The sequence below is a fragment of the Amycolatopsis keratiniphila subsp. keratiniphila genome (genome assembly GCF_001620365.2).
Taxonomy (GTDB): Bacteria; Actinomycetota; Actinomycetes; order Mycobacteriales; family Pseudonocardiaceae; genus Amycolatopsis; species Amycolatopsis keratiniphila.
Genome location: NZ_LQMT02000007.1, coordinates 150,379 through 207,437, shown reverse-complemented (window position 1 = coordinate 207,437; position 57,059 = coordinate 150,379). Strand labels below are relative to the sequence as shown.

Sequence of the window (57,059 nt, the reverse complement as noted above, 5' to 3'; positions counted from 1 at the left end):
GCGCGCGCCACGGGATACCTCTCTATCTGCACGAGGCGGACCGGCCACTCCTCGGCCAGGACGCCGGTCAACGGAAGGACGGGATCGTGCCACTCGTCGATGGCCCGCTGAGGCTGGCCGGGCTGGAGATCACGGTGTCCGGCACACCGGGTCACACCGCCGGTTCGGTGGTCTTCGGGCTGACCTCCGCCGAGGGCGGCAGGATCGTGCTCACCGGGGACAGCCTGTTCGCCGGTTCGATCGGCCGGTCCTCCGGTGACGGCGGTGAGCTCGTGCGTTCCCTCGGCACCAAGGTGATGACGCTGTCCGACGACACCGTCGTCCTCCCTGGCCACGGTCCGGCCACCACGATCGGTCGAGAGCGGGCGGCGAACCCGTTCCTGGCCGGGACGGGCGCGTGATGACCGAGCCCACCGGGACCCCGGAGACCCCAGAACGACTCCCGCTGTTCCACGACGACCCCAAACTCCGTCGCAAGCGCGGCTGTTCCAGCGTCGCGGGCGTCGTGATCTTCGCGGCCGCGTTCGGCGGGATCGCCGGGCTGATCGGCGGTGAGATCGCCGGGCTCGTGGTCGCCGGCGTGATCGCGCTGCCGCTGCTGTACGTCATGTTCTACAACCTGCGCCGCCGGGTGTGGCTCGAAGGCGACACACTCATCGTGCGGACCTGGGGCGTGCGGCGGATCGAGCTGACCGCGGCCGAACGCATCGATCTGGTGATCAGCGATGTGCGCGGGACCCGGACGGTCAGCCTGCTGGTCAACGCGGGCAAGCGCCGCAAGGTCGCGAAGGTCGACCTGGCCGTGTACTCGGGCGCGGGCGGCCGGGAGCTGGGCATCCTGCAGCTGCGCAAGCTCGCGAACGCACTGCTGAACAACACCGACGCGAACGGTCTGGTGTTCTCGGAACTGCTGGTGGCGCAGCTGAAATCGGAAGCGCGCGGCGACGCGGCGGCGGAGCGTCCGCTCTACCGGCTGGCCTCGGCGGCTCCCGCCGGGAAGTACATCCAGCGGTTCACGATGGAGGCGGTCAGCCGCTTCGTGGCGACCCTGGACTGAGCCGGGCGAGACAGCGCCGAGTGTCATGAAAGGGTCGNNCGACCCTTTCATGACACTCGATCCGGCCGGGTGCCCGAGGTCTCCAGCTTCTCCAGCCGGGTCTTGATCTCCTCCAGCTGGTAGACGATCTCCGGCAGCTCGCCCGCGGCGAAGGTCGCCAGCCGCTCCGAGTGCTTGAGCGTCGCCCGGACGTCGTCGAGCGCGGCGGCGATCTTGGGGACCGCCTCGACGGCTTCGAGCGTCGAGACGAGCACGCGCCGCGCGACCGCGGTCAGTTGTCTCGGGACGGCGAACACGGCGAACATGGCCCCTCCGAACCTCGGGTGCGGCCTCTTCGTACCCGACTCCGGCCCGTGATCGCGGGGTGGGCTCGTGCTTTGGGGCGCTTGTGGCTACAGGGACTCTTGGGGCTCCCGCGAGGCGATCAGCGCGGCCAGCACGGTGGTGACCGGGACCGCCGCGACGATGCCGACGCTTCCGGCGAGCGTCCGCACGATCTCCTGGGCGATGTTCTCCGCGCCCAGGATCGAGCCGAGTCCGACGCCCGAGAGCGACGTGTACAGCAGCACCGGCAGCGCCGCCCCCGCGTACGCCATCACGAGCGTGTTGACCGCCGAGCCGACGTGATCGCGCCCGATCCGCAGGCCGGCGCCGTACAGCTCACGCCACCCGAGCGCCGGGTTCGCCCGCCGGAGCTCCCACACCGCGCTCGTCTGCGTCACGGTGACGTCGTCGAGCACACCGAGCGCACCGATCACGACACCCGCCAGCAGCAGTCCCCGCGCGTCGATCCCGTGCCCGAGCGAGCCGATCAGCTGAGAGGTGCTGTCGTCGAGCCCGGTCAGCGACGCGGCTGCCGAGAAGATCGCCGACAGGACGCCGATCAGGACCAGGCTCACCAGGGTGCCCAGCACCGCCACCGAGGTTCTCGCGGACAGCCCGTGCGTCAGGTACAGCGCGACGAACATGATCGCGCCCGCGCCCGCGATCGCCACCAGCAAAGGACTTTCGCCGGCGAGGATCGAAGGAAGCACGAAGAGTGCCAGCACCAGGAAGCTCAGTCCGAGCGCGATCAGCGCGGCGACCCCCTGCCACCGGCCGAGGACGATCACCGCGAGCGCGAACAACCCTGCGAGCAGCAGCAGCGGCGTACCACGCTGGAAGTCGACGATCTGGAACGACGCCGGGTTCGCGACGTCGCCGCCGTTGTAGGACAGCACCACCTTGTCGCCCGCGGCGAACCGTGGCGTGCTCGGCTCGATGGGCAGCGTGAGCTTCAGCGGCTTCCCGGACGCGGGACCGTCGGTCATCGTGAGCTCGCTGGTGAGACACGGCTTCGCGTCCGGTGGCGGCTCGCCGACCTGCACCTGTCCTTCGGCGAGGCACGGTCCGGTGATCGTCCCGGTGACCGTCGCGTTCACCGGTGTCCCCTGTGGGAAGACGCTTTTCGCCGGATCCTTGCCCCACGGATAGAGGAAGACCATCCCGGCGACGGTCGCGACGGCGAGCGGGATCAGCAGCCACATCAGCAGCAGCCGGACCCGGCGCGACGCGGGTGCCGCCGGGCCGTGGCCGTGCGAGTGCCCGTGGCCGACCGGCTCGGGTTCGGGCTTCGGTTCGGCTGCGCGACGTCTGCCCGGTTCCGCCGGCCGCGGCCGCTGGGCCGGTGGGCGGGGACGTCGCGTGCCCTCGGGTGGCGGCGTCCGGCGCGGCGAACGGGACGTTCCGGGCGAACGATCGGACGGGGTGTCCGTTACCCGGCGAATCGGGCCGGTGTCGTCGTCGGAGATGTCGCGGCGGTTCACCCGCACATCCTCCACAGTCGGCGGCGCGTCCCGCACACGGCCTATCCGAATGCCTGCCGAAGGTGGACACGGCGATAGGCCGAGGGCGGGGTGTCGAAGTGGTCGAGGAAGGCTTGGCGAAGGGTCTCGGTTGAGCCGAAACCACATCGCCGCGCGATCGAGGACAGCGGAAGTTCGGTGCCGCACAGCAGTTTCGCCGCGTTCTCGGTCCTCGCGGCCCGCACGTACCTGCTGGGCGTGGTGCTCAGGTGCGCGTCGAACAACCTGGTCAGCTGCCGGGTGCTGATGCCGGCCCGCTCGGCGAGGACGGCGGTGCCGAGATCACCGGCGAGGTGTTCGGCGACGTACGCGGTGATGTCGCGGACCAGCCGGTTCTCCGGCGGCGGGCCGGACAGGAACATGCTCACCTGCGCCTGGTTGCCCGGCCGCTGCAGGTAGGTCACGAGCATGCGGGCGACCTCCCTGGCGACGCTCGGTCCGTGGTCCTCCTCGACGAACGCGAGGGTGAGGTCGATCCCGCTGGTGACGCCCGCCGCCGTGTAGACGTTGCCGTCGCGCACGTACAGCGGCACCGGGTCGACGTTCACCTGCGGGTAGTTCGTCGCGAGCCGGTTCGCGAACCGCCAGTGGGTGGTGGCGCGGCGGCCGTTGAGCAGCCCGCACGCGGCGAGCACGGTGGCGCCGGTGCACACCGAGGCGACCCGGCGGCTCTGCTGCGCCAGCCTGCGGACATGGGTGACGAACCTGGCGTCCGCGGCGGCGGCCTCGTGTCCCGTGCCGCCCGCGACGATCAGCGTGTCCAGTTCGCCGGTGATCTGGTCGAGCCGGTGCTGTGCCTGCAGGGTCAGCCCGGACTCGCAGCGGATGCCGCGGCCGTCGACGCTGGCGAGCATGATCTCGTACCCCGGCTTGCCGCCGAGTTTGGTCGCGGCGTCCAGGACGTCCGACGGGCCGGCGATGTCGAGCAACTCGGCGTTGCTGTAGCCGACGATCAACACTCGTCTGGGTGAACCCGGCATGATCGAACGCTACCAGTAGTGCCCGGCCGTCGGACGTTGTTCGCAGGAATCCGGACATCCGGGCCACCGAGGGCCCGTCTCTCGGACACCGTTGTCGCCATGACAGACGACAAGAAGACGATCGCGTTCGTGGTGTACCCGGGGATGACCCCGCTCGACATGGTCGGGCCGCTGACCGTGCTGGACGGGATGGCGACCACGACGCAGGAATACCGCACCGTCGTGGTCGGTGAGACGAAGGATCCGGTCACCACCGACAACCCCTTGAAACTCGTGGCGACCCACACCTACGACGAGGTCCCGTCGCCGTACGCGTTGCTCGTGCCCGGCGGCGCCACGCCGACGCTGAAGGCGCTCGCCGACGAGAAACTGGTCGGGTACCTGCGCGGCGCCGCGGCGAACGCGGAACTCGTGACCTCGGTGTGCACGGGATCGCTGTTGCTGGGGCAGGCCGGGCTGTTGAAGGGCCGCAAGGCCGCGACGCACTGGATGTTCCGCGAACTGCTGGGCGCGTTCGGCGCGGAACCGGTCGCCGAGCGCTGGGTCGAGGACGGGAACGTGATCACCGCCGCCGGGGTGTCGGCCGGGATCGACCTCGCGCTGCATCTGGTCGAGCGGCTCGTCGGCGCCGAGATCGCCCGGACGATCCAGTTCGTGATCGAGTACGACCCGGAGCCGCCGCAGGGGCCGCTGGACTGGTCGAAGCGTCCGTACGGGGATCTCAAGCCCTTGCTGGAGCACACGCTGAACGAGGCACTCGCGGACGAACCCGCGTTGCGGGACCGGCTCCTCGCGCACACCGGGAAATAAGGGGGACGGCCATCCGGGTGAGAATTCGCCGACTCGGGGACAGCACCGGGTTACATTCGGGTCATCCGTCCAGGTGATAGGTGGTTCGTGGAGTTCAAGGTGCTCGGCCCGCTCGCGGCCTCGGTCCCGCTGCCGTCGGCGGCTCAGCCCCGTCGGGTGCTCGCGGTGCTCCTGACCCGGCCGAACGAGTTCGTCCACCGGGACACCCTCGTGGACGAACTCTGGCCCCAGGGACCGCCGTCGAGTGCCGCGGCCGTCGTGCAGATGGCGGTTTCCAAGCTGCGCAAGGCGTTGTCGCCCGGTGTGCCGGTGGACGACGAACGGCAGCGGCTGCGGTCCGGCCGGAGCGGCTACCGGCTGGTGGTCTCGGACGGCGAGCTGGACGTCACCGGTTTCTCGGAGCTGACGGCCGCGGCCGCGCGGGCGACCGGTGACGAACGCAAGGAGCTGCTCGAACGGGCGCTGGGGTTGTGGCGCGGCCGGGCCTTCGCCGACGTGCCGGTCGGCCCGCTGGTGGAGGCGCACCGGCTGTGGCTGGAGGATCGGCGTTGCTCGGTGCTGGGCAAGCTCGTGGAGCTGGACCTGGCCGCCGGTGACCACAAGGCGGTCGCGGACCGGCTGGGACCGGAGCTGGCCGCCCGGCCGGGCGACGAACGGCTCGCCGGGTGGCTGGCCGAGGCGTTGCACGGTCTCGGCAGGCGGGACGCGGCGCTGGCCGTCCTCGACCGTTGCCGCCAGGCGCTGTGGGAACACGCCGGCGTCTCACCGGGGGACGACCTGCTCGCGGTCCGCCGCCGGATCTCCGGCACCGGCTGGTCGGCGGGCGGCGCGCCGTGCCGTCTGCCCGCCGCGACGCCGGATTTCACCGGCAGGGCGCCAGAGCTGGCGGAACTGGGTCGCGCGGTGCGGTCTCCCGCGCCGATCGTGCTGCACGGGGCGGCGGGAGCGGGGAAGAGCGCGCTGGCCGTCCAGGCCGCGTGGCGCGTGCGCAAGCGGTTCCCGGACGGCCAGCTCGTCGCCGACCTGCGTGAACCCGGTGACGTCCTCGCCGGGTTCCTTCGCGCGCTCGGGCTTGCGGAAGCGGAACTCCCCGCGGACCGGGCGGGACTGCTCTCGTTGTGGCAGAGCCATTCCGCGGACCGGCGGCTGTTGGTGATCCTCGAGAACGGCCGGTCCGAAGCCGAGGTGCGGCCATTGCTGCCGAGTGGTCCCGGCTGCGCGACGATCGTGACGACACGACGGCGGCTGGCCGGTCTCGGCGGCGCCAGGCCGGTCGAGGTCGGGGCGTTGCCCTACGAGGACGCGCGGCTGCTGCTCGGCGAGATCGTCGGGGAAGCCCGGTTGTCCGCCGAACCCGACGCCGTCCGCCGGGTGCTGGCCTGCTGCGACGGTCTTCCGCTGGCGGTGCGGGCGGCGGGAACGAAGCTGCTGCAGCGGCCCCGGCTGAGCGTCGCAGAGTTCGCGACCCGCTTGGAGAACGAGCGGCTGCGCCTCGACGAGCTCGCCGCCGGCGACCTGGCCGTCCGTCCGGTGCTCGCCGAGTCCCTCGCGGAGTTGTCGGCACGGCAACGGAACTCCCTGCGGCTGCTCGGTTTCCCCGGCGCGACCGAGATCGCCGACTGGTTCGCGACGGCCATGCTGGACTGTTCGCCGCGCGAGGCGACGGAACTGCTCGACGAACTCGTGGACGACCACGTGCTTCGTGCCGAACCGGACCAGGCCGGGTTCCTCCGGTACCGGCTGCCGGGGCTGATCCGGCTCGCGCTCCGGGAACCGCCGGATCCCGGGGCCCTCAGGCGCGCGCTGACGGTGATGGCGGCGTTGGCCGAACACGCTTCCGCCGCGCTCGGCGCCGGATACCCGCCGTCCCGGCGCGCGGACGTCCCGGCGGCCGTTTCGGACCGCGTCGCGGCCGACCCGGCCGGCTGGCGGCTCGCGGAAACCACGAACCTCGCGCTCGCCGTCCGCACCGCGAAGAACCACGGCTGGACCGGCCTGGCCATGCGGCTCGCCGACGCCTACAGCGATCTCGTCGGCCCGCGGAAAGGCGGTTCCCCCGCCTGGCTCGGGTTCGGCATCGTGCGTGATCGCCTCGATGTCCCCGCGGAGGCGGAGAAGCTGCTGAAGCTCGGACACGCCCACGCCGACGCGGGGGATCTGGCGCGGGCGAGGACGTGTTTCTCGTTGGCGGAGAACAGGTTCCGCACCGTGGGTGATCAGCCGGGCACCGGGGCCGCACTCGTCGCGCTCGCCGACGTCGACGCGGACTCCGGCCGGACCGGTGCGGCGGTCCACGCGTTGCGGGAGGCCTTGGACCTGTTGCGGGACTGCGGCGACCTCGCCGGGCAGGCGATGGCGTCGGCCCAGTTCGGCTCGCTGTGGGACGACCTCGGCGACTTCCGCCGGGCGAAGGAGTGCTTCGACGCGAGTCTGCTGCTTTCGCTCCACTGCGAAGACGGGCACCAGCATGACAGGTCGGCGAAGCGGTACGCCGACGTCCTGCGACGGAACGGCCGTGTGGACGAGGCCGGCGCCCTGCTGACGAGCGCCCTGATCGGCACGCGCAGTTCGCGCGAACGTCATTGGGAGGCGCACGTCCTCCGGAGCCTCGGTGACCTTCACGCGAAAACCGGCGACGCGGGGGAGAGCGAACGATGCCTTTCACGGTCGCTTGAACTGTTCGAGGACGTCGGACATCGGCATGCCGCCGCCTACACGCACCGAAGCTTCGGCGAGTCCTTGCGCCTGGCGGGTGAACACGGCCGCGCCGCCGAACACCTGAGCCTGGCGATGAGTACCTTCCGTGAGCTCGGAGACCGCCGAGGCGGCGGATACGCCTTGCTCAGCTTCGGACGCCTACGGGCCGACGAAGGCGTCGCGACCGAAGCCGCCGAAGGGCTCCGGACCGCGGCGGGACTGTTCCGGGAACTGGGATTCCCGGTGTGGGAACTGCGTGCGCTCCAGGGCCTTTCCGCCGTCGACGGGAGCGGACGCCAGCGGGACCGGGCTCGTGAAGCCTTGACGAAGATCCGCTTCGGGGCGACTCCGGCATAGCCCGGCGGAGGACCGGCGGCCGCCGCGTTTGGCGAAGTTATGGCGACGGTGTGTTGACTGCTGCTCATGTGAGCGGACTTCGCGCCGCCCCGAATTCGCGGAACTGGGGGTGGCGGCGCGTGCTCGTGGCCGGGTGACGCCTTCAGAGGGCGGGAGGCGTCACCCGGTTCGTAGAGCTACCCGCGGACGTGCAGGATCGCGTCCGCGTCGGTCAGCATCCCTTGGTCGAGCGGGAAGTAGCCCTGCCGCGGGGTGGGATCGGTGCGGACGGTCGCGGGCGGGACGTCGGAGGCGGGGAGCAGGCCCCAAGCCGTGGTGACGTGTTTCTGCAGGAACCCTTCGTAGGTGTCGGGCTCCGGCTCGGCCAGCGCTATGTCCTCGCTTCCGCCGAGGCTGGTCGCGACGAAGGTGTAGCGATCGCCGAGCAGCGGCGCCACCAGCGCGCCGGCGGGGAACCAGGTGGTCTCGGTATCGGCGACCCGCATGGTGCTCGCCTGGCGCCGCAGATGGAGGTTGTGGGCGAAGACCAGCGTCCGGCCGCGCCCGGCTTCGGCGGCGCGGATGTCGAGCAGGTTCCGCGCCATGAAGGCGTCCCTGGCCGCGACGAGGGGCATGTAGCGCTCGTGCGGCTCGAGAGGCTCGGCGCATTGCCGGTGGTAACGCAGCAGGTCGATCCCCGCCATGAGGTGGATCTCCGCCCGCGACCACGCCTCCGTGCCGGGCTCCCGGGAGCGAAGCGCGGTGAGCAGGTCGGCCGCGATCGCGCGCAGGCGGTAGGCATCGGCCGTGGCGCCGGGCGAGGAAGCCGCGTCCATGACGGCTTCCGTGCGGCTCCAGCGCTCGTCGTCGCCCGCCGGCCCGGCGATGTCCACGTCGAGCCCCAGGAAGTCGCGCGCGTACTCGAGGTAGCGCCGTGGGCTGGGCGCGGACGTGTTCTCGGTCTGGGTGTCGAAACCGTGGAACGTGAGGCGGTCCTCGGGAGGCCGGTTTTCGTTGTACTCGCGCATCCACGCGATCAGTCGCCTGTTCGCCTCGACGCCGCCGAAGGTGTGTGAGAAGCCTTCGCTCATCGCGAGGTCGAGGGTTCCGGTGCCGTCTCGGACGTAGTCGTTCGCGACGAGCGCGGCCACGCGATCCGTTTCCAGGGCGATCGAACGGAAGCCGCGCTCGACGAGTTGGGCGAACAGCTCGTTGCGGATCTCCGCGAAAACGGGGGTCGCGTGGGTCGGCTCGCCCAATGCCAGCAGGTCGCAAGAGGGGGTTACGAAGTCTCGGATGTCTTGACTCATGAGGTTCAAGCATATCGTTGATGTTCCGGTTGAAACTTTAGCTTGTATGGCCTGCTGAGCTGGTGCGAAAGCCTCAAAGTGTGCGTCAGGTGGGAGCGTGTGCGGTTGCCTGCACTTGGGGCGGCGCGCGGGTCTTTCCGAAATACGTGAAGGCCACCTTCACTACCTTCAGGGTAGGCAAGGAGGCCTTCACGGACCGGCCCCGAGACTGCGGCACCGCAAGAAATCCACTTCCGAATAACTGGATCGCATTTCCTTCTTCCGCTATAAAGCTTAAAGAACCCTTCGCGCGCGAAGGTGCTTCGCCTGCGAAGCAGCGTTTAAGATACGTGCGGGAGTGCAAGTGATCAGCAATTGAGGTGAATTGCCGCGTGGCAATCGCCGCGCGGCCGGAGTTCGGCCCTACTTTGTCCCGCATGGTTGAGAAGGATTCGACGGCGCGGACCCGGGAACTGGGCCACCGCATGAAGGCGTTCCGGCAGCGCAGGCACTTCAGCGGAGCCGACGTCAGCCGCCGTAACGGCTGGTTGCAGAGCAAGGTCACGAGGTGGGAACAAGGGCTGCGCGAGCTGTCCGTGGTGGACGCGGCGCTGTATCTCGCGACCTGCGGCGAGGCCGAGCCCGAACGCGATCTGCTGCTGGAGCTGACGCAGCCCGGCGGCGACCTGTACTGGGTCCGGCCGTACTTCGACGAACTCGTCGACCCGATGAAATCCCTGGAGATACAGGAAAACCTCGCCCACACACTGGTGCGTTACGAGTCGTTGACGCTCCCCGGGCTGCTGCAGACCGAACCGTACGCCCGCACCGCCTTCGAACTGATCGGCAACCGCGATCCGGCCCAGCTGGACCAGGTCGTGAACGCCCGGATGGAACGGCAGCGGTTGCTGCGGCGGGATCGTCCGCCGCGCTGCAAGTTCTTCGTGCACGAGCGCGCGTTGCGGTCGGTCGTCGGCGGTCCCCGGATCATGCACGAGCAACTGCTCCACCTCGTCCTGTCGGCGAACCTGCCCTATTGCTCGATTCGCATCGTCCCCGAAAGCGTCGAAGTGGGCAGGGTGCTCGAGAATTCCTTCACCATCATGGAATTCGCGGAACATCCGGCGGTGGTGTACACGGATTCCTACGCGGCCGGGGTGTTCATCGACGACCGGGTCGCGGTCGAGGCCTATTATTCGCTCGTCGCGAGGTTGGAAAGCGATACGCTGACCGAGGAGAGATCACGGCAAATGCTGGCCGAATGGGCGGACCGGTACGACCGGATGGAGGAATGATCCGGCCGGGGTTTCCCGGCACCTCCGCACGGGGTAATCATTCCGGGTAGCCGAGGAGAAGGAGTTCGTGGTGACGAAGACGCAGGGTGGTGCCCCGGTCGCCGAGGCCGAGATCGAGCGGAAGTACGACCTGGCGGCCGACCGGCCCATCCCGCCGCTGGTCCCGGCCGGTCCGGTGACGAACCAGGCCGATCCGAGGGTCGACGTCCTCGACGCCACGTACTTCGACACCGCCGACTTCCGGCTCGCGCAGGCGGGTATCACGCTGCGGCGGAGGCTCGGCGGAAGCGACGAGGGCTGGCACCTCAAACTCCCGGTCGGCGAGGACAGGCGAGAGGAACTCCGCCTCCCGCTGGCGGGGAAGCCGGACAAGGTGCCCGGCGCGCTGGCGAAACTGGTCCGGGCGCACACCCTCGGCGCGAAACTCGTCCAAGCCGCACATCTACGCACCGAGCGCACTTCGTACGCCTTGCTCGACGCCGAGGGGCGAGAGCTCGCGACGCTGACCGACGACGTCGTCACCGGCGAGGCCGGCGGGGACACGGCGCATCTCGACCGGTGGCGGGAGATCGAGATCGAACTCGCGCCCGGCGCCGATCCCGCGGTGCTCCAAAGTCTGGAGCGGGCGGTCGTGGAAGGTGGGGCCGAGCGGTCGAGGTGGCCGTCGAAGCTCCGGCGGCTGACCGACGAGCTCGTGCCTTCGGCAGGCGGGGCTTCGGGTTCGGTACTGGCGGACTACCTCGCCGCGCAGCTGGACGCGTTGCGGCGCAACGACATCGGGGTTCGCCGGGACGTCGAGGACTCGGTACATCAGATGCGCGTCGCGTGCAGGCGGCTGCGGAGCGGCTTGAAAACCTTCCGCCGCTCGCTGGACGCGGACGTCGCCGAGGAGCTCGCCGAGGAACTCCGCTGGCTCGGCGGCGAGCTCGGGCCGGCGAGGGACGGCGAGGTCATGGCCGCGCGCCTCGGCGACGAGGTCAAGGCGCTCCCGGTCGAGCTGGTGCTGGGGAACGTCGAGCAGCTGATGACCCGGCACTTCGCTCGCGAGGCCGAAGAGGCGAAGGCGCGCGCCATCCGGGCGCTCGACAGCAAGCGGTACACGAAACTGTTGCGAGCGCTGGAAAACCTCGTCGGCGAACCACGGAAGATCAAGGAAGGCAAGAAGGAACTGCGCAAGGCCGTCGCACGGTCGGACCGGAAGTTGCGCAAGGCCGTCGCCGCGGCGAGTGAGCTCGAGCCCGGCGCGGAGCAGGACGCCGCCCTGCACGAGGCACGCAAGAAGGCCAAGCGAGCCCGCTACGCGGCGGACGCGGTCCGGCCGGTGACCGGCAAGAAGCTTCGAAAATGGCGAAAGAACGTCAAGGCGGTGCAGAGCACGCTCGGCGAGCACCACGACATCGTGGTCAGCCGGGAGGTCCTGCGACTCCTCGGCCTCCGCGCCTACGCCGAGAACGAAAACGCTTTCACATATGGGCTTCTGCACGGTCGTTCGATCGCCGGAGCCGAGGCCGCGCACCGGCGCTTCGCCGGGGAATGGCAAAAGGTGGGTAAAGGTTCTCGTCCGAAATGGCTCAAATGAGGTAGCCCGGGTTGACCTGCCGCCGTCGCCGAGTAACGTCGAGGGAACTTGGTGGTCTGGAGAGAGGCGCCCCCAATGTTGCCTGGCCAGCGCGTTCCCGGCGAACGGCCGGGCCTGGCCGTGACCACCTGCCGCCGCAAGGACGGCGTCCTCATCCTCACCGCGGTGGGGGAGATCGACGCGGCGACCGTCGGGCGCTTCCGCACCGAGCTCAGTGGCGCGTGCGTCAAAGGAAGGCATGTGATCCTCGACCTCTCCGGCGTCGGTTTCCTCAGCTGTGCGGGGTTGCAGGCACTCGAGGAGGCCAACGCGGCGTCCCCCCGGTTCTCGGTGATCGTAAAGACCGCTTTGGTGTCACGGATTCTCGACGTCAGCGGGGTCGGAGCCGACCTCGACGTCCGGTGGGACGTCGAGGACGTGCTGATCTAGTCGAGTTCGACCTCGTCGGCGGCGACGTCCGGCAGCAGACCACGCCACCGCGGATTGCGCAGGCAGCCCGCGTCGGTCCAGCCGCCGAAGACGACCTCTCCGACGATGGTCGGCCGCGACCAGCGCGCGTCCCGGGCCTGTTTGTCCGGAACGGAGTGGAACGGGGATGTCTTGCGCTCCAAGCGGAACAGCTGCTTGGAGAGATCCTCCAGTTCGTCACTCGCGAAACCGACACCGCAGTTTCCGATGTACCGCAAGCCGTCTTCGTGCGGGACGCCGAGCAACAGCGAACCGAAAGTACCCGCCCGGCTGCCGCCACCCGGCCGCCAGCCGCCCAGCACCACTTGCTGTACCAGGGGTCCGGTGATGGAAAGCCATTCCCCGGTACGCTTTCCCGGGTGGTACGCGGAGTCGGCCCGTTTGGCGACGACACCGGCCAGCCCGTGCTCGCGGGCCGCCCTGGCGACCGCGCCGCCGTCCCCGAGGTAGTACCGGGGGACCTGCCAATGCGGTCCGGCGATCCCGAGTTCGTCGAGGAGTTCGCGCCGTTCGACGTACGGCGTCCCGACACAGGCGCGGCCGTCCAGGTGCAGGAGATCGTTCACCAGGTAGAACGCCGGATAGCGAGAGGTGAGCCGTTTCGCGGAGTTCTTCGTCGCCCGCGCGCGGTGCCCGAGCCCTTCCGCGCTCGGCTTCCCGCCGTCGAAGACGACGATTTCCCCGTCGAGAAAGACCTCCGTGGCACCGAGTTGTTCGCCGAGGCCGCGTAATTCGGGATACAGCCCGGTGACGTCGTCGCCTGAATCGTCGTAGGCGGTGATCCGGCCCCCGGACACCCGGATCAGGGTGCGGCGTCCGGACCAGTCGAATTCGTAAGCCCATTCCGGGTCTTCGCCGGTCGACGGGAGACGTCCCGGTTTGGTCAGCATCGGGGCGAGGAAGGAGGGGAGTTCCTTGCGGCCGGGGTCGGCGGGGTCGAGCCGTTTGAGCAGCCAGCCGTTGTCGCGCCCGTCCTTCTTCACGTTGAGGAACAGGTATTTCCCGCGTGCCCGCGTCCCGTGGAAGACGACTTCGACCTTGTGGTCGTTGAAGTGCAGCGTTTCGTACCGGCCGGTGTCCCAGATGGTCATGGTGCCGCCGCCGTATTCGCCCGCGGGGATCTCGCCTTCGAAGGTGAGGTACTCCATCGGGTGGTCTTCGGTGTGCACGGCCAGCCGTTCCTGGTCCGGTGACATCGGCAGGCCCTTCGGCACCGCCCACGAGACCAGGACGCCGTCCCGTTCGAGGCGGATGTCCCAGTGCAGGCTGCTCGCGTGATGTTCCTGGATGACGAAGAGGTCGTCGGCCCCGGTCTTCCCGTCGCGATCCGGCAGGGGTTCGGGAGTCCGCCCAGGTCTGCGCTTACGGCGATATTCGCCGAGTTTCTCCGCCATGGTCGGCCGGCGCACCCCTTTCCGGATCGGGTCACGCAAGCCTAGCGCCGTTCACGGTCCTTCCGTGCGCCGAAGGCCCCTTTTCCCACGGTAAAAGAAGGAAAAGGGGCCTTCGGCGCCGATGAGGTTCAGTCGGTCTCGGCCAGTGCCTCCGCGAACTGGGCGGCGTAGAGCCGGGAGTACGCACCACCGGTGAGCAGCAGCGTTTCGTGGTCGCCCTGTTCGACGATCGAGCCGTTCTCCATCACCAGGATGACGTCCGCGTCGCGGATGGTGGAGAGCCGGTGCGCGATGACGAAACTCGTCCTTCCCTCGCGCAGCGAGTTCATCGCACGCTGGATCAGGACCTCGGTCCGCGTGTCGACCGAACTGGTGGCCTCGTCGAGGATGAGGATCGCGGGCTTCGCGAGGAATGCCCGCGCGACGGTGATCAGCTGTTTCTCGCCGGCGCTGACCGTGCCGCCCTCGTCGTCGATCACCGTGTCGTAGCCGTCCGGAAGAGTGCGGACGAAGCGGTCGACGTGGGTCGCCTTGGCCGCCGCCACGATCTCGTCGTGTGTGGCGCCCGCGGAACCGTAGGCGATGTTCTCCGCGATCGTGCCGCCGAACAACCACGCGTCCTGCAGCACCATGCCGGTCTTGGCACGCAGGTCTTCGCGGTCCATCCCGGCGATGTCGACGCCGTCGAGGGTGATCCTGCCGCCGTCGAGTTCGTAGAACCGCATGAGCAGGTTGACCAGTGTGGTCTTCCCTGCGCCGGTCGGGCCGACGATGGCGACGGTGTGCCCCGGTTCGACGGTGAGCGACAGGTCCTCGATGAGCGGCGTGTCCTCGGTGTACCGGAACGACACGTGCTCGAACTCGACCTGACCCCGCAGGTTCTCCACTCGCGCGGGTTCGTCCGGTTCGGGTTCCTGCTCGTCCGCGTCGAGCAGCGCGAAGACCCGCTCCGCCGAGGCGATGCCGGACTGCAGCAGGTTCGCCATGCTGGCGATCTGGGTGACCGGCTGGCTGAACTGCCGTGAATACTGGATGAACGCTTGGACGTCGCCGAGCGACAGCGTCCCGGACGCCACCCGCAGGGCGCCGATCACGGCCACCAGCACGTAGCTCAGGTTGCCTATGAACATCATCGCCGGCTGGATGGTGCCCGAGATGAACTGCGCCTTGAAGCTCGCGTTGTAGAGCGTGTCGTTGTGCTCGCGGAAGACTTCTTCGGCCTCCTCGCGGCGGCCGAACACCTTGACCAGGGCGTGCCCGGTGTACATCTCCTCGATATGCGCGTTCAGCCGTCCGGTCGTGGACCACTGCTTGATGAACTGCGGCTGCGCCTTCTTGCCGATCTTGGCCGCGACGAACACCGACGCCGGCACCGAAAGCAGTGCCACGAGTGCCAGCAGCGGCGAGATGAGGAACATCATCACGAGTACGCCGACGACCGTCAGCAGCGACGTCACGATCTGCGCGAGGGTCTGTTGCAGCGACAGCGCGAGATTGTCGATGTCGTTGGTCGCCCGGCTCAGCACCTCGCCGCGCGGCTGGCGGTCGAAATAGCTCAAGGGGAGCTTGGCGAACTTCTCCTCGATCCGTTCCCGCAGGTCGAACACCGCCCGCTGGACCAGGTTCGTGGTCAGTCTCGCCTGCAGCAGCGAGAAGAACGACGCCACGATGTAGAGCAGCAGCACCCACAACAGGACCTGGCCGACGGCGTCGAGGTCGATGCGCTGGCCGGGTACGAAGTCGATCCCCGAGAAGAGATCGGCGAGGGTGTTGTCGCCTTGCGCCCGCAGGCCGGCGATGACCTGCTCCTTGCTCGCCCCGGCGGGCATGTCCTTCGCGACGACACCCGCGAAGATGAGGTCGGTCGCCATGCCGAGGATCTTCGGCCCGATGACGCTCAGCGCGACACTGACCACGCCGAACAGGAGAATGCCGTAGAGCACGGCACGCTGTGGCTGGAGAAGCCGCATCAGCCGTTTGAAGGATCCTTTGAAGTCGAGGGCCTTCTCGGCGGACGGCCCGCCCATCACAGCGGCGGGGCCGCGGCCGAAACCGCCTCCGCCGGGCCCGGGTCCCCTGGCCGCGCTCGCGCGCTCGCCGAGGGGTTTGGCCTTCGTCGTGGAATCGGGCGCGCTCATCAGGCGGCCTCCTGCTCGGTCAGCTGGGACAGCACGATCTCCCGGTAGGTTTCGTTGCCGTCCATGAGTTCGGTATGCGTGCCGATGCCGACGACGCGGCCTTCGTCGAGTACGACGATGCGGTCCGCGTGGCGGATCGTGCTGACCCGCTGCGCGACGATGACCACGGTCGCTTCGGCGGTCTCGGCCACGAGCGCGCGCCGTAGCGCGGCGTCGGTGGCGTAGTCGAGCGCGGAGAAGGAGTCGTCGAAGAGGTAGATCTCGGGGCGCCGCACCAGCATCCGGGCGATCGCGAGCCGCTGCCGTTGCCCGCCCGAGACGTTGGTGCCGCCTTGGGCGATGGGGGAGTGGAGCCCCTCCGGCATCCGTTCGACGAAGTCCTTGCCCTGCGCCACTTCGAGCGCGTGCCAGAGTTCCTCGTCGGTGGCGTCGGCCTTGCCGTAGCGGAGGTTGCTCGCGACCGTCCCGGCGAACAGATACGGCTTCTGCGGCACCAGCCCGACCGCGTCGGACAGCACGGTCGCGTCCAGTTCACGGACGTCGACGCCGTCGACGCGCACCGAGCCGTCGGTGGCGTCCATCAGCCGGGGGATCAGGTTGAGCAACGTGGTCTTCCCGCTGCCCGTGCTGCCGATGATCGCGGTGGTCTCACCGGGCAGCGCCAGCAGCGAGATCTCCTGCAACACCGGCTTTTCGGCGCCGGGGTAGCGGAATTCCACATCGGACAGTTCGAGCCGTCCGTGCACCTCGCCCGGCTTCACCGGGTTCGCCGGGAGGACGACGCTGGTGTGCGTGTCCAGCACCTCGGTGATGCGTTCGGCGCTGACCTCGGCACGGGGCACCATCATGAACATGAAGGTGGCCATCATGACCGCCATCAGGATCTGCATCAGATACGACAGGAACGCGGTGAGCGCGCCGATCTGCATGCTGCCGTCGTCGATGCGCAGCCCGCCGAACCACAGCACGGCGACGCTGGAGGCGTTCATCACGAGCATCACGATGGGGAACATCAGGGCCATCAGCCTGCCGACGACCAGCGAAACGTCCAGCAGTTCGGTGTTGGCCTTCGTGAACCGCCGCCGCTCATGGGTGTCCTTGACGAACGCGCGGATCACCCGGATGCCCATGATCTGCTCGCGCAGGATCTGGTTGATCTTGTCGATCCGCTCCTGCATCAGCCGGAAGGCGGGCCGCATCTTCGCGATGATGATCCCGACCGAGACACCGAGGATCGGCACCACGAGCACCAGCAGCCACGAGAGGGTGACGTCCTGGTTCAGCGCCATGATGATGCCGCCGAAGCACATGATGGGCGCGGACACCATCAGGGTGAACGCCATCAACGTCAGCATCTGCACCTGCTGGACGTCGTTGGTCGTGCGGGTGATCAGGGACGGCGTGCCGAACTGGCCGACCTCGCGGGCGGAGAAGTCCTGGACCCGGTGGAAGATCGCGCCGCGGACGTCGCGGCCGACCCCCATCGCGGTGCGGGCGCCGTAGTAGACGGCGCCGATCGAACACGCGATCTGCACCAGCGACACCAGCAGCATGACGCCGCCGACACCGAGGATGTAGTCGATGTCGCCCTTGACCACGCCGGAGTCGATGATGTCGGCGTTCAGGGTGGGGAGGTAGAGCCCGGCGAGGGTCTGGACGAACTGCAGCAGCACGATCAGCCACAGGTCTCGCCGGTAGGGGCGCAGGTGAATGCGCAACAACTTCGTCAGCACAACGGTTTCTCCCCAGTGGTGGGTAGGGTGTTACTGGTTCTTCGGTTTCTTCACCGCTTCGGGTCCGGTGAGGGACGGGATGCCCGCCGCGGCCTCGCGCAGGAGGACCTCGAGCGTCTCCAGGAACGGCCCGGTGCCCTCGTTCATCAACCAGCTGAAGAACGCGGTCTTCACCGCGGACTCCACGATCGCCGCCATGAGCCGCGCGTTCAACGCGTTTTCCGCTCCCGCGCCCGCCCGTTCCAGGATGGCGTCGGCCAGCACCTGTTCGACCTTGGCGTGCGCCTTGAGGAATTCGCCCTGCATCGACGGGTGCAGGAGCAGCGACCGGGCCAGCTCGACCGCGTCGCGATTCGGTTCGCCCAAGCTGCCATAGGCTTCCAGCGTCGCCGTTCCGACCGCCTCCCACAGCGTCTCTTCGGAAGGCCGCTCACGCAGCGCCTCGCGCAGGAGTTCCTGCCGCTCGACGATGAACGAGCAGATCGCCTCCTCCTTGCTGGAGAAGTAGTTGTTGAACGTGCGCGGCGAGACGCCCACGGCGTTGGCGATGTCTTCGACGCGGACCTGCTCGACACCCTTCTCCATAGCGAGCCTGAGCGCTGCCTCGCCCATGGCGCGACGGGCCGCGCGCTTCTTGCGTTCACGCAGTCCCAAGGGGGCGGTCATGCCATCAGATTAGGGAAAAGTTGCGGGACGCGCAAATTTATGCGCACCCCGCACTTTTCGGACATCACCCGTGGCGTGCAACACGCAAGATGCAGCCGAATGGCCTAGCGCGCCGCGCTCACCAGCCGTAACGCGTTCGTGACCAGGTCACTGCCAGCGGTTGAACGGAAACCGACTGTGGACACGGATAGTGACTTCTGCTTGCATGGCCGTCGTTGTGCTGGGGAGTGCGACACGGGTCCGGGTATGCGAAGAGAAAGAAGTGGAAGCACATGGTGACGCGGGCTCGAGGCTTGCTTGACCGCTCACGGGTTCTTCTGGACCGTTCCAGGGTCGCCGCGGCGCAGTTCCTCGCCGCACCGCCCCGGCACGCTCCGTCGGCTCCACCGGTCGAACCGGAAGTGGAGCAGCGGCCTGCCGTCGAGGCGCCGGACGCCGGCGCGCTCGCCGGTGTCTGCTCCAATGTCGCGCTGCGCGACCTCAATCTGCTCGACCAGCTGCTCGCGCAGCTGGAGACGATGGAGGCGGGGGAGGAGAACTCCGACCGCCTCGCCGAGCTCTACCGGCTCGACCATCTCGCCACCCGGTTGCGGCGCAACGCGGAGAACCTGCGCGTGCTCGCCGGCCGGGACGCCGACGACACGACGGCCGGGATCTCTTCCGTGCTCGACGTGATGCGGGCGGCGATGTCGTCGATCGACCATTACTCGCGGATCACGATCGGCCGCGTCGTTTCGCTCGGCGTCGTCGGCTTCGCCGCCGAAGACGTCAGCCGCATCCTCGCGGAACTGTTCGACAACGCGGCGAACCAGTCTTCGCCGAGTTCGCCGGTCAGCGTCAGCGCGCATCTCACCGAACAGGGGAGCGTGCTGATCCGCATCGAGGACGAGGGCATCGGTATGCCGCCCGACCGGCTCGCGGCACTGAACGAGCGGCTGGCGGCCGGTCCGGTGCTCGACGACGATTCCGTGCGGCACATGGGACTCGCGGTCGTCGGCAGGCTCGCCGACCGGCACGAGATCACCGTGAAGCTCGACCGCCGCACCCCGCACGGCACGGTCGCGACCGTGCTGCTGCCGGTCCCGGTGGTCTCGGAACTGGCCGAGAAGCAGTGGTCCGGTTCGCAGACGGTCGTGCTGCCGCAGGCGAGGATCACCAACGGCACGCCCGTGGGCGACCCGGTCGCGACGCCGTCCGGGCTGCCGAGGCGCCGCCCCGCTCCCTCGGCCGCGCCGGAACCCGAACGGAAGCCCAGCCCGCGTCCGCGCTCGGCCTTCCAGCCACCCGCCGACGGCGGCACCACGGCCAGCGGCCTCCCACGCCGGGTTTCCCGCAGTATCAGGACTTTGCCCGACGAACCGGCCCCGCCGACCACCCCGCCCGCCGACGCGGCGGACGGGCACGAGGCGCTGCTGGCCGACCTCGATGCCTTCACCGACGGCGAGCGTGCCGCCCTCGACGACCGGCACGAGCGTGAGACCGGAGGAAACACCCAGTGACCGCCCAGGACGCGACCACGGATTTCACGTGGTTGCTCGACGATTTCGTGCGCAAGGTGCACGGTGCCAGCCACGCGCTGATCATGTCCGTCGACGGTTTCCCTTTGACCGCATCGGAATCGGTGTCCAGTGACGACGCCGAGCAGCTCGCCGCGATCGCGAGCGGCCTGCTCAGCCTCGCGGGCAACAGTGCCGCGCTGTTCGGCAAGGGCAATTGCGAGCAGATCATCATCCGGCTCACCCGCGGGTACTTCCTCTTCATGGGGATCGGTGCCGAGGCGGGGCTCGCGGTGCTCACCGAACCGGACTGCGACATGAAGGTCGTCGCCTACGAGATGACCCAGTTCATCACCAACGCCGGTCACGCCCTCACCCCCGAGGTGCGAGCGGGACTCCGGCAGGTCCTGACCGCCCGACGGCCGCAGGCCTGAGAATCCGGAGAAGGAAGGGATGACCGTGTCCAGCGACCAATCTCCGGACCGGCCCGTGAAGATGCGCAGCCGCAGAATCCGGCCGTACGCGCTGACCGGCGGCCGGACCAAGAGCAGCCAGCTGCTGCTGGTGGAGACCCTGATCTCGGTCCCGCGTTACGACCCGTCGCTGGCCGAGGCGCTGATGCCCGAGTCGCGCTCGCTGTACGAGCGCGCCCGCGAACGCTCGTCGATCGCCGAGCTTTCGGTGGGACTGGATCTGCCACTGGGCGTGGTCCGGGTGCTCATCGGCGACCTCGCCACCCAGGGCGCCGTCTTCGTGCACCCGACGGCCCACGCCTACAACCACGATACGAACGTGCTCGAGAGGATCCTCGATGGACTCAAGCGCCTCCCGGTCTGACGCCGATCTGCTGGCGATCTCCGCCAAGATCGTGGTCGCCGGTGGATTCGGCGTGGGCAAGACGACGTTCGTCGGCTCCGTCTCCGAGGTCCCGCCCCTGAGCAACGAGGCCTGGATGACCGAGGCCGGGGCCGGGGTCGACGAGCTGGTGCCGCCCGGAACCAAATCCACCACCACGGTCGCGATGGACTTCGGCCGGATCACCCTGCGTGAAGACCTGCTCCTGTACCTGTTCGGCACACCCGGTCAGGCCCGGTTCTGGTTCCTCTGGGACGACCTCTCGCGCGGCGCGCTCGGTGCCGTCGTCCTGGTCGACACCAGCCGGATCGACCAGTCGTTCGCCGCGATCAACTACTTCGAGAACGACTCGGAACTGCCGTTCATCGTCGCGGTCAACCAGTTCGAGGGCATGCCGGTGCACGACCTCGAAGAGGTCCGCGACGCGCTGGCGCTCTCCCCGGACATCCCGCTGGTCACCTGCGACGCCCGCGACCCGAAGTCGGCGGTCGCGACGCTGCAGGAACTGGTGTCGCACACGTTGTCCCTCGCCGTGGTCTCCGGGCCAGGGCGGGAATTCGCCTCACTCGGCTGAACGGTTCTGGGAGGAACGCAGAGGATGCGCAAGGTTCTGATCGTCGGTGCCGGGCAGTCGGGATTGCAGCTGGCCTTGAGCCTGCTGTCCCACGACTACGACGTCACGGTGATGTCGGCGCGGACGCCGGACGAGATCCGCTCCGGCAAGGTGATGTCGACCCAGTGCATGTTCCACTCCGCTCTGCAGCACGAGCGGGACCACAAGCTGAACCTGTGGGAGGACGAGACCGTCAAGGTCGAGGGACTCGGCGTTTCCATCGCCGGCCCGGATTCCAGCCGCGTGCTGGACTGGTTCGGGCCGTTGGAGCACTACGCGCAGTCCGTGGACCAGCGGGTCAAGATGGCCGCCTGGCTGGAACTGGTGGAGGAGCGCGGCGGCAAGGTCGTCATCCACGGCGTCACCACCTCGGATCTGGCTCCGCTGGCGAAGCTGTACGACCTGGTGGTCATCGCGGCCGGCAAGGGCGAACTGGTCCAGCTGTTCGACCGGATCCCGGAGCGGTCGCCGTACACCGAGCCGCAGCGCGCGCTCTCGCTGGCGTACGTGCACGGGCTGGAGCGCCGGCCCGAACATCCGGACAAGGCGGCGGTGCGGTTCAACATCATCCCCGGCGTGGGTGAGCTGTTCATGATCCCCGCGTACACGCTGAGCGGGAACTGCGACATCCTCTTCTTCGAAGGGATTCCCGGTGGCCCGCTCGACTGCTGGGACGACAGGCCCACGCCTCAGCAGCATCTCGACCGGATCCTGTCGCTGATGAAGCAGTTCCTCCCGTGGGAGTACGAGCGCTCGCGGAACGCCGTGCTGACCGACGACAAGGCGACGCTGGCGGGCGGGTACACCCCGGTGGTGCGGAACGCGGTCGGCAAGCTGGGCTCGGGGACCGCGGTGCTCGGCATGGCCGACGTCGTGGTGGCCAACGATCCGATCACCGGCCAGGGCTCCAACAACGCGAGCCACTGCGCGGCGTCCTATCTGGACTCGATCCTCGAACGCGGGGACAAACCGTTCGACGAGGAGTGGATGACCGCGTCGTTCGAGAAGTACTGGGAGTACGCCCAGCACGTGACGACCTGGACGAACGCGATGCTGCAGCCGCCGCCCCCGCACGTGCTCCAGATCATCGGCGCGGCGGGGGAGAACCCCGCCGTGGCGAAGCGGTTCGCGAACGGGTTCTCCGATCCGACCGATTTCCAGCACTGGTTCCTCGATCCCGCGAAGGCGGAGAAGTACCTGGCCGAGGCCTGATTCCGGTAGTGCGACGGTCCCGCGTCCGGGTACGCGGGACTGTCGCGGTGCGCCGTTTCGGGCTACCGTTGTCACCGTGTGTGAGTACGGTCGGTGACGGCAGCGGAGGTGCGGCTCGATGCGTTCGATGTGGAAGGGCTCGGTGTCCTTCGGGCTGGTGAGCATCCCGATCCAGCTCTACGCGGCCACCGAGAACAAGAACGTCTCGCTGCGCCAGGTGCACGAGGCCGACGGCGGCCGTATCCAGTACAAGCGGTTCTGCACGATCGACGGCGAGGAAGTGCCCTACGCCGAGATCGCCAAGGGATACGAGCTGCCCGACGGCGAGATGGTCGTGCTCACCGACGAGGACATGTCCGAACTGCCGCTGGCGTCGTCGCGGGCGATCGACGTGCTCGAATTCGTGCCGCTGGAGTCCATCGACCCGATCCAGTTCGACAAGACCTACTACCTCGAGCCACAGAAGAACGCCGTCAAACCGTACGTGGTCCTGCGTGACGCGCTGCAGAAGGCGAGCCACGTGGCGGTCGCGAAGGTCGCCATCCGGCAGCGGGAGACGCTCGCGATCCTGCGGGTGCACAGCGACGTCCTGACGATGACGACGATGCTGTGGCCCGACGAGGTCCGCGTCCCGGATTTCGGTTTCCTGCACGACGATCCGCCGCAGGTGCGGCCGCAGGAACTGACGATGGCGGGCTCGCTGATCGACTCGTTGTCGGAGCCGGTGTTCGAACAGGACAAGTACACCGATTCCTACCGTGAGGCGCTGGAGGCCATGATCGAGGCCAAGGCCGCGGGGAACGAGACGACGAAGCCGAAGGTCGTCGGCGCGAAGGCCGACGTCGTCGACCTCATGGAGGCCTTGCAAGCCAGCGTGAGCGAAGCGAAGAAGAGCCGGAAGCCGTCGACGGCCAAGAAGGCCACCGCGGCGAAGAAACCCGCGTCCGGCAAGCGAACCCCGAAGAGCGCCTGACTCTCCAATGTGGACGGTTGTGCCCGGTGTCACTCCGCCGGGTGCCGCGACACGCCGCGCGTATGCCAGGATCTGTCGTCCCTCGGTGGTAGTAAGGCAATCGAGGAGAACTTTCCTGATCGCGGGAGGCGGTATGAGCATGGAGTGCGCGTTCTGCGCCGTCGGACTCGACCACTGCCACGGCACCCTGGTGGTCCACCTCGACGGTGGTTTCACGGAATGCAGCGAAGACGGCTGCGTGGACTTCGACTTCGCCCGGCACACGCTGACGATCGACTGCTTCGACGTCGACGGCGGCTGCTCGTGCGCGGAGGTTTCGGCTCAGGTGCTGCTGCGGGCTTCTTGACCGGCGGCCAATACACCAATCCGGCCCGATTCGGGTGATCGCGACCGATTGCCACTCGAAGGTGTAGGCGTTCGTGTACATCGCGGCCGGGAATGTGTTAACTATGACGGGGTCCTCCGGCTCTCCCTCCCCCTCGGAGCCGGGGGACCCCTTCATGTCACGGTGCTTCCTTCGCGGTGTCGTGGATCGGAGCCCCGTTGTAGGAGCGTATGGCCTCCCAAACACCGTCCCCGTCCGCGTAATCACGCGCGGGCAGGGTGCCCAAGGGGCCGAGGACGTCGTCGCCCGCCCCGGCCGCCGCGGCGGCTCGCAGGAGTTCGTCGCGTCCACACGGGTACTTCGCGTCCGTCAAGTACGGGCGAGGGTCCGTCCCTGGCATCGGCTCTCCCTCCTTCTTTGTTGTCCGGGGCGGATACCCGGCGGACGGAGAACGGAAACGGCCCGGGCACCCGGCGTGAGGGGAACGCCGGGTGCCCGGGCTGTTTCGGCGCCGGTACCGGGGGCTCGGTACCGGTTACGGTCCGGTGCTCAGTACCAGTGGGCGCGACCGCCGATGGCCTTCCCGGTGTTCCCGAGAACGGCCAGGATGATGCCGATGACCGCCAGCGCGATCCCGATCGAGTACAGGACGGGGATGCTGGCGATGACACCGACGACAATCAGGATGACGCCGAGAATGATCACGGGAACACCTTCTCCTTCGTAGTCGCCCGGCCCGTGTGCTGCCGGGGTGTGGCTACGCAAGGGATTCCCGCCTCGATTTCGTGAGAAACAGGTCCATCCGGCCGAAGTTCTCACGCATTCGGCCTAACGGCTTCAAGCGTCGACGTACGCCGGCGCGTCAGGCCTTCACAGACTTGCGGGTTCGTCACAAACGCCTTGTGAGCATCAGCAGTCACAGTGGCGGCGAGTGAAGGCCCCCTTCACTGCGTCTAGCGCAATGAAGGGGGCCTTCGTGTACTGCGACAAGCAAGGGCAAGAGCGCTGGTTCCGCGGCTGCCGGGCGCGACGATGGAGGATTTGGGACGTTCAACGTCCCAAATCCTCCATCGTCGCCAGGGATGCCCGGTCTTGGATCCTGATCAACGGAAGGTTCGGGACACTCAACGTCCCCGATCCCCCGTCGACCGCCAATCACACCAGTCGGCAGGTAAATACGAGGAGGGTTAGAACCGCCCTCGCCACTCACGAGGCGTGAAGAGCTCAGTACCGGTAGTGGTCCAGCTTGTACGGCCCCTCGACGTCCACGCCGATGTACTCGGCCTGGCGCTTGGTCAGCTTGGTCAGCCGGACACCGAGCGCGTCCAGGTGCAGGCGGGCCACCTTTTCGTCGAGGTGCTTCGGCAGCACGTGGACGTCGGTGGCGTACTCGCCGGGCTTCGTGAACAGCTCGATCTGCGCGATCGTCTGGTTGGTGAACGAGTTCGACATCACGAAGCTCGGGTGGCCGGTCGCGTTACCGAGGTTCATCAGCCTGCCCTCGGAGAGCACGATGATCGAGTGCGCCTCGCGGTCCGCCGTCGCCGGGAAGATCCACTCGTGCACCTGCGGCTTGACCTCGATCTTCTGGATGCCCGGGATCTTCGCGAGGCCCGCCATGTCGATCTCGTTGTCGAAGTGGCCGACGTTCGCGACGATCGCGTTGTGCTTCATCTTGGCCATCTGGTCGGCCATGATGATGTCGAAGTTGCCGGTGGTGGTGATGAAGATGTCGCCGCGCTCGACGACGTCGTCGAGTTCCACGACGTCGAGGCCCTCCATCGCCGCCTGCAGCGCGCAGATCGGGTCGATCTCGGTGACGACCACGCGGGCGCCCTGGCCGCGCAGCGATTCCACCGCGCCCTTGCCGACGTCGCCGTAGCCGCAGACGACCGCGACCTTGCCCGCGATCATCACGTCGGTGCCGCGGTTGAGGCCGTCGATGAGCGAGTGGCGGATGCCGTACTTGTTGTCGAACTTCGACTTCGTGACCGAGTCGTTCACGTTCATCGCGGGGAAGAGCAGCTCGCCTTCCTTGGCGAGCTTGTAGAGCCGCTTGACGCCGTTGGTGGTCTCCTCGGTGACACCGCGGACCTCCTTGGCGATACGGGTGAACCGGCCGGTGTCGCGGCCGAGGCTCTCGCGCAGGGTTTCCAGCACGAGGCCGTACTCCTCGCCGTCCTCCTCGGTCGCCTGCGGGACGGCGCCGGCCGCCTCGAACTCGACGCCCTTGTGGATCAGCAGGGTCGCGTCGCCGCCGTCGTCCAGGACCATGTTCGGGACTCGGCCGTCACCGAAGTCGAAGAGCTGGTCGGTGCACCACCAGTATTCGGCGAGCGTCTCGCCCTTCCACGCGAACACCGAGGAACCCGCGGGGTTCTCGACGGTGCCGTTCGGGCCGACGACGACGGCCGCGGCGGCCTCGTCCTGCGTGGAGAAGATGTTGCAGGACACCCAGCGCACCTCGGCGCCCAGCGCGACGAGCGTCTCGATCAGCACGGCGGTCTGGACGGTCATGTGCAGCGAACCCGCGACCCGGGCGCCCTTCAGCGGCTGCGAGTCGGCGTATTCGCGGCGCAGCGCCATCAAACCGGGCATCTCGACCTCGGCGAGGCGAAGCTGCTTGCGGCCGGCCTCGGCGAGGGAAAGGTCGGCGACGGCGAATTCGATCCCGTTGACCTTGGACAGGGTGGGGCTCACTGGTTCTCCATTCATCAAGGAAGGCAGGGCGGAGCGGTCCTTCTCGCCGATGGCGGGAAGGACGGTGTCAGTGCGGGGGTTCAGCGCACGGCCTCGACGACGAAGGCCGGAAAAGGGTTCTGACGCAAGAAAGGCACCTCCACAGTGGGAGGCGCCCTTACGTCTGTCGCGGCGGGCCGAGCGTGGCGGAAGAAATTCCGTCGCAGCGCCTCTCGACCCGGAACCAGAATGGCAAAACGCCGCGAGCGCTGTCAAGGCGACGCGGGCGTGCCGAATTCCGCGCGGACCCCGAGCAGCCGGACCGGTCTGCCGAGGTCGAACATGCCGAGCACGGCCAGTGCGGCCTTCTCGATTTCGGCGGCGTCGGAGGTCGGTGCGGGCAGGGTCACGCTGTGCGTATGGGTCTGGAACGGGGCGAACCGGACCTTGACCGCGACCCGGGCGGCGGGCCTGCCTTCGTCGGCGACGTCCTGCGAGACCCGTCTCGCGAGCGCGACGACCTCGGTGGCCATGACCTCGGGATCGGTGAGGTTCTGCTGGAAAGTCGTCTCGCGGCTGCGGGACCGTGCGACGTAGGGCGTCGCGGTGACCTCGGCGTCGCCGAGCCCGCCGGCGAGGATCCGGTACCACGGGCCGAGCTTCGGGCCGAACCGCGCCGCGAGGTCCGCCGGATCGGCGCCCGCCAGTTCCAGCACGGTGTGGTAGCCGGCTTCGGCGAGCTTCTTCGTGGTCTTGCCGCCGATGCCCCAGAGCGCGTCCGTCGGCTTCTCGGCCATGACCTCCCACCAGTTGTCCTGGACCAGACGGAAGATCCCCGCCGGTTTGGCGAACCCGGTGGCGAGTTTGGCGCGCAGCTTGTTGTCCCCGATGCCGACCGAGCAGGAGAGCCCGGTCTCTTCGGCCACTGCCCGCCGGATGTCGGCGGCGAGCGCTTCGGGATCGGCGGTGCCGACACCGAGGAACGCTTCGTCCCAGCCGAGCACTTCGACGACGACGGGGAATTCCCGCAGCGTCACCATCACCCGATCGGAGACTTCTTGGTACGCGGGTGCGTCCGTGGCGAGGAAGATCGCGTCAGGACAGCGTTTCGCGGCGGTTCGCAACGGCATCCCGGACCGGATGCCGAACTCCCGCGCCTCATACGACGCCGTCGCCACGACGGCCCGTTCGGACGGGTCGCCCGTGCCGCCGACGACCACGGGTTTGCCACGCAGCTCAGGCCGCCGGGAGACCTCGACCGCGGCGATGAACTGGTCGAGGTCGACGTGGAGCACCCACTCCCGGACGGCCATGAGCCGAGCTTAGGACCGTTCCGCGATCTCGTCGCGCATCCGCTGCTCGTTCTCCTGCAGTTCGGGCGTGAAGTTCTCACCGAAATCCTCGGCTTCGAGGATCTTGCGGATCTCCAGCACGGTGTCGCCGGTCGGGGGAGTGGGACAGCGCTTCGCCCATTCGATCGCTTCGGCGCGCGACGCGACATCGACGATCCAGAAGCCGCCGACGAGTTCCTTGGCCTCGGCGAACGGGCCGTCGGTGACGGTGGCCCCGGCCGCGCCGAGCGTGACGCGCGCGCCCTTCGAGCTTTCCTGCAGCCCTTCGCCGCCCACCAGCACCCCGGCGTCGAGCATCTCCTGGTTGAACTTCGCCATGGCGGTCAAGGCCTCCATCGGCGGCATCTTCCCGGCTTCGGAATCCTCGTCCGCCTTGATGATGATCATGAACCGCATACGTCTTCCTCCCAGTGAACCGGACGTTTCGCCCGGACTCTACCGGCGGCGGGGAAGACGGTCAGTCGCGCCCGAACCGGGACAGATGCGCGATCACCGCCGCGGTCACGGTGATCATCCCGGTCAGCAGCAGGGCCGGGCTGTTCAGGATCAAGCCCAACAGCATCAAGAGGCCCGCGGTGATGTCGAGGCTCAGGAGGACGGCCAGCCGGAGGAGCGGGGGCCGGGCGGGTGTCCCGGCGCGGAGCCGGGCTGCCAGCGCCGGTTCGGTGAGCTCGAACCAGCGCTCGATCTTCTCCAGCTCTTGCCGATCGTGATGGCTCAGCATCGGTTTCTCCTTCGGCGCGCCCCGGCCGTCGACAACCTCGGAATACCCAGGAGCAGGGCTCGATAAGCATCGAATTTCGCTCACCTTCGTATAACGACCTATACGTACCGGCCGAAGAAGATCCATTTCGATCGAACGGTTGCGCCATTGGGGGTTTCAGCACACGAAAAGATCGTCAAAGAGGGGAGATCTCGGTAGCTTTCTGCGCCTGCGGCCAGGGCGGCCGCGGTCGGCCATCTGGGAGGACCCGAACGATGACCATGCCCACCGAACCGATCGGCAGCATTCCCCGGCCCGGCTACCTCATCGAGGCGCTCGGTGAGCACGCGGCCGGGCGGCTCGACGCAGACGGGCTCGGCGAGTTGCGCGAAAAAGCTCTCGTGGACACCATCAAACGCCTGGAGGAGACCGGTTCCCCGGTCATCACCGACGGGGAGCAGGGCAAGCCGAGCTTCGCCACGTATCCGTTGGCGGGCCTCACTTCGCTGGCGCCGGACGGCGTCGTGATCCCGTTCGCCGACGGGCACACCCGGCAGCTTCCGAGGCTCACCGCCGGACCGTTCCGCTATCAGGCCTACGCCGACACGTATCTGCGTGAGGCGAAGAAGTACGCGACCAAACCGGTGAAGCAGGCGGTGATCGCGGCCTCGGCGGTCAGTCTCGTCTATCCCGGTGAGGAATTGGCCGGATATGACAAAGAACAGTTCATCGCCGACCTGGTGAACGAGGCCGAGGCCGATATCCGCCGCAGTCTCGACGCGGGCGCGGACAGCGTTCAGATCGACTTCACCGAGGGCAGGCTGTCGCTGAAGCTCGATCCGTCCGGTGGCCTGCTCCGGTCCTTTGTGGACTTGAACAACGCGGTACTGGATCGCTTCTCCGAGGAGGAACGGAAGAAGATCGGGGTGCACACCTGTCCCGGCGGGGATCAGGACTCCGTGCACAGCCTCGATGTCGATTACGCCGGATTACTGCCGACGCTGTTTCAGCTGAAGGTCGGCAACGTCTACATCCAGCTCGCCAGCGAGGCGGATCCCGAGCGGGCGTTGCGCGTGATCGCCGAGCACGCGCGGCCGGACCAGCGGGTCTTCGTCGGCGTGACCGACCCGATCGACCCGCGGGTCGAAACCGCCGAGGAGGTCCGGGACCGGGTTCTCCTGGCGGCGCGGTATCTCCCGCCGGACCGGCTGGGTACCTGTGACGACTGCGGATTCTCCCCGTTCGCCGACGACACCTCGACGTTGCGGGACATCGCGTTCGCCAAGATCGCCGCCCGCGTCGAGGGCACACGTCTCGCCGCCGAAGCACTCTGACGCCGTGTGATGGGTACCTTCGTCAGTTCTGGACCGCGACCCGGATGCCGAGTCCGACCAGGAAGGTGCCCATCACCGCGTCCAACATGCGGCGGACGCGGCCGGAGCCGAAGAACCTCCGCAGCGAACCGACCAGCGTCGAGAGGACGAACGTCCAGACGACGGCCACCGCGGTGGCCAGGACGGCGAGCTGCAGGGTCTGTGCGGTCGAGGCCGAATGCGGGAGGAACTGGGGGATGAGCGCGAGGAAGAACATCGCGACCTTCGGGTTGAGCAGGTTGGTGAACAGTCCCTGCCGGAACGCCTCCTTGGGCGCGACGACCGGGGCGACCTTGTCCTTGAGTTCGCTGTAGTCGCCGCGGCGCACCGCCAGCCACGCCTTGACACCGAGGAAGATCAGGTACCCGGCGCCGATCAGCTTCACCACGGTGAACGCGATCGCCGACGCGGTGAGGATCGCCGCGACCCCGAGCGCGATGGCGACCACCCAGACGAAGACGCCGAGCGCGATGCCGAGGCCGGCGGAGATCCCGGCCTTGCGCCCGCCGAGGATCGCGCTGCGGGTCACCACCAGGAAGTCCGGGCCCGGTGCCATCGCGCCGAGCAGGCAGATCAGGACGAACGAGAGTGCGGTGGCCCCGGAGATCATGCTTCGATGCTATCCGGCTCGTCGATGTCCCTGGTCATGACGGCGCCCGGCACTTCCACGCCGTCGGGCGTCGTCACCGTCACCCGTTCGACTTCGGTGAAGCCGAACGAGAGGTACAGCGGGACACCGGGCAGGGTCGCCGTCAGGGTGAGCGAGCTGAAACCTTCGGCCTTCGCCGCGAGACGGCAGGACTCGAGGATCGCGCGCCCGAGCCCGCGCCGGGTCCAGTCGGCGCGGACGAACATGGCGCGCACCCGGGCCGGTTCGGTGGCCGGATCGAGGGGACGGTCGTCGTCCGCCGCGTCGCCCGCGCCGGCGTGCGTTCTGTTACGCCTGCTCCAGCCTCCGCAGGCGACGATCTCGCCGTCGGCCTCGTGGACGAAGTAGGTGCCGTCTTCGATCAGCCGCAGATCGAGGCTCGCGATGTGTTCGGCCGCGCTCGAGGTCTGCCGCTCGTCGTAGAACCGGGGGAACAACTCCAGCACCGAGGCCCGCATCAGCGCCGCGATGGCGGGCGCGTCGGCGAGGGTGGCCGTCCGCTGCGGCGGCGTGTAGGTCGTCATGCCGCGGAAGATAGCCAACGAAGGCGTCGTCGCCTATCGGATAATCCCGTGATGATCACCGACGACGGACGTGAGCTGTGGACCTCGGCGACCGGCCGAGGCGAACCGATCCTGTGCTGCCACGGCGGTCCCGGCCTGTGGGACATGTTCGGCACGCTCGACCTCGGTCCGCGATTCCGGTTGATCCGGTGGGATCAGCGCGGCGCCGGTCGTTCGGAAGCGCGAGGCCCGTACACGCTCGAACGGATGGTCGCCGACGTCGAAGCCGTCCGGGAATGGCATGGCGTGGACCGGGTCCCGGTGCTCGGGCATTCGTGGGGCGCGCATCTCGCTCTGCTGTACGCGCTCGCGCATCCGGAACGAGTGAGCGCGCTCGTTTACGTGTCGGGGGTCGGCCTCGGCCACGAGTGGCACGCGGAGTTCGACCGGAACTTCGAGCGGGCGCTGGGTGAGGAGCTTCGCGGGGAGGGACGCGAACGCGCGGTGCGGCAATGGACCGCCGATTTCGTGACCGACGGCGAGCGCCACGCGGAGGCGATGGCGACGCCTTGGTTCCCGGTCAACTACGAGGCGAACGCGGCCTTGAGCGAGGAGATGCGGACGGTGCCGGAGGCGGAGCTCGTCTCGGCCTGCCGGTCGCTGCGGGTGCCGACGCTGATCGTGGACGGGATGGCGGACAACCGGCCACGATGGGCCGTCGACTCGCTGGAGCGGGCCTTGCCCTCGGTGACCCGGGTGCGGTTGGACGGGGTCGGGCACGTGCCCTGGCTGGAGGCGCCCGCCGAGTTCCGGGCCGCCGTGACCGATTTCCTCGCCGGTTCGTGAGTGGCAAGGACGGTTCTCTTGAGGGGTAAGTCAAATGTGGTGTAGGGGGTCACCGCGCTTTTTCGCGACACGGGCGCCGGCGGCGAGGTGGTCGGCGCGAATGAGTGACCGGGGTGAAGGCTCCCTTCACTGCGTTAGACGCGGCGAAGGGAGCTTGCACCCCACCACCGACCCGTCCGCGACCACGACACCTTTGCCTTACCGCTCAATAACCGAGGGTGTCTTGGCTGCCTACTGTCTTCCGGCTGTGTCGGCCCCACGCCACGGTTCGTGAGTGTTCGAGAGGTGTGTCGCGAAAGCCACTTTCGGGACATCAGACGTCTCGAAAGTGGCTTTCGCGACACGATCGCCAGGCGGTATGGGCCCGGCCACGGCCGACGTTGCGAAAGCCACTTTCGCAACGGTGAAGGTTGCGAAAGTGGCTTTCGCAACGCCGGTCAAGGCCGGCATCCAGCGGTCGTGCGTGGACGACACGGGTGATCAGATGGACGACTCCTGGCCAGACCGTCCTTGCCACTCACGAGGCGCGGGCAGTCCACGACCTGCTCAGGCCTTGGTGATCGGCTGCTGCAGCTCGGTGACCCACTTGTCCCCGTCGTCCGGGCACTCCAGATAGAACTCCCGCGCCGGGCCGTTCGCGCGGTAGCCGTGCGTGTCGACCCACTTCGCCAGCGCCTGGTAGCTGGACAGCACGGTCTCCATCGAGCCGCGGTGCAGGATCGTCGCCGCGGTCTCGACTTCGGCGAGGCGGACGGTCGAGAATCCTTCGGTGCCGTCGGTTTCGGCCGAGATCGGGACGGCGGCGTGGATCAGCACCCGCTCGCCGTCGGCGTCGTCCTCGTAGTAGGCGACGAGCGGTCCGGACGGCGTGATCGGGCCGAGCGCGCCGAACAGATCCTTGTAGAGCCCTTGCACGATGGGCCCGATCTCGTCGTTCACGTATCCGCCCGCTGTCGCGGTGAGCTCGGCGACGCGCACCGCGGGGAGGCTTTTGACGACGACGTCTTCGGAAGGCATGGTTCCCTCGCTTTCGATCGACCGGAGCCTCGCCTCGACGGCTTTGAGCCGTGCCTCGTCGGCCGCGATGGCCGCTTCGAGGTCGGCACGCCGCAGCCGCAGCATCCCGCGCAACTCGTCCACGCCGATCTCCGCGTCGAGGATCTCCTGCACCTGGGTGAGCGTGAATCCGAGGTCCTTGAGCGCGATCACCCGGTTGAGCCGGGCCAGCTGGTCGCCGGTGTAGGACCGGTAGCCGCTGAACGGATCGACGTGGGCGGGCCGCAGCAGCCCGATGGCGTCGTAGTGACGCAGCATCCGGACCGACACCCGGCCGTGCTTGGCGAAGTCTCCGATACTGAACATGGTCCTCCCACCAGACAGCCTGACACGGTGTCACAGTCAACGGTCACCGCACGAGCCGGAAGAACGAGCGCACCTCCTCGGTGAAGACGGCCGGCTGTTCGAAGGCCCCGAAGTGGCCGCCCCGGTCCAGCTCGTTCCAGTACCGGATGTCGGTGAAACGGCGTTCGGCCCACCGGCGCGACGGGCGCGGGATCTCGCGCGGGAAGACCGAACAGCCCGTCGGCACGGTGATCGTGTCCACAGTGGATTCGGAGAACCAGCCCGACACCTCGGCGAAACTCTCCCAGTACAGGCGGGCGGACGAGGCGCCGGTGCCGGTCAGCCAGTAGAGCGTGATGTCGTCGAGCATCGCGTCCCGGGTCAGCGCGTTCTCCGGATGGCCGTCGCAATCGGTCCACGCCTGGAACTTCTCGACGATCCACGCGCACAGGGCGACCGGCGAGTCGGCCAGGGCGTAGCCGATCGTCTGCGGCTTCGTCGCCTGCTGGATCGCGTAACCCGAGCCGTCCGCCTTGGCGCCTTCGAGGTCGTCGAGCGATTTACGTTCCGATTCGGTCAGCTCGCCGAACGTCGCCGGATCCGGCGCGGCCAGCGGCGGGGTGAGGTGGATTCCCGCCAGCCGCTCCGGCGCCTTCCGTCCCATGAGCGTGGTGATGCTGGTGCCCCAATCGCCGCCCTGGGCACCGAAGCGCTCGTAGCCCAGGCCGTCCATGAGCTGGATCCACGCGTCGGCGATGCGCTGGATCGACCAGCCGACGCGGGTGGGTTTGTCGCTGAAGCCGTACCCGGGCAGGGACGGGACGACGACGTGGAAGGCGTCCGCCGCGTCCCCGCCGTGGGCGACCGGATCGGTGAGCGGGCCGAGCACGTCGAGGAACTCGAAGATCGAACCCGGCCAGCCATGGGTGAGGATCAGCGGCAGCGCGCCGGGATGCGGGGAGCGGACGTGCAGATGGTGGATGCCGAGCCCGTCGATCGTGGTTCGGAACTGGGGGAACGCGTTGAGCCGGGACTCCGCTGCCCGCCAGTCGTACGTGTCGGCCCAGTACGAACACAGTTCGCGCAGGTACGCGGCGGGAACGCCCTGCGACCAGTCTTCGACGGTCTCGTCCTCGGGCCAGCGGGCGCGACGGAGCCGGCCACGGAGGTCTTCGAGATCGGCCTCCGGGATCCGGGCTCGGAACGGGGTGGTGTCCATGACGGCCGACGCTAACGAGGGGGTCCGACAATTCGTGGACTTCCGGCGGGCCGAGTGCTATAACCAGACTACATACTGTATACAATCTGCCGTGAGCGGGGTGGGACCCATGCCCGATCCTCGAATTCTGCGAGACCACTACGGCCGCCGGTATCGCGTCGGCGAAAGCGATGTGGAATTGCTCGGCAAGCCGCGGTCATGGATGTCGTGGCTGAGCTGGGCCGCGATGTTCGCCGCCGGGATCCAGCAGTACGGCTTCGGTGTCGTCGCGCCGGTCTTGATGGCCACCTACGGATGGACGTTCCCCGAAGTGGTCGTCTCCTTCGCGCTCTGGACGGTGTGCCAGGCGTGCGTGGTGTACCCGGTCGCCAGGCTGCGCGAGCGCGGGATGTTCCCGCCCGCGGTGGCGGTGATCATCGGCGGGGTGCTCTGCTCCACCGGCATGTTCACCCTGGGGCACGCGAGCAATCTGCTCACGATGTTCATCGGCTACTCGGTGCTCGGCGGGATCGGGACGGGCGTCGTCTACGCGACCTGTGTCGGCACGGTGATGAACTGGTTCCCTGACCGAATCCCGGCCCGGGTCGGCGCCGTCAGCGGGGCTTTCGCCTACGGGAGCGTGGTTTTCGTGCTGGCCGGGGGTTTCTGGCTGACGGCGGGCACTCGGCGGCCGCTGCTGGACGTCGTCGCGGTGGCCGTGCTGATGATGATCGCGAGCACCGCGGTACTGCTGCGCGATCCGCCGCCCCGGTGGTGGCCGGAACACCCGGACCCGCGGGTGTGGGCGGCCGACAAGGTGCGCAACCGCGGCGTCGCGGTCAACCGGCCCGCCCTGCGGGAGTACCGGCCGTCGGAGGTGCTCCGATGCCCGACCGCGGTGGCGATGTACCTCATCGTCGTGCTGGCCGCCGCCGTCCTGCTCTTCGACGTCGCCTACCTCGCGACCTTCGTCGCCGCGCAAGGTGGTGGGCCGGTGCTCGCCGCCGTCGCGCTCGCGGTACTCGCCGGGGTGACCGGCGCCGGGCGGGTCCTGCTCGGCGGACTCTCCGACCGGCTCGGCCGTCGCCGGATCCTGCGCCTGGCACTGGCCACGGGCGGGATCGCCCAGTTCGTCCTGCTCTACGCGGGCCACAACGCGGCGGGACTCGTCGCCGGTGCCGCGCTGGCGGGGCTCGGCAACGGGAGCTGCTACTCGCTGCTGGTGTCCCTCGTCCGCGACTACTTCGGCGAGGAGTCCGCGCTGCAGAACTTCGGGGTGCTGTATTCCGCCAAAGCCGTCGGGGCACTGCTCGGAGTCGGCCTCGCCGCGTTCGTCGTGTCCACCCACGGCTATCTCGGCGCGTTCGCCGTCGCGGGAGTGCTGAGCGTTCTCGGCGCGCTGCTCGGCGGGCGGCTTTCCCAGCCGGGACGGCCGAAATCGCTGCTGCCGGCGATCCGCTGATGGGCCGGGTGACGAGCAGGCGGCGGGTACTCCGTGTCGTGGAGGGAGTGCCCGGTGCCCGCCCGGACACGCTGACCGTCGAAGAACCGCTGGAGATCCGCGTCGGCGGCAAACCCCTGACGATCACGATGCGCACGCCCGGTCACGACTTCGATCTCGCGGCCGGATTCCTGGTGGGCGAAGGGGTTTCACGGTCGAGCGACGACATCCGGTCGATCCGGTACTGCGCGGGCGCGACGGCCGACGGGGCCAACACCTACAACGTGCTGGACGTCCTCCTCACCGAAGGGGTCGCGCCACCTGACGCCTCGCTGGAGCGCAACTTCTACACCACGTCGTCGTGCGGGCTCTGCGGCAAGGCGAGCCTTGACGCCGTGCGGACCACCGCGACGTGGCCGGTGGACGGCGACGGTCTGGTGATCTCACCGTCCACAGTGGCCGAATTGCCGGATCGGCTCCGTACCGCGCAACTGGTCTTCGACCGCACCGGCGGGCTTCACGCGGCGGGTCTGTTCAGTGCGACCGGGGAGCTGCTGTGCCTGCGGGAGGACGTCGGCAGGCACAACGCCGTCGACAAGGTGGTCGGCTGGGCGGCGCGCCAGGGGAGGCTGCCGCTGTCCGGGACGGTGCTGATGGTCAGCGGACGGGCGTCGTTCGAGCTGGTGCAAAAGGCGGTGATGGCCGGGATCCCGTTGCTGGCGGCGGTTTCCGCGCCGTCGTCGCTGGCGGTGGACCTCGCCGCGGAGATGGGCCTGACGCTCGTGGGGTTCCTGCGGGGCACGTCGATGAACGTCTACAGCCGGCCGGACCGCCTCGGCTTGTCCTGACCTTTCAGCTGACGTTGCGAAAGTGGCTTTCGCAACACGCCACATTTAGCAGCAGGACCGGTGACGTCCGGAGGCGCGCGATGCACTGCCGGACGTCCTGGGCGGAGTCGATGAACGTCTCCGCCGCCCACGGTGGCCGGATCCCCGTGCTCGCCTCGATCTGCCGGGCGAAATCGGTGTCGGTGAACGTCCTCGGTCACCGCGCCGCCCGCGTTCCGGATGACGTGTGCCTCGCCTTCACGGAGCCCGAGCAGCCGGTACACGCTGATCCGCGCGTCCATACACGCCACGACGGCGATCCGCCGCCGTGGCCGCCTCGTCGCCTCGCCGACGGTCTCCTTGTAGGCGCGCGCGTTCGCCAGCAGCGCGTCGATCTCGCTCACCGGACGAGGGTTTCCCGGACGATCGCCGCGGTCTCGCTCGGTGTGCGGCCGACCTGGATCCCGGCCGCCTCCAGCGCCTTCTTCTTCGCCTCGGCCGTTCCACCGGTCCCGGACACGATCGCGCCGGCGTGTCCCATCGTCTTGCCCGGCGGAGCGGTGAACCCGGCGATGTAGCCGACGACGGGTTTGCTCACCCTCGCCCGGACGTACTCGGCGGCCCGTTCCTCGGCGTCGCCGCCGATCTCCCCGATGAGCACGATCACGTCGGTCTCGGGGTCCTTTTCGAACGCCTCGACGACGTCGATGTGCGTGGTGCCGATGATCGGGTCGCCGCCGATGCCGACACACGTCGAAAACCCGTGTTCGCGTAGTTCGTGCATCAGCTGATAGGTCAGCGTGCCGGATTTCGAGACCAGCCCGATCCGGCCGGGTTTCGTGATCCCGTCCGGGATGATGCCGGCGTTGGACCGGCCGGGGCTGATCACACCCGGGCAGTTCGGCCCGATCACCCGCGTCGGGCTTTCCTTCGCGTGTGCCCAGAAAGCGGTCGCGTCGTGCACCGGAACCCCTTCGGTGATGACGACCGCCATCGCGATTGCGGCGTCGACGGCTTCGATGACGGCGTCCTTCACCGCGGGCGGCGGGACGAAGAGCACCGAGACGTCCGCGCCGGTCGCGGCGACGGCTTCCGCGGTGTTGCCGAATACCGGCAGAGCGCGTCCGGAGAGCACGACTTCCTGCCCGGCTTTGCGCGGGTTGATCCCGCCGACGACGTTCGTGCCCGCGGCCAGCATGCGCGCGGTGTGCTTGCGCCCCTCGGCGCCGGTCATCCCCGCGACGACGACCTTGCTGTGTTCGTCGAGGAAGATCGACATCTCACGCCTCCGGTTCCGCGGCCGCCAGCTTCGCCGCCGCGGATGCGGCGTCGTCCATCGTGTCCACCAGGGTCACCAGGGGATGCGCGGCCTCGACGAGGATGCGCCTGCCTTCGCTGACGTTGTTGCCGTCGAGCCGGACCACCAGCGGTTTGGCCGCGCGGTCGCCGAGCAGGGCGAGCGCGTGCACGATCCCGGCGGCGACGGCGTCGCAAGCGGTGATCCCGCCGAAGACGTTGACGAAGACGCTACGCACCTGTTCGTCGTCCAGGATGACGCCGAGCCCGGCCGCCATGATCTCGGCCGACGCGCCACCGCCGATGTCGAGGAAGTTCGCGGGCCCTCGGGCACCCGCCTCCGCGGCGGCTGCGGCCACAACGTCCAAAGTGGACATGACCAGACCGGCGCCGTTGCCGATCACGCCGATGTCGCCGTCCAGTTTGACGTAGTTGAGCCCGGTCTCCCTGGCCCTGCGTTCGAGCGGGTTCTCGTCCGGCGACTCGACGAACTCGGCGTGGGACGGCTGCCGGAACGCGGCATTGGCGTCGAGGGTGACCTTCCCGTCGACCGCGACGACCGTCCCGTCCGTGGTCAGCACGAGCGGATTGACCTCCACGAGCGTGGCGTCCTCCGCGGCGAAGACCGTCCACAGTGCACGGATCGCGCCCGCCGCCGCGGCCGGTAGCCCGGCCTCTTCGATGATCCGCGCCGCCAGCGCGGTGTCCACCCCGGTCAGCGGATCGACCGGGATCCTGGCCAGCGCCCCGGGTTTCGTGGCCGCGACCGTCTCGATGTCCATCCCGCCTTCGGCCGACGCCATCGCGAGGAAGGTCCGGGCCGCGCGGTCGAGAAGGAAGGAGAGGTAGTACTCCTCGGCGATCGCGCTGGCCTCGGTGACGAGCACCTGATGAACGCAGTGTCCCTTGATGTCCATGCCGAGGATGTCGTCGGCGGCTTGTTCGGCGTCGTCGGGGGAGTGGACGACCTTCACCCCGCCGGCTTTACCTCGGCCGCCGGTCTTCACCTGTGCCTTGACCACGACGGATCCACCCAGCTCGGCGGCGGCCGCCCTCGCGGATTCCGGGGTGGTGACGACCTTTCCCCGGGGGACCGGGACACCGTGCCGCTCGAAGAGATCCCGTGCCTCGTGCTCGAAAAGGTCCACGTGAAGTCCTTTCGCGGAGGGAGAGGAAACCTGCTTGCGGCCCTGGACACCGGAGCGTTCGAAGAGTAACTATATGCCTACCTCATACGGTATGCAATCTACAGTCTGCCGCGACCAGGGGGCTTCGAGCAGGGACGGGCGGACGGAGCAGATCCGGAGACGAGCGCACGGATCAGAGAGGTCCGGCGTGCGAGATGGAGGAGTTGAACGATGGCGCCAACGACCGGCACCGCTGCGGGGGACACCGCGACGAAGGCCACCACCAACGGTTCCGAACCCGCCCCGGACCTGATCTCCGGCGGCCACCTGGTGGCCAAGGCGCTCAAGGCGGAGGGCGTCGACACGATCTTCACGTTGTGCGGCGGGCACATCATCGACATCTACGACGGCTGCGTCGACGAGGGCATCGAAGTCATCGACGTCCGGCACGAGCAGGTCGCGGCGCACGCGGCCGACGGCTACGCGCGGATCACCGGCCGCCCCGGCTGCGCGGTCGTCACCGCGGGCCCGGGGACCACGGACGCGGTCACCGGTGTCGCGAACGCGCTGCGTGCGGAGAGTCCGATGCTGCTCATCGGTGGGCAAGGAGCGCTGACGCAGCACAAGATGGGTTCACTGCAGGATCTCCCGCACGTCGACATGATGGCGCCGATCACCAAGTTCTCCGCGACCGTCCCGCATACCGCGCGGGTCGCGGACCTGGTCTCGATGGCGTTCCGCGAGTGCTACCACGGCGCGCCTGGTCCGTCCTTTTTGGAGATTCCCAGGGACGTCCTCGACGCCAAGGTCCCGGTGGACCAGGCACGGATCCCCAGCGAGGGCCGGTACCGGGCGTCCACCCGGAACGCCGGCGACCCGGCCGACATCGAGAAACTCGCGGACCTGCTCGTCCACGCGAAGAAGCCGGCCATCCTGCTCGGCAGCCAGGTGTGGACGACCCGAGCCACCGGACCGGCGACCGAGCTGGTGCGCGGGCTGAACATCCCGGCGTACATGAACGGCGCCGGCCGCGGAACGCTGCCGCCCGGCGATCCGCACCACTTCCAGCTCTCGCGCCGGTACGCCTTCGACAACGCCGACGTGATCGTCATCGTCGGCACCCCGTTCGACTTCCGGATGGGGTACGGCAAACGGCTCTCGCCGGACGCGACCGTCGTGCAGATCGACCTCGACTACCGCACCGTCGGGAAGAACCGGGACGTCGACCTCGGCATCGTCGGCGACGCGGGGCAGGTGCTCGCCGCGGTCGCGGAGGCGGCCACCGGACGGGTCGACAACGGTGCCGTCGCGCGCAAGATCTGGCTGGAAGAACTGCAGGACGTCGAAGCGAAGGCGAAACAGAAGCGCCTGCCGCTGCAGCATTCCGACGCGAGCCCGATCCATCCGTACCGGCTGGTGCACGAGATCAACGAATTCCTCACCGAGGACTCGCTCTACATCGGCGACGGTGGCGACATCGTGACGTTCTCCGGACAGGTCGTCCAGCCGAAGGCGCCGGGGCACTGGATGGACCCCGGTCCGCTCGGCACGCTCGGCGTCGGGATCCCGTTCGTGCTCGCCGCGAAGCACGCGCGGCCGGAAAAGGAGGTCGTCGCCCTCTTCGGCGACGGCGCGTTCAGCCTGACCGGCTGGGACTTCGAGACCTTGGTGCGGTTCAACCTGCCGTTCGTCGGCATCGTCGGCAACAACTCCTCGATGAACCAGATCCGGTACGGCCAGGCGGCGAAGTACGGCCTCGGCCGGGAGCGCGTCGGCAACACGCTCGGCGACGTGCCCTACGACGAGTTCGCCAGGATGCTCGGCGGGCACGGCGAGGCGGTGCGCGACCCCGCGGACATCGGCCCGGCGCTGCTGCGCGCCCGCGAGTCCGGGAAGCCTTCGCTGATCAACGTTTGGATCGACCCGGACGTGTACGCGCCCGGAACCATGAACCAGACCATGTACAAGTAGCCGGGAGGGATCACCGATGGGAAAGGCACTCGACGGCGTCCGCGTCCTCGACATGACGCATGTCCAATCAGGACCTTCGTCCACGCAGATCCTGGCCTGGCTCGGCGCGGACGTGATCAAGCTGGAGACCCCCGGCCGCGGCGACATCACCCGCGGCCAGCTCCGGGACCTGCCGGGGGTGGACAGCCTCTACTTCACGATGCTGAACGCCAACAAACGCAGCATCACCCTGAACATGAAGAGCGAGCAGGGAAAGCAGGTCTTCGACCAGCTCGTGTCCAGTGTGGACGTCCTGGTGGAGAACTTCGGGCCCGGCGTGGTCGACCGGTTCGGCTACCCCTGGGAGCGGCTGGCGGAGCTGAACCCGAGACTGATCTACGCCTCGATCAAGGGTTTCGGACCCGGCCGGTACGCGGACTTCAAGGCCTACGAGGTCATCGCGCAGGCGATGGGCGGCGCGATGAGCACCACCGGCTTCGAGGACGGCCCGCCGACCGCGACCGGCGCGCAGATCGGGGACTCGGGGACGGGTATCCACCTGGTCGCCGCGATCCTGGCCGCGCTCTACCAGCGGACGAACACCGGCCGCGGGCAGCGGGTCCAGGTCGCGATGCAGGACGCCGTGCTGAACCTCTGCCGCGTCAAGCTCCGTGACCAGCAACGGCTGGCGCACGGCCCGCTCGACGAGTACCCGAACGACGTCTTCGGTGACGAGGTCCCGCGTTCGGGCAACGCGTCCGGCGGCGGTCAGCCGGGCTGGGCGGTGAAATGCGCGCCGGGCGGACCGAACGACTACATCTACGTGATCATCCAGCCGGTCGGCTGGCAGCCGATCACCCGCCTGATCGGCAAACCCGAACTGGCCGAGGATCCGGACTGGGCCACCCCGGAAGCTCGGCTGTCCAAATTGGACAAGGCCTTCGGGATGATCGAGGAGTGGACCGAGAAGCACACCAAATGGGAGGTGATGGAGGCGCTCAACGCCCACAACATCCCCTGCGGCCCGATCCTGTCCACCAAGGAACTCGCCGAGGACGCCACGTTGGCCGAGCTCGGCTCGGTCGTCGAGGTCGACCATCCCGAACGCGGTGCCTTCAAGACCGTGGGCTGCCCGCTGAAGCTGTCGGATTCGCCGGTCGAGGTCGAACGCTCGCCGTTGCTCGGCGAACACAACGCCGAGGTCTTCGGCGAACTCGGTTACGGCGCGGACGACCTGGACCGGCTGCGCGCGGCCGGCGTGATCTGAGGAGGGCTCATGGCAGACAAAGAGATCGTCGAGAAGATCCTCGAGAAGGTCGCCGCCGAGGGGCGGACGTCGCTCACCGCGCCGGAAGGCCGTCAGGTGTGCGAGGCCTACGGGATCCCGACCCCGGCGGAACGGCTGGCCACCACCGCGGAGGAGGCCGTCGCACAGGCGGAGGAGATCGGCCTCCCGGTGGTGCTGAAGATCGTCTCGCCGGACATCCTGCACAAGACGGAGGCCGGCGGGGTGCTCGTCGGCCTCGCGACCGCCGACGAGGTGGCGGACGGCTTCCGGGCCGTCGTCGCCAACGCCGAGGCCTACGACGCCGACGCCGAGATCACCGGCGTGCAGGTGCAACGGATGCTCAGCAGCGGGCAGGAGGTGATCATCGGCGCCACCACCGACGCCACCTTCGGCAAGATCGTCGCCTTCGGCCTCGGCGGGGTGCTGGTCGAGGTACTCAAGGACGTCACGTTCCGGCTGGCCCCGCTCGACCGGGACGAGGCGTTCTCGATGATCGACGGCATCGCGGCCGCGGAGATCCTGCGTGGCGTCCGGGGCGCGGAGCCGGTGAGCCGGGACGCGCTGGCCGACGTGCTCACACGCGTCGGCACCTTGGTCACCGACTTCCCGCAGCTGGCCGAGGTCGACCTCAACCCGGTGCTGGCCACTCCCGACGGCGCCACCGCGGTGGACGTCCGGATCCTGGTGGATCCCGAAGCGGCGCGAGAGCCCGTGCGGTTCTCCCAGGAGGAGATCCTGGCGTCGATGACCCGGATCATGAAACCGGCTTCGATCGCGGTGATCGGCGCGTCCGCCGAGGCGGGCAAGATCGGCAACTCGGTGATGAAGAACCTCGTCAACGGCGGGTTCGCGGGGGAGATCCATCCCATCAACCCCAAGGCCGCCGAGATCCTCGACCGCAAGGCCTATCCGAGCATTTCCGACGTTCCGGGCGATGTCGACGTCGCCGTGTTCGCCATCCCGGCCAAATTCGTCCCCGCCGCGCTGGCGGAGGCAGGCCGGAAAGGGGTGGCCGGGGCGATCCTGATCCCGTCCGGCTTCGGCGAGACCGGCAACATCGAACTCCAGGACCAGGTCGTCGCGATCGCGCGGGAGCACGGCGTCCGGATCCTCGGCCCCAACATCTACGGCTACTACTACACGCCCGAGAATCTTTCGGCGACGTTCTGCACGCCGTACGACGTCAAGGGCGGTGTCGCGCTCTCGTCGCAGAGTGGCGGCATCGGGATGGCCATCCTCGGTTTCAGCCGGTCGGCGAAAATGGGTGTCTCGTCGATCGTCGGAGTCGGCAACAAGGCCGATATCGACGAGGACGATCTGCTCACCTTCTTCGAACACGATGAAAACACCGACCTGATCGCCATGCATCTCGAAGATCTGAAAGACGGGCGATCGTTCGCGGAAACGGCGAAACGGGTTTCGGTGCGGAAACCGGTCGTCGTCCTCAAAGCGGGCCGCACCTCCCAAGGGGCGAAAGCGGCGAGTTCGCACACCGGCGCGCTGGCGGGCGACGACAAGGTCTACGACGACATCCTGCGCCAGAGCGGGGTCATCAGGGCACCCGGCCTCAACGATCTTCTCGAATACGCGCGAGGCATCCCGTTGCTGCCGACGCCGAAGGGCGAGAACGTCGTGATCATCACCGGCGCGGGCGGCTCCGGTGTCCTGCTCTCGGATGCCTGTGTGGACAACGGGCTGAATCTCATGGAGATCCCGGCCGATCTCGACGCGTCCTTCCGGGAATTCATTCCGCCGTTCGGTGCCGCGGGCAACCCGGTGGATATAACCGGCGGCGAACCACCTGCCACCTACCGGAACACGATCGCGCTCGGTTTGGCGGACGAGCGAATCCATGCCTTGATCCTCGGCTATTGGCATACTATCGTCACTCCGCCGATGATCTTCGCGGAACTGGTTTCGGAGGTCGTTTCCGAATATCGGGCGAAGGGGATACACAAGCCCGTCGTCGCCTCGCTGGCAGGCGATGTCGAGGTCGAACAGGCCAGCAGTTTTCTGTACGAGCACGGTGTCGTCGCCTATCCCTACACGACGGAGAAACCGGTGGCCGTGCTCGGTGCGAAGTATCGCTGGGCACGTTCCGCGGGACTGCTCGGCTGATTTCCGGACCCAAACCGACCAAGGAGAATGACAATGACGTCATCGACCGCGGCTCAACCACCCGGAGCGTACAAGGAAGTAATCGATTCGAACGGCCGGATCTATCGTGTCGGCGAAACCGATCGCGACATCATGGGCCGTCCACGATGGACGATGGTGATCCTGCCGTGGATCGCCATGATGGCCATCAGTTCGTCGGAATACGCGTTCACGTCGGCGGAGGAGACGCTGTCGGCCGCACACGGCTGGCACGGCGCCACCATCTTCTGGCTGCTCGGGGTCTGGGTGTTCTTCCAGGCGATCGTCGCCTTCCCGGCGGGGAAGATGCGAGAGAACGGGACCCTGCCCGCCAAGGCGGCGATGCTGCTGGGTGCGGTGGGCACCCTGCTCGCGTACCTTTCGCTCGCCTACGCGCCCAGCGAGATCTGGGCGTACCTGGGCTTCGGTTTCTTCGGCGGTGGCGGGGCCGGGCTGGTGTACGCGACCTGCGTCAACATGGTGGGGAAGTGGTACCCGGAGCGCCGGGGCGGCAAAACCGGCTTCGTCAACGGCGGCTTCGCCTACGGTTCGGTGCCGTTCATCTTCCTCTTCACGTCCTATATGGACCTTTCCAACTTTTCGGGCGTCCTGCTCGTCGTCGGCCTCTTCCTGGCGGCGGTGGTCGCGGTGAGCGGCTTCTACTTCCAGGACCCGCCGAAGAACTGGTGGCCCGCGCACGTCGATCCGCTGAAGGTGTCCGACGATCCCCGGGTCCGCCGGTCGCTGCAGAAGAATCCGCCGGCGGTGAAGCAGTACACGCCGAAGGAGGCGCTCAGGACCGGGATGCTGCCGCTGATGTGGTTCTGCCTGCTGTGCACGGCCGGGGTGAACATCTTCGGCATCGCGATGCAGGTCCCGTTCGGCAACGAGATGGGTTTCGCGGGCGGCATCGTCGCGCTCGCGATGAGCCTGAAGGCGATCATCAACGGCACCGGCCGCGGTGTGATCGGCTGGATCTCCGACCGTTACGGGCGGCGCCAGACCCTGTTCATGGTCTGCGTGGTGCTCGGCCTCGCGCAGGTCGCGGTGTACCTGTCCGGCTCGATCGGCAGCATGCCGCTGTTCCTGCTGGCCTCGATGATCTCCGGTTTCGGCGGCGGCGCGATCTTCCCGCTGTTCGCGGCGATGACGGCGGATTTCTACGGCGAGAACAACAACGCCAGCAACTACGGCCTGGTCTACAGCTCGAAGCTGATCTCGGGCCTGGTCGGCTCCGGTGTCGGCGCGATGGTCGTGGTGGCCTGGGGTTACGGCGGCGCGTTCTTCCTCGCGGGCGGGACGAGCCTGTTCGCGGCAGGGCTCAGTCTGCTGCTCCGCCAGCCCGGGCGTTCACGTTCGCGGACGCCGAAGCGTGAGCAGGAGCTGAACCCGGCCTAAGCCTCTTTCGGGCGTTCGTGGAAGGCCTGCCGGGTGCGTTCGGTGTGCTGATTCATGATCCGTTCGGCGGCGACGGGGTCACCGGCGGCGATGGCCTTGATCAGGTCCTCGTGTTCCTGCCAGGCGTCGTGGCTGCGAGGACGGGCGATCGGGGTGTAGTACCAGCGGACGCGGCGGTCGACCATACCGATCATCTCGGCGAGGACGGCGTTGCCGGACAGTTCGGTGATGAACGCGTGGAGCGCGGCGTTGGCCGCGACGAGGCCTTCGGTGTCGTCGGCGGCCAACGCCTCCAATCCGGTCTTCTGCAGTTCCCACAGGCGTTCGACGTCTTCTTCGCCGGCCCTGTCGGCGGCGAGACGTGCGGAGTGCGCCTCCAGCACGGTGCGCACGCTGAGCAGTTGATCGGCTTCTTCGTCGGTGGGCATGTGCACGAAGGCGCCCTGCGCGGGTCGGAGGTCGACCCAGCCCTCGCTCTGCAGGCGCTGCAACGCCTCGCGGACCGGCTGCCTGCTGACCCCCAGGTACTCGGCGAGGTCCGCCTCGACCAGGTGCTGGCCGGGTTCGAGGGTCCGGTTGATGATCAGCTCCGCGAGCGCTTCGTACACGACCTGGCGCAGGGGAGCGGGCCGCTCGACGCGTTTGGCCGTCGCCGGGTTGAGCGTGCCCTTGGTGCGGCGACCCGTAGGGCCGCGGTCGGGCAGGGGTGAAACGGGCTGGCTCACAGGACCTCCGGATGACTCGTCCGGTTCAGGATACAGGTTTTGGTATGCAAAATCCCGACATTCACCGCTTCGTCCGCATTTCGTCCTCTCAATGGGGGGTCTCCTGGCCGTAACTCGCGTGATTGGAGACCGAACTCGCGTGATTGGAGGCGGAACACGCGCGAGGCCGAGTGTTCCGCCCCCAATCACGCGTGATGCGCCTGGAATCACGCGAGTTCCGGCTTGGGACAGCCCGCATTGAGAGGACGAAATGCAAGAGGGACGTGACATGCCGACCATCTACAGGATACTGTATGCAATCTGGTCTTCGGCTGAGCGGGAGGCACGTCATGAAGGTCGCTGTTCTGGGCGCGGGGGCGATCGGCGCGTACGCCGGCGCCGCGCTCCACCGAGGCGGTGCGGAGGTCCACCTCATCGCGAGACGGGCGCATGGCGAAGCGATGCGCGCGCACGGCGTGCGGGTGCTCAGCCCGCGCGGGAACTTCACTGTCCGTCCCCACGTCACCGACGATCCGGCGCAGGTCGGACCTGTCGACTTCGTCTTCCTCGGCCTGAAGGCGAACTCCTACGCCTCCTGCGGCCCGCTTATCGCGCCGTTGCTGGGTAAGGACACCGCGATCGTGGCCGCGCAGAACGGGATCCCGTGGTGGTACTTCCACGGTCTGACCGGACATCCCTTGGAGAACCGCCGCATCGAGACGGTCGACCCCGGCGGCGCGGTGAGCGAGGTCCTCGAACTGCGCCGCGCGATCGGCTGCGTCGTCTACTGCTCGACGGTGATCGAGGAACCGGGCGTGATCCGGCACCTCGAAGGGACCCGCTTCGCTTTGGGAGAGCCGAAAGGCGGCGTCACGTCCCGGTGCGCGGCGCTCGCCGACGCGATGATCGCGGGCGGGCTGAAGGCACCCGTCGAACTCGACCTGCGCGACGAGATCTGGGTCAAGCTCATGGGTAACGTCGCCTTCAACCCGCTCAGCGCGCTGACCAGGGCGACCATGGTCCAGATGTGCGAGCATCCGGACACCCGCGAGCTCGTCGCCGCGATGATGAACGAGACCCTCGCGATCGCCCGTGCCGCGGGGAGCGACCCGCGGGTGTCGGTCGAGAAGCGCATCAACGGCGCCTGGCGCGTCGGCCACCACAAGACGTCGATGCTGCAGGACCTCGAGGCGGGCAAGCCGCTGGAGACCGACGCGATCATCGGCGCCGTCGTCGAGCTCGCGGAGCTGACCGGTGTGCCCGCCCCCGCACTGCGCCACGTCCACGCCGCGATCGGCCTGCTCGGCCAGACCGCGAACGCCGTTCCCGTCGGAGCGCACTGAATCGGAGGAACCCGATGAAGCGCAAGAACACCGAGCCGTACGTCCGGCTCACCCGGCCACTGGTCCGCGATTCGGGCGAACTGCGCCCGGCGAGCTGGGAAGAGGCGCTGGAGCGCGCCGCCGCCGGGTTCCGGCGCACGCTCGACACCAAGGGGCCCGAAGCCTTCGGCATGTTCTCCTGTGCCAGGGCGACCAACGAGATGAACTACGTCGCACAGAAGTTCACGCGTGCGGTGATCGGTACGAACAACGTCGACTCGTGCAACCGGACCTGCCACGCGCCGAGTGTCGCCGGGCTGGCGCGCGTGTTCGACAGCGGCGGCGGGACGTCGTCGTATCAGGAGATCGAGGACGCCGACGTCATCGTCGTCTGGGGCGGCAACCCACGCGAAGCCCACCCGATCTTCTTCCAGCACGTGCTCAAGGCCGTCCATCGCGGGGCGAAACTGTTCGTGATCGACCCGCGCCGGACCAGCACCGCGAGCTGGGCGCACCGCCAGCTCCAGCTGCACGTCGGCACGGACATCCCGCTGGCGCACGCGATCGCCCGCGAGATCATCCATTCGGGACTGGCCAACACCGCCTTCGTCGAACGGGCCACCGAAGGGTTCGCCGAGTTCGCGGCCTCTGTCGAGCCGTGGACGCTCGAAGCCGCCGAGGAGACGACCGGCGTCCCGGCCGAGCTGATCCGCGAACTCGCGCACACCTACGCCCGCGCCGACCGCGGTCAGCTGTCGTGGACGCTCGGGATCACCGAGCACCACAACGGCACCGACAACGTCCTGTCCCTGATCAATCTCGCGCTGCTGGCCGGCCACGTCGGCCGGTACGGCGCCGGGCTCAACCCGTTGCGCGGGCAGAACAACGTCCAGGGCGGCGGCGACATGGGCGCCATTCCGGACCGGATGCCGGGGTTCCAGAACATCCTCGACGCGGACGTCCGGGCGAGGTTCGACACCGCTTGGGGCTCGAACATCCCACCGCGCAAGGGACTCAACCTCACGCAGATGCTCGACGCGATGGAACGCGGCGACCTGACCTGCGTGTACATCATCGGGGAGAACCCGGTCCAGTCCGAGGCGGACTGTGCGCACACGATCAAACGTCTGTCCAATGTGGAACACCTGGTGGTGCAGGACATCTTCCTCACCAAGACGGCACAGCTGGCGGACGTCGTGCTGCCCGCCTCGGCCGCGTGGTGCGAATCCGACGGGACCTTCACCAACAGCGAACGCCGGGTTCAGCGGGTCCGCAAGGCGCTCGAACCGCCGGAGGGTGCGCGCGACGACATCCAGTTGCTGTGCGAACTCGCCCGGCGCCTCGGTCACGACTGGAACTACCAGGGCGGCGAGGACGTCTGGAACGAACTCCGGACGTTGTCACCGATGCACGCCGGGATGAGCTACGCGCGTCTGGAGGAACTCGGCGGCATCCAGTGGCCCTGCTACCGGGAGGACGAGCTCGAACCGACCTTCCTGCACGGCAGGCTCTGGGAAGAGGATCCCGCGAAACGCGGCCGACCGGCGCCGTTCACCGTGATCGCCCACAGCCCGCCGGTGGACCTGCTCACCGAGGACTTCCCGATCCGGCTGACCACCGGACGGCGGCTGGACTCCTACAACACCGGCGTCCAGTCCGGCGGGTTCCCTTCGCCGCTTCGCCGTGGAGAGACCCTCGACCTGTGCCCGGCGGACGCGGTGCGGCTCGGCGTCGTCGAGGACGAGGTCGTGCGGATCTCGTCCCGACGTGGAGAGATCGAGGCACCGGTCCGGATCGACGAGGGGCTGCGTCCGGGCCTGGCGTTCATGACCTTCCACTTCCCGGACGAGATCGACGTCAACGTCATCACCATCGAGGCGACCTGTCCGGTCGCGGGCACGGCCGAGTACAAGGCCGCCGCGATCCGGGTCGAGAAGCTGCCCGTCACCGTGTGAGGAGCCGGAATGGACCTGCGTTTCCTGAGCGCCGAACCGACGGAGGCCGAACGGCACGCGGTCGACGCGCTCGGCGCCGGAAGCCGCGATCAGCTGCTTCCCGCGTTGCACGCCGTGAACGACCGGGTCGGTTGGATCAGTCAGGGAGCGTTGAACCACATTTGCCGCCGGCTGAACGTCCCGCCGGCGGAAGCCTATGGCGTGGCGAGTTTCTACGCGCTGTTCTCGCTCAAGGAACGGCCGCCGCGCGTGGTCCACGTCTGCACGGATCTGGCCTGCCGCGTCAACGGCGCGGAGGCGGTGACCGAGACTTTCAACGCCGCGGGGATCACCTGGCATCGCAGTCCGTGCTTGGGCGTCTGCGAACGCGCTCCGGCGGCGCTGGCCTTCGAGGCGGGTGATCCCGCGGAGGGGCGGCTGCTCGCACCGGCCACGCCAAGCGAAATCACCCGTGCACCGTCCACTTGGGAGGAATCCCCGGTTTCCGTTCCGCAGCAAGGGGAACCAAGCCTGCGTCTGCTGCGCCGGGTCGGCGTCGTCGACCCCGGGAGCCTGGACGCTTACCGTGCGGCCGGTGGCTACGCGGCGTTGAGGAACGCGTTGCCGCTCGGGCCGGCCGGGGTCATCCGGGAGGTGACCGATGCGAGACTGATGGGCCGGGGCGGGGCGGCGTTCCCGACCGGCCGGAAATGGGACGCCGCCGCCCGGCAGCCCGAACGGACCCGGTACCTGGTGTGCAACGCCGACGAGAGCGAACCGGGCACGTTCAAGGACCGCGTGCTGATCGAGGGGGATCCGTTCGCGCTCGTCGAAGCGATGACGATCGCCGCGTTCGCCATCGGGGCGCAGAAGGGGTACGTCTACCTGCGCGGCGAGTATCCGCGTGCGCTGGAGGTGCTGCGCAACGCCATCGACGTGGCTCGTGAACGAGGTTTTCTTGGCGAGAACATCCTGGGGCGGCACGGGTTCACGTTCGACATCGAGATCAGGCGCGGCGCGGGCGCCTACATCTGCGGCGAGGAAACGGCGATCTTCAACTCGATCGAAGGCTATCGAGGCGAACCGAGATCGAAGCCACCGTTCCCGGTGGAGAAGGGCTTGTTCGGCAAGCCGACGGTGGTGAACAACGTCGAGACGCTGGTCAACATCCCGCTGATCCTCACCGAAGGTTGCGAGGCCTACCGGCGCATCGGGACCGAACGCTCGACCGGGCCGAAGCTGTTCTGCCTGTCCGGCAACGTCCGGCGTCCCGGCGTGTACGAGGTGCCGTTCGGGACGACCCTGGGGGAACTGCTCGAACTGGCCGGGGGAGTGCCGGAGGGTCGTGAGTTGCGGGCCGTCCTGCTCGGCGGCGCGGCGGGTGGTTTCGTGCGCCCGGACGAAACCACTCTGCCGCTCACCATGGAGGACGCGCGTGCCGCAGGCACGACGCTGGGCTCGGGGGTCGTGCTCGCGCTCGACGACCAAGCCGACCTCGGCGGGTTCCTGTTGCGGATCGCGGCGTTCTTCCGGGACGAGTCGTGCGGGCAATGCGTGCCGTGCCGGATCGGCACCGTGCGGCAGGAGGAGGCACTGCACCGGATCGTCGGCGGCCGCAAACTCGGCACCGGCGGCGACGATCTCGCGCTGCTGCGCGAAGTCGGCCAGGTGATGCGGGATTCGTCCATCTGCGGGCTGGGCCAGACCGCTTGGAACGCCATCGAGTCGGCGATCGACCGGCTCGGCGCACTGGAGGAGCGATCGTGACCATTGTCGGACTGGGACTCCCGCGCAGGCTCGTCGAGTTCACTGTGGACGGTGAGGCGGTCAGGGTTCCCGAGGGATCCACGATTCTCGACGCCTGTGCCGCGGCGGGCAAGGACATTCCGACGCTCTGCTTCGGCGACACCCTCGAACCGGCGAACGCCTGTCGGGTCTGCATGGTGGAGGTCGACGGATCGCGCACGCTCGTACCGTCCTGCTCCCGCAAGGCCGAACCGGGGATGGTGGTGCGGACCGAGACCGACCGGACGAGGCTCAGCCGCAAGGTGGTGCTCGAACTCCTCGGGTCGGCGACGGATCTGTCCACCACGCCCGGCGTCGCGGGCTGGATGGCCGAATGCGGGGCGGAACCCGGCCGTTTCGGCCCGCCCGCGCCCCCTTCGGACGATCGCGACGACCGCCGTCCCGGCGAGCACGAGATCCCGGACGGGCTGACGGCGGCGACCGTCCGCCAGCCGGTCAAAGTGGACAACGAACTCTACGTCCGCGACTACGGGAAATGCATCCAGTGCTACAAATGCGTCGACGCGTGCGGCGAGCAGTGGCAGAACTCCTTCGCCATCACCATGGCCGGACGCGGTTTCGACGCGCGGATCTCGACGGAGTTCGCGAACCCGCTGCCGGACAGCGCGTGTGTCTACTGTGGAAACTGCGTCGAGGTCTGCCCCACCGGCGCGCTGAGTTTCAAACGCGAGCACGACAAGCGTGAGGACGGGACCTGGGACGAGTCGCGGCAGACCGCGACGACCACCGTCTGCACCTTCTGCGGGGTCGGCTGTTCCTTGACGCTGCACGTCCAGGACAACGAGATCGTCAAGGTGACCTCGCCCCACGAGAGCTCGGTTACCCACGGGAACCTCTGCATCAAGGGTCGTTTCGGCTGGCAGCACGTCCAGAACCGCTGAACCTCACGGTGGTCGTGAGTGGCGATTCGGGTTCTCTTGAGCAGTAAGTCAAACGTGTCGTGATCGGTGGTGGGGTGAAGGCGCCCTTCGCCGCGTCGAATGCGGTGAAGGGAGCCTTCGCCCCGGCCACTCGCCCGCGCGGGCCACCTCGCCACCGGCGCCCGTGTCGCGACGTTTGCCTTGCCCCTCAATAACCCGAGTCGCCACTCACGAGGACGTGGCACCGCACTCACGTGAGCAGCGGCGTGACTCGCGTGACTGAAGACGGAACTCGCGTGATCAGCGGCGGAACACCCGAGTGCGGCCTCCGATCACGCGAGTCACGTCCCTGATCACGCGAGTCACGCCTCCGCGCACGCCGCGCGTCCTGTGTCCCCAGTCCGTGAAGGCCTCCTTGAGGGACCCAGAGTCCCTCAAGGAGGCCTTCACGGACTTTCGCTCAGTAGCCGGTATACCGCCCGTTGACCTGGACAGGTCAGCAGGCTATTCTCGATATACGAAAGAAAGTTTCCGCAGAGCGAAATTGCAGAGGTTTCGATGGCTGATCTTGCCGGTTCGCGTCACGCACTGCCCTACGTGCTGAACCTGTCGCTGGTCTTCACCGAGTTGCCGCTGCTCGACCGTGCGGAGGCGGCGCGCGCGGCGGGCTTCACCGCGGTCGAGTACTGGTGGCCGTTCGAGACGCCGGTGCCGGACGCCGCAGAGGTCGACGCGTTCGTGGCGTCGGTGGAGCGGGCGGGTGTCGCGGTGACCGGGCTGAACTTCTTCCCCGGCGACATGGCGGGTGGTGATCGTGGCCTGGTCACCTGGCCCGGTCGCGAGGACGAGTACGCCCGCGGTATCGCCTCCGCGATCGACCTCGGCGAGCGGCTCGGCTGCCGCCGGTTCAACGCGCTCTACGGCAACCGGATCGACGGCGCGGATCCGGCCGCCCAGGACAAGCTCGGCCTGTCGAATCTGGCGCTCGCGTCGGACGCGGCCGCGCGGATAGGCGCGGAGATCGTCCTCGAGCCGTTGTCGGGGGCGGAGAAATACCCGCTCAAGACCGCGGGCGACGTGCTGAAGGTGCTCGACGAACTCGGGCGGGACAACGTGAAGCTGCTGGCCGACCTGTACCACCTGGCGGTCAACGGTGACGACCTCGACACGGTCACGACCGTCCACACCGGACGGATCGGCCATGTGCAGATCGCCGATGCCCCAGGGCGCCACCAGCCGGGGACCGGAACGCTGGACATCGAGGGTTACCTGGAGAAGCTGCAGACGGCGGGCTATCGCGGGCAGGTCGGTGTGGAGTACAAACCCGACGGCCCGAGCGCGGATTCGCTGTCGTGGCTGCCTTTCGAACGAAGGGGACTGGCATGACCAAGCTGGGATTCATCGGCCTGGGGATCATGGGCGGGCCGATGGCGGGACATCTCGTCGCCGCCGGCCACGAGGTGAGCGGATTCGACACGAACGCGGACGCGCTCGCGAGGCTGGAGGCCGCGGGCGGCCGGGCCGCGAACGGGGTGACCGACGCCGTGGCGGACGCGGAAGTCGTCATCACCATGCTGCCGAACCACCCGCAGGTCGAAGCCGTCGTGCTCGCGGCGGGCGGGGTGCTGGAATCGGCGAAGCCGGGCACGCTGCTGATCGACATGAGCACCATCCGGCCGGAGACGTCCATCGAGGTGGCCGAGCGAGCCGGGGAACGCGAGATCCGCGTGCTCGACGCGCCCGTTTCCGGTGGCCAGGCCGGGGCCGAGCAGGCGTCACTGTCCATTATGGTCGGTGGTGAGGCCGACGATTTCGCCGCCGGGCTCCCGATCCTGGAGGCGGTCGGCAAGACGATCGTGCACGTCGGGCCGCACGGCGCGGGCCAGGTCGTCAAGGCCGCGAACCAGCTGGTCGTCGGCGGCACGTACGGGCTGATCGCCGAAGCCATCGTGCTGCTCGAAGCCTCGGGCGTGGACGCCGGCGTCGGGCTGGACGTCCTCGCGGGCGGCCTTGCCGGCAGCCGGATCCTCGAACTCAAGCGGAAGTCCATGGTGGCACGGGAGTTCGCACCGGGCTTCCGGATCGACCTGCACCACAAGGACATGGGCATCGCGCTCGCCGCCGCCAGGCAGGCCGACGTCGCACTGCCGCTCACCGGGCTGGTCGCCCAGCTCGTCGCCGCCGGACGGGCGATGGGCCATGGCTCGCTCGATCACTCCGCCCTGCTGAAGGTCGTCGAAACGCTGTCCGGCGCGGAAAACAAGGAGTGAGGAATGCCAAGAATCCCCGCCATGCAGGCCGTCGTCGACGTCCTGGTCAGTGAGGGCGTCGACACCGCTTTCGGGTGCCCGGGCGCCGCGATCCTCCCGCTGTACCACGCGATGCAGGACAGCGGCATCGAGCATCTGATCGTGCGCCACGAGGAGGGCGCGACCCATATGGCCGACGGCTGGGCGAGGACCACCGGCAACGTCGGCGTCGCGATCGGCACCTCCGGGCCCGCCGGGACGAACATGATCACCGGCCTCTACACCGCGCAGGCCGACTCGATCCCGATCCTGTGCATCACCGGGCAGGCCGACTCACGGAAGCTGCACACCGAGGCGTTCCAGGCCGTCGACATCGTCGAGATCGCCAAGCCGGTGACCAAATGGGCGGTGCAGGTCAAGGAGGCGGCCCAGCTGCCGTGGGTGTTCCGGGAGGCGTTCCGGATCGCGCGGTCCGGCCGCCCGGGGCCGGTGCTGATCGACCTGCCGATCGACGTCCAGCGGCAGGAGATCGAATGGGACTCCAGCATCGACTCGCCGCTCCCGGTCACCAGGGCGACGCCGCCCCCGGCCAGGGTCGAGCGGGCGCTGGACCTGCTGCTGGCCGCCGAGCGGCCGCTGATCCTCGCGGGCGGCGGCGTGGTGCTCGGCGACGCGAGCGACCGGCTGCGCACCGCGGCCGAACTGCTCGGCGTCCCGGTCGGCGTGACGTTGATGGGCAAGGGGAGCTTCCCCGAGGACCACGAACTGTTCGCCGGCATGGCGGGTATCCAGACCTCGCAGCGCTGGGCGAACGCGGCGTTCCTCGAGGCTGATCTGGTGCTGGCGCTGGGCGCCCGGTTCGGTGACCGGCACACCGGTGACCTCGACGTCTACCGGGGGAACCGGAAGTTCATCCACGTCGACATCGAGCCGACCCAGCTGGGCAAGGTGTTCGGGCCGGACCTCGGCATCGTGTCGGACACGGGCGCCTTCCTGGACGCGCTGATCGAGGCGGCGTCGAAGCGTTCCCCGGCGCGGGATCGCGCGTGGCCGCGGCGCATCGGCGAGCTCAAGGAGAGCCTGCCGCGGCGCGAGGATTTCGAGGACACGCCGATCAAGGCGCCCCGGGTGTTCAAGGAGATCAACGAGTTCTACGGCGAGGACGCCTACTTCGTCACCGCGATCGGGCTCTACCAGATCTGGTCCGGGCAGTTCCAGCGCGCGCACAAGCCGCGGCACTACCAGGTGTGCGGCCAGGCGGGCCCGCTCGGCTGGGAGATCCCGGCGGCGATCGGCGTCAAGAAGGCGAAACCGGAGGCCGAGGTCGTCGGCGTCGTCGGGGACTACTCGTTCCAGTTCCTGGTCGAGGAGCTGGCGGTCGCCGCCCAGTACGACGTCGGGTTCGTGCTGATCATGCTGAACAACGAGTACCTCGGGCTCATCCGGCAGGCCGAGACCGGCTACGAGATGAACTTCGAGGTCGACATCCACTACGACAAGATCGGCACGGACAACGTGAAGGTCATGGAGGCCTACGGCTGCTCCGGCACCCGCGTCACCGAACCGGGCGAGATCCGGGCTTCGCTGGAGTGGGCACGCAAGGAGGCCGAGCGGACGTCGCGGCCGGTGCTGGTGGAGATCATGATCGAACGCGAAGGGAACGCCGCGATGGGCAAGGCGCTCGACAGCGTCGTCGAGTTCGAGCCGATCGCGGGCTGAACGACGGTGTCCCGGCGGCTTGCCCGCCGGGACACCGTCGTGCGGTCAGGCCTTGCCCTGGTCGTTGCTCAGCCACTTCTCCGGCCGGACGCGGACCAGCACGGAGTTGTCGCTGAGCGCGCCGTCGACGTACTTCGTGCCCTCGTCCTCCGGCAGGTAGCGGTGCGCGATCTTCAGCGCCTGTTCCCTGGTCGGCGGCGTGTCGTTCGCGATGACCGGCCCCTCGGCCGTCACATACTTGTACGGCAGCGTCTCCGACTGCGCGACCAGGCTGAGCCTGCCCGCCTTCTTGATCGCCTTGTCCTTGACCGATCCGCCGTCCATCCAGATCAGGAGTTCGCCGCCGGGCTCGTAGTCGTACCAGACCGGCACGGCCAGCGGTGCCCGTCCTTCCCGCTCCACGGCCAGGACCCCGATGTGGACCTCGCTCAGGAAGGCTTCCCGTTCCTCGGCGGTCATGACGAAAGACGACATCCGTGTCTCGCTTCTCTCGTAGGTGAGCTACGACAAGCGACAACGCGGCCTGTCTTCAGGGCATTCCGGGCGCTGGCTCTCGGTCGGTGAAGGTTGTGGCGGTGGGTTGCGAAAGTGGCTTTCG

Annotated in this window: 51 protein-coding genes (1 of these 51 running past the window's edge); 29 read left to right on the top strand and 22 right to left on the bottom strand. The window is 68.3% G+C overall.

Translation table 11 applies throughout. From position 1 onward, the window contains the following. Positions 1-401 carry the 3' portion of an MBL fold metallo-hydrolase gene (locus AVR91_RS05310; RefSeq protein WP_063272694.1) on the top strand. The gene continues 208 nt to the left of window position 1, outside the view, so only the last 401 of its 609 coding nucleotides appear in the window; the start codon falls outside the window, past its left edge; it ends in the stop codon at positions 399-401. Further along, the gene (locus AVR91_RS05305; protein WP_043848156.1) at positions 401-1,057 is read left to right on the top strand and encodes a hypothetical protein; all 657 of its coding nucleotides are present in this window, start codon (positions 401-403) and stop codon (positions 1,055-1,057) included. The genes AVR91_RS05310 and AVR91_RS05305 overlap by 1 nt, the downstream gene beginning before the upstream one ends. 47 nt (positions 1,058-1,104) lie before the next feature. Here AVR91_RS05305 and AVR91_RS05300 read toward each other — a convergent pair whose 3' ends face one another. The 3 genes from AVR91_RS05300 to AVR91_RS05290 form a co-directional block, all read right to left on the bottom strand. Further along, on the bottom strand, positions 1,105-1,362 hold the full coding sequence (locus tag AVR91_RS05300) for a hypothetical protein (protein WP_063270911.1): 258 nt from the start codon (positions 1,360-1,362) through the stop codon (positions 1,105-1,107). Positions 1,363-1,449: 87 nt separating this feature from the next. Beyond that, positions 1,450-2,862: a YibE/F family protein gene (locus AVR91_RS05295; RefSeq protein ID WP_063270910.1), complete on the bottom strand. Its 1,413-nt coding sequence runs from the start codon at positions 2,860-2,862 to the stop codon at positions 1,450-1,452. 41 nt (positions 2,863-2,903) lie between these two features. Continuing rightward, positions 2,904-3,881, bottom strand: coding sequence for a GlxA family transcriptional regulator (locus tag AVR91_RS05290; protein WP_043848155.1), 978 nt, complete (start codon positions 3,879-3,881; stop codon positions 2,904-2,906). 99 nt (positions 3,882-3,980) lie between these two features. Between AVR91_RS05290 and AVR91_RS05285 the strand changes: the two genes are divergently transcribed. Together AVR91_RS05285 and AVR91_RS05280 are read left to right on the top strand one after the other, a co-directional pair. After that, positions 3,981-4,691, top strand: a complete 711-nt coding sequence (locus AVR91_RS05285; protein ID WP_063270909.1) for a DJ-1/PfpI family protein — start codon at positions 3,981-3,983, stop codon at positions 4,689-4,691. 87 nt (positions 4,692-4,778) lie between these two features. Continuing rightward, entirely contained in the window at positions 4,779-7,745 is a 2,967-nt protein-coding gene (locus tag AVR91_RS05280; protein ID WP_063270908.1) for an AfsR/SARP family transcriptional regulator, read from the top strand. A gap of 176 nt (positions 7,746-7,921) precedes the next feature. Here the strand turns inward: AVR91_RS05280 and AVR91_RS05275 are convergent, their stop codons facing one another. Continuing rightward, positions 7,922-9,034, bottom strand: a complete 1,113-nt coding sequence (locus tag AVR91_RS05275) for an erythromycin esterase family protein (protein ID WP_063270907.1) — start codon at positions 9,032-9,034, stop codon at positions 7,922-7,924. A gap of 416 nt (positions 9,035-9,450) precedes the next feature. Between AVR91_RS05275 and AVR91_RS05270 the strand changes: the two genes are divergently transcribed. The 3 genes from AVR91_RS05270 to AVR91_RS05260 all read left to right on the top strand — a co-directional run bounded on the left by AVR91_RS05270 (position 9,451) and on the right by AVR91_RS05260 (position 12,316). Continuing rightward, positions 9,451-10,308, top strand: coding sequence for a helix-turn-helix domain-containing protein (locus tag AVR91_RS05270; RefSeq protein WP_063270906.1), 858 nt, complete (start codon positions 9,451-9,453; stop codon positions 10,306-10,308). A gap of 70 nt (positions 10,309-10,378) precedes the next feature. Next, positions 10,379-11,887 (top strand): CYTH and CHAD domain-containing protein, encoded by a 1,509-nt coding sequence (locus AVR91_RS05265; RefSeq protein ID WP_228709129.1) that lies wholly within the window; start codon positions 10,379-10,381, stop codon positions 11,885-11,887. A gap of 75 nt (positions 11,888-11,962) precedes the next feature. After that, positions 11,963-12,316, top strand: coding sequence for an STAS domain-containing protein (locus AVR91_RS05260; RefSeq protein WP_063270904.1), 354 nt, complete (start codon positions 11,963-11,965; stop codon positions 12,314-12,316). Here the strand turns inward: AVR91_RS05260 and AVR91_RS05255 are convergent. The 4 genes from AVR91_RS05255 to AVR91_RS05240 all read right to left on the bottom strand — a co-directional run bounded on the left by AVR91_RS05255 (position 12,313) and on the right by AVR91_RS05240 (position 18,286). Continuing rightward, complete coding sequence (locus AVR91_RS05255; RefSeq protein WP_063270912.1) at positions 12,313-13,749, bottom strand: DNA polymerase ligase N-terminal domain-containing protein; 1,437 nt, start codon at positions 13,747-13,749, stop codon at positions 12,313-12,315. The two genes, AVR91_RS05260 and AVR91_RS05255, sit on opposite strands and share 4 nt — an antisense overlap. Positions 13,750-13,877: 128 nt before the next feature. Further along, positions 13,878-15,887: an ABC transporter ATP-binding protein gene (locus AVR91_RS05250; protein ID WP_063270903.1), complete on the bottom strand. Its 2,010-nt coding sequence runs from the start codon at positions 15,885-15,887 to the stop codon at positions 13,878-13,880. Then, on the bottom strand, positions 15,887-17,620 hold the full coding sequence (locus tag AVR91_RS05245) for an ABC transporter ATP-binding protein (protein WP_063270902.1): 1,734 nt from the start codon (positions 17,618-17,620) through the stop codon (positions 15,887-15,889). The genes AVR91_RS05250 and AVR91_RS05245 overlap by 1 nt, the downstream gene beginning before the upstream one ends. 30 nt (positions 17,621-17,650) lie before the next feature. Further along, entirely contained in the window at positions 17,651-18,286 is a 636-nt protein-coding gene (locus AVR91_RS05240; RefSeq protein WP_063270901.1) for a TetR/AcrR family transcriptional regulator, read from the bottom strand. 272 nt (positions 18,287-18,558) lie between these two features. Between AVR91_RS05240 and AVR91_RS05235 the strand changes: the two genes are divergently transcribed. From AVR91_RS05235 to AVR91_RS05205, 7 genes are all read left to right on the top strand, one after another. Continuing rightward, positions 18,559-19,785 (top strand): sensor histidine kinase, encoded by a 1,227-nt coding sequence (locus AVR91_RS05235; protein WP_063270900.1) that lies wholly within the window; start codon positions 18,559-18,561, stop codon positions 19,783-19,785. Next, a complete protein-coding gene (locus AVR91_RS05230; protein WP_005159022.1) occupies positions 19,782-20,216 on the top strand; it encodes a roadblock/LC7 domain-containing protein in 435 nt (144 codons plus the stop codon). The genes AVR91_RS05235 and AVR91_RS05230 overlap by 4 nt, the downstream gene beginning before the upstream one ends. Before the next feature lie 19 nt (positions 20,217-20,235). Further along, entirely contained in the window at positions 20,236-20,619 is a 384-nt protein-coding gene (locus AVR91_RS05225; protein ID WP_016334731.1) for a DUF742 domain-containing protein, read from the top strand. Beyond that, the gene (locus AVR91_RS05220) at positions 20,594-21,211 is read left to right on the top strand and encodes a GTP-binding protein (RefSeq protein ID WP_037338873.1); all 618 of its coding nucleotides are present in this window, start codon (positions 20,594-20,596) and stop codon (positions 21,209-21,211) included. The genes AVR91_RS05225 and AVR91_RS05220 overlap by 26 nt, the downstream gene beginning before the upstream one ends. Positions 21,212-21,235: 24 nt before the next feature. Then, on the top strand, positions 21,236-22,462 hold the full coding sequence (locus AVR91_RS05215) for a styrene monooxygenase/indole monooxygenase family protein (RefSeq protein ID WP_063270899.1): 1,227 nt from the start codon (positions 21,236-21,238) through the stop codon (positions 22,460-22,462). A 118-nt stretch (positions 22,463-22,580) separates the two neighbouring features. Then, complete coding sequence (gene ku, locus AVR91_RS05210) at positions 22,581-23,435, top strand: non-homologous end joining protein Ku (RefSeq protein WP_063270898.1); 855 nt, start codon at positions 22,581-22,583, stop codon at positions 23,433-23,435. 133 nt (positions 23,436-23,568) lie between these two features. Next, on the top strand, positions 23,569-23,781 hold the full coding sequence (locus AVR91_RS05205; protein ID WP_016334727.1) for a hypothetical protein: 213 nt from the start codon (positions 23,569-23,571) through the stop codon (positions 23,779-23,781). Between the two features lie 157 nt (positions 23,782-23,938). On the opposite strand, the gene AVR91_RS05200 is transcribed toward AVR91_RS05205, so the two are convergent. From AVR91_RS05200 to AVR91_RS05180, 6 genes are all read right to left on the bottom strand, one after another. Next, positions 23,939-24,160: a DUF2795 domain-containing protein gene (locus AVR91_RS05200; RefSeq protein ID WP_016334726.1), complete on the bottom strand. Its 222-nt coding sequence runs from the start codon at positions 24,158-24,160 to the stop codon at positions 23,939-23,941. A 149-nt stretch (positions 24,161-24,309) separates the two neighbouring features. Further along, positions 24,310-24,465 (bottom strand): DUF6131 family protein, encoded by a 156-nt coding sequence (locus tag AVR91_RS43300; protein ID WP_007034891.1) that lies wholly within the window; start codon positions 24,463-24,465, stop codon positions 24,310-24,312. Positions 24,466-24,984: 519 nt separating this feature from the next. Next, positions 24,985-26,460, bottom strand: coding sequence for an adenosylhomocysteinase (gene ahcY / locus AVR91_RS05195; protein WP_063276509.1), 1,476 nt, complete (start codon positions 26,458-26,460; stop codon positions 24,985-24,987). 251 nt (positions 26,461-26,711) lie between these two features. Beyond that, the gene (locus AVR91_RS05190; protein ID WP_063276508.1) at positions 26,712-27,752 is read right to left on the bottom strand and encodes a DNA polymerase IV; all 1,041 of its coding nucleotides are present in this window, start codon (positions 27,750-27,752) and stop codon (positions 26,712-26,714) included. Positions 27,753-27,761: 9 nt separating this feature from the next. Further along, positions 27,762-28,187 (bottom strand): YciI family protein, encoded by a 426-nt coding sequence (locus AVR91_RS05185; protein ID WP_063276507.1) that lies wholly within the window; start codon positions 28,185-28,187, stop codon positions 27,762-27,764. Positions 28,188-28,248: 61 nt separating this feature from the next. Next, positions 28,249-28,515 (bottom strand): DUF3040 domain-containing protein, encoded by a 267-nt coding sequence (locus tag AVR91_RS05180; RefSeq protein ID WP_063276506.1) that lies wholly within the window; start codon positions 28,513-28,515, stop codon positions 28,249-28,251. Between the two features lie 254 nt (positions 28,516-28,769). Between AVR91_RS05180 and AVR91_RS05175 the strand changes: the two genes are divergently transcribed. Beyond that, the gene (locus AVR91_RS05175; protein WP_063276505.1) at positions 28,770-29,828 is read left to right on the top strand and encodes a cobalamin-independent methionine synthase II family protein; all 1,059 of its coding nucleotides are present in this window, start codon (positions 28,770-28,772) and stop codon (positions 29,826-29,828) included. Positions 29,829-29,850: 22 nt separating this feature from the next. On the opposite strand, the gene AVR91_RS05170 is transcribed toward AVR91_RS05175, so the two are convergent. Together AVR91_RS05170 and AVR91_RS05165 are read right to left on the bottom strand one after the other, a co-directional pair. Beyond that, on the bottom strand, positions 29,851-30,477 hold the full coding sequence (locus tag AVR91_RS05170; protein ID WP_063276504.1) for a LysE family translocator: 627 nt from the start codon (positions 30,475-30,477) through the stop codon (positions 29,851-29,853). Continuing rightward, positions 30,474-31,040 (bottom strand): GNAT family N-acetyltransferase, encoded by a 567-nt coding sequence (locus AVR91_RS05165; protein WP_063276503.1) that lies wholly within the window; start codon positions 31,038-31,040, stop codon positions 30,474-30,476. Before AVR91_RS05165 ends, AVR91_RS05170 begins: the two co-directional genes overlap by 4 nt. A gap of 51 nt (positions 31,041-31,091) precedes the next feature. On the opposite strand from AVR91_RS05165, the gene AVR91_RS05160 reads away from it, so the two are divergent. After that, complete coding sequence (locus tag AVR91_RS05160) at positions 31,092-31,865, top strand: alpha/beta fold hydrolase (RefSeq protein ID WP_063276502.1); 774 nt, start codon at positions 31,092-31,094, stop codon at positions 31,863-31,865. A 546-nt stretch (positions 31,866-32,411) separates the two neighbouring features. Here the strand turns inward: AVR91_RS05160 and AVR91_RS05155 are convergent. Both AVR91_RS05155 and AVR91_RS05150 read right to left on the bottom strand, forming a co-directional pair. Then, the gene (locus AVR91_RS05155; protein WP_063270851.1) at positions 32,412-33,227 is read right to left on the bottom strand and encodes a MerR family transcriptional regulator; all 816 of its coding nucleotides are present in this window, start codon (positions 33,225-33,227) and stop codon (positions 32,412-32,414) included. A gap of 43 nt (positions 33,228-33,270) precedes the next feature. After that, positions 33,271-34,425, bottom strand: coding sequence for an epoxide hydrolase family protein (locus tag AVR91_RS05150; protein WP_063270850.1), 1,155 nt, complete (start codon positions 34,423-34,425; stop codon positions 33,271-33,273). 109 nt (positions 34,426-34,534) lie between these two features. Here AVR91_RS05150 and AVR91_RS05145 point away from each other — a divergent pair, with 109 nt between their 5' ends. Beyond that, entirely contained in the window at positions 34,535-35,866 is a 1,332-nt protein-coding gene (locus tag AVR91_RS05145; protein WP_063270849.1) for an OFA family MFS transporter, read from the top strand. Next, positions 35,866-36,693, top strand: coding sequence for a formate dehydrogenase accessory sulfurtransferase FdhD (gene fdhD, locus AVR91_RS05140; protein WP_076857262.1), 828 nt, complete (start codon positions 35,866-35,868; stop codon positions 36,691-36,693). Before AVR91_RS05145 ends, fdhD begins: the two co-directional genes overlap by 1 nt. A 379-nt stretch (positions 36,694-37,072) precedes the next feature. On the opposite strand, the gene sucD is transcribed toward fdhD, so the two are convergent. Then, positions 37,073-37,951 carry a succinate--CoA ligase subunit alpha gene (gene sucD, locus AVR91_RS05130; RefSeq protein ID WP_063270847.1) on the bottom strand — a complete coding sequence of 293 codons (879 nt, stop codon included), beginning with the start codon at positions 37,949-37,951 and terminating at the stop codon, positions 37,073-37,075. A gap of 1 nt (position 37,952) precedes the next feature. After that, positions 37,953-39,116: an ADP-forming succinate--CoA ligase subunit beta gene (gene sucC, locus AVR91_RS05125; RefSeq protein WP_063270846.1), complete on the bottom strand. Its 1,164-nt coding sequence runs from the start codon at positions 39,114-39,116 to the stop codon at positions 37,953-37,955. Between the two features lie 210 nt (positions 39,117-39,326). Between sucC and AVR91_RS05120 the strand changes: the two genes are divergently transcribed. The 4 genes from AVR91_RS05120 to AVR91_RS05105 are packed head-to-tail and all read left to right on the top strand — an operon-like array spanning position 39,327 to position 45,867. Next, a complete protein-coding gene (locus tag AVR91_RS05120; RefSeq protein WP_211282632.1) occupies positions 39,327-41,066 on the top strand; it encodes a thiamine pyrophosphate-binding protein in 1,740 nt (579 codons plus the stop codon). Positions 41,067-41,082: 16 nt separating this feature from the next. Then, positions 41,083-42,312 (top strand): formyl-CoA transferase, encoded by a 1,230-nt coding sequence (gene frc, locus AVR91_RS05115; protein WP_063270845.1) that lies wholly within the window; start codon positions 41,083-41,085, stop codon positions 42,310-42,312. Between the two features lie 9 nt (positions 42,313-42,321). Continuing rightward, positions 42,322-44,451, top strand: a complete 2,130-nt coding sequence (locus AVR91_RS05110) for an acetate--CoA ligase family protein (protein WP_063270844.1) — start codon at positions 42,322-42,324, stop codon at positions 44,449-44,451. A gap of 33 nt (positions 44,452-44,484) precedes the next feature. Next, positions 44,485-45,867 (top strand): OFA family MFS transporter, encoded by a 1,383-nt coding sequence (locus AVR91_RS05105; RefSeq protein WP_063270843.1) that lies wholly within the window; start codon positions 44,485-44,487, stop codon positions 45,865-45,867. On the opposite strand, the gene AVR91_RS05100 is transcribed toward AVR91_RS05105, so the two are convergent. Further along, positions 45,864-46,592, bottom strand: a complete 729-nt coding sequence (locus AVR91_RS05100) for a GntR family transcriptional regulator (protein WP_063270842.1) — start codon at positions 46,590-46,592, stop codon at positions 45,864-45,866. The two genes, AVR91_RS05105 and AVR91_RS05100, sit on opposite strands and share 4 nt — an antisense overlap. 329 nt (positions 46,593-46,921) lie before the next feature. Here AVR91_RS05100 and AVR91_RS05095 point away from each other — a divergent pair, with 329 nt between their 5' ends. From AVR91_RS05095 to gcl, 7 genes are all read left to right on the top strand, one after another. Next, positions 46,922-47,914 carry a 2-dehydropantoate 2-reductase gene (locus tag AVR91_RS05095; RefSeq protein WP_063270841.1) on the top strand — a complete coding sequence of 331 codons (993 nt, stop codon included), beginning with the start codon at positions 46,922-46,924 and terminating at the stop codon, positions 47,912-47,914. A 14-nt stretch (positions 47,915-47,928) separates the two neighbouring features. Next, the gene (locus tag AVR91_RS05090; RefSeq protein ID WP_063270840.1) at positions 47,929-49,848 is read left to right on the top strand and encodes a molybdopterin oxidoreductase family protein; all 1,920 of its coding nucleotides are present in this window, start codon (positions 47,929-47,931) and stop codon (positions 49,846-49,848) included. Positions 49,849-49,857: 9 nt separating this feature from the next. Further along, positions 49,858-51,594: an NAD(P)H-dependent oxidoreductase subunit E gene (locus AVR91_RS05085; RefSeq protein WP_063270839.1), complete on the top strand. Its 1,737-nt coding sequence runs from the start codon at positions 49,858-49,860 to the stop codon at positions 51,592-51,594. Beyond that, a complete protein-coding gene (locus AVR91_RS05080; RefSeq protein WP_063270838.1) occupies positions 51,591-52,514 on the top strand; it encodes a 2Fe-2S iron-sulfur cluster-binding protein in 924 nt (307 codons plus the stop codon). Before AVR91_RS05085 ends, AVR91_RS05080 begins: the two co-directional genes overlap by 4 nt. Before the next feature lie 537 nt (positions 52,515-53,051). Next, on the top strand, positions 53,052-53,879 hold the full coding sequence (locus AVR91_RS05075; RefSeq protein ID WP_063270837.1) for a hydroxypyruvate isomerase family protein: 828 nt from the start codon (positions 53,052-53,054) through the stop codon (positions 53,877-53,879). Continuing rightward, positions 53,876-54,763, top strand: coding sequence for a 2-hydroxy-3-oxopropionate reductase (locus AVR91_RS05070; RefSeq protein WP_063270836.1), 888 nt, complete (start codon positions 53,876-53,878; stop codon positions 54,761-54,763). The genes AVR91_RS05075 and AVR91_RS05070 overlap by 4 nt, the downstream gene beginning before the upstream one ends. Positions 54,764-54,766: 3 nt before the next feature. Then, entirely contained in the window at positions 54,767-56,461 is a 1,695-nt protein-coding gene (gcl, locus tag AVR91_RS05065; RefSeq protein ID WP_076857261.1) for a glyoxylate carboligase, read from the top strand. Between the two features lie 45 nt (positions 56,462-56,506). On the opposite strand, the gene AVR91_RS05060 is transcribed toward gcl, so the two are convergent. Next, positions 56,507-56,935, bottom strand: coding sequence for a pyridoxamine 5'-phosphate oxidase family protein (locus AVR91_RS05060; protein WP_016334712.1), 429 nt, complete (start codon positions 56,933-56,935; stop codon positions 56,507-56,509). Positions 56,936-57,059 lie beyond the last annotated feature (124 nt).

Bases quoted from the DNA above. Each gene is read 5' to 3' on its own strand.
- AVR91_RS05250 (WP_063270903.1), bottom strand. From the start codon at position 15,887: ATGAGCGCGCCCGATTCCACGACGAAGGCCAAACCCCTCGGCGAGCGC.
- AVR91_RS05285 (WP_063270909.1), top strand. From the start codon at position 3,981: ATGACAGACGACAAGAAGACGATCGCGTTCGTGGTGTACCCGGGGATG.
- AVR91_RS05235 (WP_063270900.1), top strand. From the start codon at position 18,559: ATGGTGACGCGGGCTCGAGGCTTGCTTGACCGCTCACGGGTTCTTCTG.
- AVR91_RS05110 (WP_063270844.1), top strand. From the start codon at position 42,322: ATGGCAGACAAAGAGATCGTCGAGAAGATCCTCGAGAAGGTCGCCGCC.
- AVR91_RS05095 (WP_063270841.1), top strand. From the start codon at position 46,922: ATGAAGGTCGCTGTTCTGGGCGCGGGGGCGATCGGCGCGTACGCCGGC.
- ku (WP_063270898.1), top strand. From the start codon at position 22,581: ATGCGTTCGATGTGGAAGGGCTCGGTGTCCTTCGGGCTGGTGAGCATC.
- AVR91_RS05090 (WP_063270840.1), top strand. From the start codon at position 47,929: ATGAAGCGCAAGAACACCGAGCCGTACGTCCGGCTCACCCGGCCACTG.
- AVR91_RS05170 (WP_063276504.1), bottom strand. From the start codon at position 30,477: ATGATCTCCGGGGCCACCGCACTCTCGTTCGTCCTGATCTGCCTGCTC.
- frc (WP_063270845.1), top strand. From the start codon at position 41,083: ATGGGAAAGGCACTCGACGGCGTCCGCGTCCTCGACATGACGCATGTC.
- AVR91_RS05180 (WP_063276506.1), bottom strand. From the start codon at position 28,515: ATGCTGAGCCATCACGATCGGCAAGAGCTGGAGAAGATCGAGCGCTGG.
- AVR91_RS05060 (WP_016334712.1), bottom strand. From the start codon at position 56,935: ATGTCGTCTTTCGTCATGACCGCCGAGGAACGGGAAGCCTTCCTGAGC.
- AVR91_RS05205 (WP_016334727.1), top strand. From the start codon at position 23,569: ATGAGCATGGAGTGCGCGTTCTGCGCCGTCGGACTCGACCACTGCCAC.
- AVR91_RS05070 (WP_063270836.1), top strand. From the start codon at position 53,876: ATGACCAAGCTGGGATTCATCGGCCTGGGGATCATGGGCGGGCCGATG.
- AVR91_RS05175 (WP_063276505.1), top strand. From the start codon at position 28,770: ATGACCATGCCCACCGAACCGATCGGCAGCATTCCCCGGCCCGGCTAC.
- AVR91_RS05190 (WP_063276508.1), bottom strand. From the start codon at position 27,752: ATGGCCGTCCGGGAGTGGGTGCTCCACGTCGACCTCGACCAGTTCATC.
- gcl (WP_076857261.1), top strand. From the start codon at position 54,767: ATGCCAAGAATCCCCGCCATGCAGGCCGTCGTCGACGTCCTGGTCAGT.
- AVR91_RS05105 (WP_063270843.1), top strand. From the start codon at position 44,485: ATGACGTCATCGACCGCGGCTCAACCACCCGGAGCGTACAAGGAAGTA.
- AVR91_RS05155 (WP_063270851.1), bottom strand. From the start codon at position 33,227: ATGTTCAGTATCGGAGACTTCGCCAAGCACGGCCGGGTGTCGGTCCGG.
- AVR91_RS05145 (WP_063270849.1), top strand. From the start codon at position 34,535: ATGCCCGATCCTCGAATTCTGCGAGACCACTACGGCCGCCGGTATCGC.
- AVR91_RS05160 (WP_063276502.1), top strand. From the start codon at position 31,092: ATGATCACCGACGACGGACGTGAGCTGTGGACCTCGGCGACCGGCCGA.
- AVR91_RS05120 (WP_211282632.1), top strand. From the start codon at position 39,327: ATGGCGCCAACGACCGGCACCGCTGCGGGGGACACCGCGACGAAGGCC.
- sucD (WP_063270847.1), bottom strand. From the start codon at position 37,951: ATGTCGATCTTCCTCGACGAACACAGCAAGGTCGTCGTCGCGGGGATG.
- AVR91_RS05225 (WP_016334731.1), top strand. From the start codon at position 20,236: ATGACCGTGTCCAGCGACCAATCTCCGGACCGGCCCGTGAAGATGCGC.
- AVR91_RS05240 (WP_063270901.1), bottom strand. From the start codon at position 18,286: ATGACCGCCCCCTTGGGACTGCGTGAACGCAAGAAGCGCGCGGCCCGT.
- AVR91_RS05305 (WP_043848156.1), top strand. From the start codon at position 401: ATGACCGAGCCCACCGGGACCCCGGAGACCCCAGAACGACTCCCGCTG.
- AVR91_RS05075 (WP_063270837.1), top strand. From the start codon at position 53,052: ATGGCTGATCTTGCCGGTTCGCGTCACGCACTGCCCTACGTGCTGAAC.
- AVR91_RS05185 (WP_063276507.1), bottom strand. From the start codon at position 28,187: ATGCGGTTCATGATCATCATCAAGGCGGACGAGGATTCCGAAGCCGGG.
- AVR91_RS05275 (WP_063270907.1), bottom strand. From the start codon at position 9,034: ATGAGTCAAGACATCCGAGACTTCGTAACCCCCTCTTGCGACCTGCTG.
- AVR91_RS05085 (WP_063270839.1), top strand. From the start codon at position 49,858: ATGGACCTGCGTTTCCTGAGCGCCGAACCGACGGAGGCCGAACGGCAC.
- AVR91_RS05200 (WP_016334726.1), bottom strand. From the start codon at position 24,160: ATGCCAGGGACGGACCCTCGCCCGTACTTGACGGACGCGAAGTACCCG.
- AVR91_RS05270 (WP_063270906.1), top strand. From the start codon at position 9,451: ATGGTTGAGAAGGATTCGACGGCGCGGACCCGGGAACTGGGCCACCGC.
- AVR91_RS05290 (WP_043848155.1), bottom strand. From the start codon at position 3,881: ATGCCGGGTTCACCCAGACGAGTGTTGATCGTCGGCTACAGCAACGCC.
- AVR91_RS05300 (WP_063270911.1), bottom strand. From the start codon at position 1,362: ATGTTCGCCGTGTTCGCCGTCCCGAGACAACTGACCGCGGTCGCGCGG.
- AVR91_RS05150 (WP_063270850.1), bottom strand. From the start codon at position 34,425: ATGGACACCACCCCGTTCCGAGCCCGGATCCCGGAGGCCGATCTCGAA.
- AVR91_RS05220 (WP_037338873.1), top strand. From the start codon at position 20,594: ATGGACTCAAGCGCCTCCCGGTCTGACGCCGATCTGCTGGCGATCTCC.
- AVR91_RS05165 (WP_063276503.1), bottom strand. From the start codon at position 31,040: ATGACGACCTACACGCCGCCGCAGCGGACGGCCACCCTCGCCGACGCG.
- AVR91_RS05255 (WP_063270912.1), bottom strand. From the start codon at position 13,749: ATGGCGGAGAAACTCGGCGAATATCGCCGTAAGCGCAGACCTGGGCGG.
- AVR91_RS05260 (WP_063270904.1), top strand. From the start codon at position 11,963: ATGTTGCCTGGCCAGCGCGTTCCCGGCGAACGGCCGGGCCTGGCCGTG.
- fdhD (WP_076857262.1), top strand. From the start codon at position 35,866: ATGGGCCGGGTGACGAGCAGGCGGCGGGTACTCCGTGTCGTGGAGGGA.
- AVR91_RS05215 (WP_063270899.1), top strand. From the start codon at position 21,236: ATGCGCAAGGTTCTGATCGTCGGTGCCGGGCAGTCGGGATTGCAGCTG.